Below are 57,671 nucleotides of genomic sequence, written 5' to 3' on the forward strand. Positions count from 1 at the left end.
TCGGCGATCCGGTCGAGACTCTCCTGCTCGGTGATCTGTTGCAGGTGGCTGCCGGGGTGGAAATTCAGGCGGTCGAGGCCCAGCAGTTCGCAGCGCTGCATCTCGTCGAGGAACGCTGCGCGCGATTTTTCGAGCGGCTCCTCTTCGGGATGTCCGAGGTTGATCAGGTACGAGTCGTGGGGCAGTATCTGCGCCGGGGTGTAGCCGTATTGTTCGCACGCCTTGCGGAAGGCGTCGATCTCACCCGCAGAAAGCGGCTTGGCAACCCATTGGCGCTGGTTCTTGGTAAACAGGGCGAAGCCCGTGGCTCCGATATTGTGTGCGTTGACGGGGGCGTTCTGTACGCCGCCCGATGCGCTTACATGTGCTCCGAAATATTTCATAGTTGGTCCTTTCCGTTTAACTTTCAGACAAAGTTAAAGATTTTGTAAATAAATTCATAAATTTGTAGATTGAAAATCAAATACAATCGCTTCGCTATGAAACATTTTTACCTGATTCTCGCGTTGGCGCCGATCCTGACGATGTCGGTCCCGGCTTCGGCGCAGATTTCCATCGACGAAGTCAACGCCGAACAGCAGAGCGTGACTTTCCGCGACCGGCTTAAATCCACCTCTGTCGATGCCGATTATTTCAGTCTGGCCCGCTACAAGGCCGAGCGTGCCGCGATCCGCAAGGAGCGCAACTACCTCGAATTCGGCGGCGGCCTGCAGGGATCGCTGACCTCGTACAACGACCCCTGGATTTCGGTCTCGGGCGGTGATAATTCCATCGCGCTGACGGCGACTTTCAGCCTGCGCCATATCTTCAAGAAAAACCTCTTCTCGATCGAAACCAAGTTCAATGCCAAGCTGGGCTACAACCGCATGAAGGTCGAGACGCAGCGTCTGGACCAGGACGGCAAGCCGATGGTCGACGAGAGCGGGAACAAGATCATGGACAGCGAAGGCGTGTGGTTCAAGAACCAAGACGAGCTTGTCATCTGGATCAACCCTGCCTTCGAAATGGCGAAGAACTGGTCTTACGGTTCGATCCTGCAATTCCGTAGCCAGTTTGTCAACGGTTACAAATCGCGCTCAGAACAGGAGAAGAAGCATCTCAAGAGTAAATTTATGACCCCGGGTTACCTCGATGTTTCGCTGGGTATCACCTATAAGAGTCCCCAAAAGAAATTCCCCATTACGGTCAACATGTCCCCGCTCGCCCTGAATGCCACCTTTGCCGAAAGCGACTGGATTCGTATGCGGCAGGTGGATGGTGACGGCAAGGAGATCAAGCCGGCCTATCCCTACGGTATCGAGGATCCCGACAAGACTTCGAAATACGAGGGTGGTTCGTCGATCGAAATCGGTTTCGACCGTACGTTCGGCAAAACGGGCTACCTGCGTTATCGTACGACGATTTTCTCCTTCTACGGCTGGATCACCGACATCGGCCAGAAGAACAAGATCGGCGATTACACCGAGTACCTGGAAGCGTACGACAAATGGGCGGCCGGCGACAAAAATATCAAGGACAAACCCCGTCTGCCGATCCATCCTACGGTGCGCTGGGAAAATATACTCGACATCAAGGCAACAAAATACCTCGCCACAACGTTAAATTTCCAGCTTTATTACAACCGGTCGCAGAATCCCGATGTGCAGGTCCGTACATTGTTGAGCGTGGGCCTGACGTACACTTTCAAAAACAAGCCGAAACCCTGATGACCTGATGTCGTTGCGGAATATTAAATACGGAACCGGCGTCCGGAATGCCATAATATGATGTATAAAAACTCGAAACATACCATCCTCTTCCCGCTGCTGCTGGCCGCGGGGGTGGTTCTGGGCCTGTTGCTGGGCCAGTATCTGGGCCGCAATACCACGACCTCGCAGCTCAAGGGCATGCTCAGCCGCATGGCGCTGCCCAACAACAAACTCTCCTATACGCTCTCGCTGATCGAGAACCAGTATGTCGATTCGGTGTCGATGGATTCGCTGGCCGAGCACGTCATCCCGATGCTGGTCAAGGAGCTCGATCCCCACTCGGTCTATATTCCCGTTTCGGAGATGCAGGCCCTGAACGAACCCCTCGAAGGGGAGTTCGACGGTATCGGTGTGGTCTTTAACATGGCTACCGACACGGTCATCGTGCTGAATGTCATTCCCCAGGGTCCGAGCGACAAGGCCGGGATCAAGGCCGGCGACCGGATCATCGAGATCGACGATTCGCTTGTCGCCGGACGCAAGATTCCCCAGTACAATGTCGTCAAGAAACTGCGCGGCCCGCGCGGTACGACGGTTCACCTGGGCCTCGAACGGCAGGGTATCTCCGACCTGGTCGAGGTCGATGTCGTGCGCGGCGTGATTCCGATCAAGAGTATCGAATCGGCTTTCCGCATCGCCGACGGCGTAGGGTACGTCAAGTTGGGGCAGTTTGCCCGCAGTACGTTCGACGAGCTCGACCGGGCTCTCGCCTCGCTGCGCGCCGAGGGTGTGACGAAGCTGATCTTCGACCTGAGGGGCAACTCGGGCGGCTTCCTCGACCAGGCGATCGCCGTGGCCAACGAGTTCCTGCACGAGGGCCAACTGATCGTCTATACCGAAGACCGTCACCACAAGCAGGTGCGCGAATACGCCGACGGCAAAGGCAAGGCGCAGGATATGGAGGTCGTGGTGCTGATCGACGAAGGAAGCGCCTCGTCGAGCGAAATTCTTGCCGGAGCGTTGCAGGATAACGACCGGGGTACGATTGTCGGACGCCGTTCGTTCGGCAAAGGCCTCGTGCAGCGCCAGATACCTTACAGCGACGGTTCGGCCCTGCGGCTGACGACGGCGCGTTACTATACCCCGACGGGCCGTTCGATCCAGAAACCCTACACGATCGGCGATGACGCCGACTACGAAGAGGACCTTTATAACCGCTATAAGAACAACGAGTTTTTCTCGGCCGACAGCATCCATTTTGCCGATTCGCTCAAACGGGTGACTCCGGGCGGAAAGGTCGTATACGGTGGTGGCGGTATCATGCCGGACGTATTCATCCCGGCCGACACGACCGACGTGACGAAGTATTTCGTCGAGGTGGCGGGCCGCAATATCCTTTACCGCTATACGATCGAGTATGCCGACCGTCACCGCGAGGCGCTCAACGCGGTGAAGACGATCGACGAGTTGCAGGCATTGCTCGACAGCGATAAAACCCTTGTGGAAGATTTCGTCCGCTATGCCGCCCGGAAGGGCGTTGCGCCGCGTCCGGCAGACATCGCCCGTTCCCGGAAACTGATCGAAGCCCAGCTTAGGGCCTATATAGGCCGCAATACGGCGCTGGAAGACAATGGTTTCTACGTAAATATCTTCCCGGTGGACAATGTCGTCATGCGCGCCATCGGGATCTTAAACGAACCGGATAGCAATGATTAAGAAACTGATCGGTATTATCGTGGCCGTGGCGGTAATCGCCATTATTGTCGTCGTGGTCCTCCGGCGCGACAATTTCCGGTCGATGGTCCTGCGCGGGGAACAGCCCGACGCTCCGGCGGCGGCTGTCGTCGCTGAGCCCGCGCTTCCGGCAGCGGTCGATTCGCTTGCCGTCGGAGTCCGGGATTCGATCTGAAAACCTTTTGCAGTCTGAAACAGCGGCCCCCGTGTGGGGCCGCTGTTTTGCGTGGTCTGGAAGGCTCAGTCCGTGAGGAAAGCCTCGTAGATTTCCGCTAACCGGCTGCGGAGGTATTTTACCGCATAATGTTTGCGCGACAGCAGGGTCGCCACCGGAATGCCCGTGTCTTCGGCGAGTTCCCGGAAGGTGAACCCTTCCATTTCAGTCAGGCAGAATACGTCGCGCTGGGCGGCGGGCAGTTCGCTCAGCGCCTTCTCGACCTCTTCCCAGACCAGTGCGCGGAGGTACTCCATTTCGGGCGAACTGCTGTCGTCGGCCAGCAGGGCCGTGATCTCGCTGACGAATCCGCTCTCGTCATCCGGGTCGCGGAGTTGGGGCATTCGTTCCTCGCGGCGTTTACGGCCGTGGTCGATGATGCGGTTGCGGGCCGTGCGGAAGAGCCATGCCGCGACCTGCCCGATGGGATTCACCGTGTCGGTCTGTACGAAGCGCATGAAAACCTCCTGCAGGATGTCTTCGCTTTCCGCTTCGGAGTCCACGCGCCGCGAAATAAAGGCCCGCAACTGCCGGCGGTAATTTTCGAATACCTCCGTGGGATTATTGTGCTGCGGCGTCATCTGCGGACTGTTCCCGTTCGCATAATTCCCGCATCCGGCGGCGGATGAACTCCCGCTTTTCGCTGTGCGACATGCCCCGCATCGCCTCGTGCAGGTGGCGGTGCTCCCGGCGCGACATGTGCGGACGGCCGAAACCTCCGCGGCCGAAGTGTCCGAAATGCCCGAAGAGCAGCCGCAGCAGTACCAGCAGGCCCAGCGATTGCCAGTAGTTGATGGCTTTCCAGCCCACGATCTCGGGAATCAGCGCATTCCACAGCCACATGGTCACGGCGACGCCCAGGGCGAGCAGGGCCACGCCTCCCAGGGCGTATCCTGCAATTTTCAGTTTTTCTTTCATCGTATTGTTCGGTTTAAGTAAAATCGCATTGTTCGGGCATCGCCGTTCGCACCGTCCGCATTCCGTGCAGCGCGAAGCGTCTGCGACGTTGACGAAGCGGCATGTGCCGTTGTCGACCAGCTTGAGGACCCCGCTGCCGCAGACTTCGGTGCAGTAACCGCATCCGGAGCAGTCGAAGGTGTAAAGTACGATCTTTCGTTTTTGTGCTGTCATTGCCGCTGCTTTCTACTTATGCAGACGATCCGGCGGCCCGGATATTTTAAATCTTCGGCTTTTTTCGTTCCGGGACCTCCCGGATATGAAAAACAGCAGCCCGACAGGGCTGCTGCATACCGTTTTCGGGGCTTTCGGGCCGCCTAGAAATACTTGATCTCCACGCCTTCGATAGCCGAGAGGATGTTGTTTGCGGCCGAGGAGGCGCCGATGCGGAACAGGTCCGGCGTGAGCCACTCCTTGCCGAGAATCTCCTCGACGATCGTGTAGTAGAGCGCGGCATCCTGGGCCGTACGGACGCCGCCTGCGGCCTTGAAACCGACCTTGCGGCCCGTTTTGGCGTAATAGTCCCGGATTGCCTGGCACATCACTACGGCGGCTTCGGGCGTTGCCGCCACGTCGATCTTGCCCGTCGAGGTCTTCACGAAATCGGCTCCTGCGAACATCGAAAGCAACGATGCCTTGCGGATCAGGTCGGGCGTTTTCAGCGCTCCCGACTCGATGATCACCTTCAGGACCACATCCTCGTCCATCTCCGTGCGGATTACCTCCACTTCGTTGGCGGCCTCGTCGTATTCGCCCGTGAGCATGCGGCCTACGTTGAGGACGATGTCCACTTCGTCGGCGCCGTTCTCCACGGCCATAGCCACTTCGAGGGCCTTCACTTCGAGGAAGGTCTGCGCCGCGGGGAATCCGCCGCCGACGCTCGTGATCTTCATCGGCGTGCCGTCCACAGCCAGCCCGACAGTCTCGACGAACGAAGGATAGATGCAGATCGAAGCCACATTGGGAATGTGGGGATATTTCTGGTAGAACTCCACGGTCTTGCGGGCGAACTCCGTGACGGAGGTCACCGAATCGTTGCACGACAGGGTCGTGATGTCGATGGCCGAATAGCAGAGTTTGTAAACTTCGGTGTTGTGGTTGCGGGCCTCGGCGACCTTGCGGATGCGGGCGACTTCTTCGTCGACTTGAGCTGCACTCCCGGCCGGGGCGTATTCTTTGAGATGGTTGGCGTATTCCATACGATCGTGTTTTTTACAAAATTAGAAAAATTATTCGATCCCGCATCGCTTCCGGATCAATTATTTTAACCGGTGTCCGCCGTGAACCGTTGTTGTCGGAACATACGCCGGAGCCGCTTTTTACAGTTACAACGTTCCCGCCCGCGCATTTGTTGCAGGGCACGCCGGATGAGATGCAAAAAAAGAGCCTGAACCGTAAACGGCCAGACTCTTTTTTATCGGGAGAAGCTGATTACTTCTTCAGTGCCTTCAGGTTGATGTCCTTAGCGGCCTTCTGAGCCAGCGCGGGGTTCTTCGAAACAGCGCTCTTCAACTGAGCCTCTGCAGCCTTCAGGTCGCCTTCCTTAGCGGCGATAACGGCACGCAGGTAGTCGGCGTCAGCCGAGTTGTCCTTGGCGATGGCCTTCTTGGCGCCGGCCAGGTCGTTCGACTGAACCAGGGCGATAGCCTCGTTGTAACCCTCGAGGTTCTTGGCAGCAGCCTTGTAATCGCCTTCGGCAGCAGCCATGGCAGCCTTGGCCTGAGCGTCGGCAGCGGCAGCGTACTTCTTGGCCTCGGCGGTGTTGCCGTTAGCCAGGTTGGCGAGCAGCAGGTTCTTGCTGAGCTCCTTCGACGAATCCAGCTTGGCAGCCTTCTCGAACGACTTCAGGGCAGCAGCCTTGTCGCCGGCCTGCGTCTGGGCAACGCCGAGGTTGTTCCATACACGGGCGTCGTTGAACTTCTTCGAAGCGGCGGTCAGGATAGCAACCTGCTCCTCAGCGCCGTTAGCCAGCTCCTGTGCGGCATAGAGATACTGCTCTACCGTCAGGTTGCCGCCGTTGCGGTAAGCGGCCATGATCTCAGCGTCGGTCAGACCCTGGAGGTCGGTGCTGTTGACGATCTGCGAGCGACGCAGTTCGGGAAGGATGTCCTTCTTCAGTTCGTTGAATACGCTCGACATGTTCTTGATCTCGGTCTCACGCTCTGCGGGCGAGTTGTAGAGGCTCAGCACCTGGAGAATGAGGTTCTTGTCTTTGATGTCCGACTTCTCGACCAGTTCCTTGAAACCGTCCCAGTCTTCGCCGTAAGCGGCAGCGTCGATATCCAGGCCTGCATCCTTGAGCAGTTTGGCAACGACTTTCTTACCCGATTCGCTACGCGACTTCGAGAGTTTGTCGTTGAACTTCACCGGACCGTCGGGCGAAGCGTAACCCTTCACGGCGATGTTCTGCGTAGCGCGGTCGTTCGTGAGGTTCTTGTCTACGTTCTCCTTGAATGCGCCGAGGTTGGCGTTCTTCTCGTTCTTCTTCGTCACAACCGACGAGTTGATGGCGTAGAGCAGGTCGGTCTTGTCGACTACCGTCGTCACCTTCTTGTAGTTGTTGGCCATCTGATCCATCAGGTCGCCGTACTTGAGGTCCTTCTGCAGGGTGTTCAGACCGTAAGCTACCGTCAGGCCGAATTCCTTGTTGATGGCAGCCTTGGCAGCGGCGTCGTTGCCGGCCAGCACGGCAGCCTGCTCCTTGGTGGGAATGGCTCCGGTGTTCAGGTTCACGAGCACGAACTCCTTGGCCTTGCCTTTCGGGCACTTGATCTCGGCGCGGAGCTGCAGGGCGCACTGGTCCATGCGGGGATCGTACGGGAACTCAACGTGCTGCGTAAAATTGCCGCCGTTGCTCATGTCTACGACTGCATAGTTCTCGTCCACCTTCGAACCCTGGTAATATTTGGTGGCGCCGGCTACTTCGCCGCCTTCGAATACGATGACGGGGGTAACTTTGATGATGGCCTTCTTGTTGAAATACTCCACGGGGAAGGTAACATTGATGTCGGCGGCAACGATGCCGTTGTTCAGCGTCAGAATTTCGGGGGTGACCGTCAGCTTGATGTCGTCCCGGTTCTTCGCCATCTTCTTGAAGCAGTTACAGCTCGAGAATGCCAGTGCGGCAGCCACGAGCACAACGCTCAATTTCATTAAGTTTTTCATAATAGGTAAAAGTTAATGTGTTTATTTTTAATTGTTTGCCTCTCGTTTTTCGTTCGTGCAGTCCTGCTTCCGGGGCTTGACGCCTCCATTCAGGACCTCCGAACAGCGCAAATATAGAAAACTCTTGCTAATTCTGCAATATCCCGGACGGAAAAAAGAACAGCTTTTCGTCCGAAATATCCACATTTACAGCCATTTTACTCTTCCTTGTGTTCAGGACGCTCCCGACGCTCGCCGCGCTCGCGGCGTTCGCCACGGTCTCCGCGCTCGGGACGCGGACGGCGTTCACGCTCCACATACCCTTCGGGTTTAGGCAGCAGCGCCTTGCGCGACAGCTTGAGTTTGTTGGTCTTGGGGTCTACGCCGATCAGCTTCACGTCAATCTCGTCACCCTCTTTCAGACCCGTCTCCTCCATGGTCTCGAAACGCTTGTAGTCGATCTCCGAGATGTGGAGCAGGGCGTCCTTGCCCGGCATGATCTCGACGAATGCGCCGAATGCGACGATCGAACGGACCTTGCCGTGGTAGGTCTCGCCTACTTCGGGAATGGCTACGATGGCCTTGATGCGGGCCAGCGCTCCGTCGAGAGCCTCCTTGTCGATGCCGAAGATATCTACGATACCCTTGTTGTCCACCTCCGTGATGGTGATGGTCGTGTTGGTGGTCTTCTGGATGTCCTGGATCACCTTTCCGCCCGGGCCGATAACCGGACCGATCATATCCTGCGGAATGACGATCTGTACGATGCGCGGTACGCAGGGCTTGTAGTCCTCGCGCGGCTCGGCGATGCACTCGGTGATCTTGCCGAGGATGTGCATGCGGCCTTTGCGGGCCTGCTCCAGTGCGGCGGCCAGCACCTCGTACGAGAGGCCGTCGACCTTGATATCCATCTGCGTGGCGGTGATACCGTCCTTGGTTCCCGTCACCTTGAAGTCCATGTCGCCCAGGTGATCCTCATCGCCCAGGATGTCCGACAGCACGGCCCATTTGCCGGTTTCGGAATCCGAGATCAGGCCCATGGCGATACCCGATACGGGCTTCTTGAGTTTCACGCCGGCGTCCATCAGTGCGAGGGTTCCGGCGCAAACCGTAGCCATCGACGACGAACCGTTCGATTCGAGGATGTCCGATACGACACGTACGGCGTAGGGGTTGTCCTCGCCCATCGGGATCATCGGTTTCAGGGCGCGCCATGCCAGGTGGCCGTGGCCGATCTCGCGGCGGCTCAGACCGCGGGCGGCCTTGGCTTCGCCCGTCGAGAAGGGCGGGAAGTTATAGTGGAGCACGAATTTCTCGGTTCCCTGTACGAGCACTTCGTCCTTGACCTTTTCGTCGAGTTTCGTGCCGAGCGTTACGGTCGTCAGCGACTGCGTTTCACCGCGGGTGAAGATCGCCGAGCCGTGGGCCGCGGGCAGGTAGCCCACCTCGCACCAGATCGGGCGGATTTCGTCGGTCTTGCGGCCGTCGAGACGCTGGCCCAGATCGAGGACCATGTTGCGCATGGCCTTCTTCTGTACGTCGTCGTGGAAGTATTTGTGGATCAGCGGAGCTTTCTCCACCAGTTCCTCTTCCGAGTAGCGGGCTGCGAACTCGGCTTCGAGGGCGTTGAACTTGTCTTCGCGCTCGTGCTTCATCGTGCCGCTCGTAGCGATGGCGTAAGCCTTGTCGTAGAGCTCCTTGATGATCGTCTGGCGCAGTTCTTCGTCGTTGACCTCGTGGCAGTAGGTGCGTTTTACGTCCTTGCCCAGTTCCTTCGAAAGTTCGATCTGTACGGCGCAGTGCTTCTTGATCTCCTCATGCGCGAATTTGATGGCGCCGAGCATCACCTCTTCCGAAACCTCCTTCATCTCGCCCTCGACCATCAGGATGTTGTCGATCGTACCGCCGACCATGATGTCCAGGTCGACGTTCGCCATATCCGAGTAGTTGGGGTTGATGACGTACTGCCCGTCGATGCGGGCTACGCGAACCTCCGAAATGGGGCCGCCGAACGGAATGTCCGATACGGCGAGTGCTGCCGAAGCGGCCAGGCCGGCCAGTGCGTCGGGCTGAATATCCTTGTCCGCCGAAATGAGGTTGACCGTTACGTAAACTTCGGCGTGGTAATCCGCGGGGAACAGCGGGCGGAGTGCGCGGTCGATCAGGCGGGCGACGAGCACCTCGCTGTCATTGGCCTTGCCTTCGCGTTTCATGAAACCTCCGGGGTAGCGGCCTACGGAGGCGTACTTCTCCTTGTATTCGACCTGGAGAGGCATAAAGTCGGTGTCGGGTTTTGCATCCTTTGCGGCCACGACGGTTCCGAGCAGCATCGTGTCGCCCATCTTGACGACGACCGAGCCGTCGGCCTGTTTGGCCAGTTTGCCCGTTTCGATCTCGATCTGGCGACCGTCGGCCAGCGTAATGATCTTGCGGACTGCGTTGTACAGCTTCTTTTCTTCCATAAAAAATTAAACCTATAGTGTTTTCAAATTGTTTCAGCAACGAAAATGAAGGCAACACCTCTCGGGCCTTGCCTTCATTTCTTCCTCGGGATTACTTACGGAGGTTGAGCGTCTTCACGATTGCGCGGTAGCGCTCGATGTCGATCTCCTTCAGGTACTCCAGCAACGCGCGGCGCTTGCCGACCAGGCGCAGCAGTGCGCGCTGGGTTCCGAAGTCGTGCTTGTTGCTTTTGAGGTGTTCCGTAAGGTGGCTGATACGGTAGGAAAACAACGCGATCTGACTTTCGGGCGAACCCGTGTCGGTGTTAGACTTGCCGTACTGGCCGAAAAGCTCCTGCTTTTTCTCAGCTGTTAAATAAGCCATTGTGTAAAATTTATTTACGTTCCACTCTACGACGCATCCCCCTTACCGTGGATAACGCCAGAGCGTTCGGCAAAGGTATGAAATAATTGAGAATTATACATTGAAAAATGAAAATTATTTACCTTTGGAGGCCGAAAAACGACAAGTTAACAGGGAAAATCGTATTTTTGCCGCTAAACAAGTGAAAATTATGGAGAAAACGGGTATGCGCTGGGCTTTTGCCGCGTTTGTCGCAGCGGTGCTGTGCGGCTGCGCGGGCCGGCCGGATTTCACCGTTGTCGACGGGGTGATGCTCGGCACGACGCTGCATGTGGTGGCCGATGTCAAGGGCGTCTCGTCGCAGGAGCTTTATGCGGCCGTCATGGAGCTGGACCGCGAGGCCAAGGCGTCGATGTCGATCTACGATCCGATGTCGCTGCTGAGCCGCCTGAACCGCAACGAAACCGACACCGTCGACCGGCATATCGCCTTTAACCTGCACCTGGCCGACAGCATCGGGGCCCTGAGCGACGGACGCTACGACGTGACCGTCAAACCGCTGGTCGAGGCGTGGGGCTTCGCCGGGAAGGAACGCACCGAGCATCCGAACATCGATTCGATCCTCGAGTTCGTGGGGCGTGAAAAAGTGCGCGTAGCGGGCGGACGGCTGGTCAAGGACGACCCGCGCGTGCAGCTCGATTTCAACTCCGTGGCCAAAGGTTATACGGTCGACCTGCTGGCGGCGCTGGTCGAAAAATACGGCGCCGAAAACTATATCGTCGATATCGGCGGCGAGGTCCGCTGCCGGGGCGTCAACCGTCAGGGGCAGGCGTGGCGCATCGGCGTCGAAACGCCCTTCGACGGCAATATGTCGAACGGCGAATACCTCCAGAAACGGATTCAGATGACCGGCGGAGGAATGGCCACCTCGGGTAACTATCGTCGTTTCTACCTCGACAAGGAGGGCAACAAGGTCGCTCATACCATCGACCCGCGTACGGGCCGCAGCGCCCTTTCGCGCCTGCTGTCGGTGACCGTCGTTGCCCCGACCTGCGCCGAGGCCGACGCCATGGGGACGATGTTCCTGGCGATGGGCGCCGACGATGCGCTGGCGGCTGTCGGCCGGATGCCGGGCGTGAAGGCTTACTTTATCCTGGCCGGGGCCGGGGAGGACGAATACGAAGAATATGTTTCGCCGGCGATGGAAGCGCTGGTTATGAAATAATGAGATCATGAAAACAGCGGTATTTCTCTACAATCCCGGGTCGGGCAAAGGAAAGATCGCCCGCAATGTCGGGTGCATCAGTACGATTTTCCAGGCTTACGGATACGAAATCACGCCGCAGCCGATCGATTTCACGGTCAATCCGTTCGACGGGAACGAGACGATCGGGCTGATGGTCGTCGCAGGCGGCGACGGCACGGTCAACTACGTGGTCAACGCCATGAAACGTAAGGGGCTGGACATTCCGCTCGGGGTGATTCCCGCCGGTACGGCCAACGATTTCGCCCGCGCGATCGGCATGTCGTGCGAACCGCTCGAAGCGGCGCGGCAGATCGCTTCGGGGGCCGTGGACCGGGTCGACGTAGGCCGGGTGAACGGGCTCTATTTCGTCAATATCTTTTCGTTCGGCATCTTCACCACCACGTCCCAGCATACGCCCGACAAACGCAAACACCGGATCGGTAAATTGGCCTATATCATCGAAGGAATCAAGGAGTTCCGTTCGATGCACGCCGTGCCGCTGGAGATTGTCGCCGACGGCGAACGGTTCGATCTGCGGTCGCTGATGGTGTTGATTTTCAACGGCGAGACCGCAGGCGGGTTCCACCTGGCGCGGCGTTCGTCGATACGCGACGGACTGTTCGACTGCCTGCTGTTGGAGAAGAAAAACTTCTTCCGCTCGACGCTGGCCATGTGCCGTTACCTGGCGGGCGGCAGTCCGAAAATCGTGCGCCACCTGCAGGTGCGGACGATCGACATCCGTTCGTCGGTCAACGAACCGACGGATGTCGACGGGCAGAAGGGCGCCGAATTCCCGTTGCATATCGAGTGTCTCGCCGGCGGCCTGCGCGTGATGTGCGCCCGGCAGCGGGAATAAGTTTTTTATCTCCCGCGCTTGCGATTTTAAGCGGTAATTGTTACTTTTGTCGGAAAAACTACGACGATATGGCGGATAACGGCAAAGCGACGCGTGGCGAAGGACGCGAAAGCCTGCGCAAAGTCTCCATCTCCCGCATCAAGAAGGAGATGAGCGATGTCTTTTACCTCTCGGACGATCTGGTCATCGCGGCGCTTTCGGCGCAGAACAACACTACGGCCGATTATCCGGCGACGATCGACGGCTTTTCGGCCATTGTCATGATGACGGGCGAGGCTACCGTGTCGATCGACATGGAGAATTACAACGTCAAACCCAACACCCTCGTCTTTTTCAATCCCGATTCGATCATCCGCACGGTGAAGTGTTCGTCCAACGCGGCGGCTTATTTCCTTGCCTTCTCCAAGTCGTTCGTCAATGAGATACAGATCGACCTTTCGACCTCGCTGCCGGTCTACATGCGCTTCGGCAAAGCCCCGGTGCTGGAGGTGACGCCGCAGGACGTGGACGAAATCCGGCAACTGTTCCAGTTGATCAAAACCATGCTGCGCAGCGACAAGGAGCGTTACCGCCACGAGATCATCCGCACGCTCTTTACGACGGCGTTCTACATCATCACCGAGATCAACCAGCGCGAGCAGCCCGGCGAAATGAAGCAGGGCCGCTGCGAGGTGCTTTTCGACGAGTTCATGTCGCTGCTGCAACAGTACAACAAAAAGGAACGCAACGTGAGCTTCTATGCCAAGCAGCTCAATATCACGCCCAAATATCTTTCGTCTGTCGTCAAGGAGGTGAGCGGCAAGACCGCTGCGCGGTGGATCGACGAATCGGTCATCCTCGAAGCCAAAGCCCTGCTGAAATATTCGGGCATGAGCATTCAGGAGATCGCCTACCACCTCAATTTTTCGACGCAGTCTTTCTTCGGTAAGTATTTCAAGCAGCACACCGGAACTTCACCCTCGCGTTACAAGCGCAAAGGCTGACGGCGATGAGACGGTTTTTGCCCCTCTGCTGCTGTCTCCTAGCGGCTATGCCCCTTTCGGCCCGTACGGGAGCGCTCGAACGCGACATCCGCGTTGTGGCCGACAGCGTCCGCGCGACGGTGGGCGTCGCCGTGGTGTTCGGCGACGGCGACACGCTCGTGGTGAACAATGCGCACCGTTATCCCACGATGAGCGTCTATAAATTCCACCAGGCGCTGGCCCTGCTCGACAGCCTCGACCGCGCCGGCCTTCCGTTGACGACGCGCATCCCGGTCCTGCGCTCCGACCTGCTTTCCGATACTTGGTCGCCGCTGCGTGATGCCCGCCCCGAAGGCGGTTATGAACTCACGGCGGCGGAACTGCTGGATTACAGCGTTGCACAGAGCGACAACAACGTCTGCGACCTGCTTTTCCGGTTCCTGGGCGGACCTAAGACCGTAAACCGCTACGTCGCCCGGCTGGGCGTCGGCCGTACGGCGATCGTTGCCGACGAGGAGACGATGCACCGCCGTCCGGACAACCAGTATCTCAACTGGACCACGCCGCTGGCCGCCGTGCGGCTGCTCGAGCGCTTCCGCCGCGGCGAACTGCTCTCCGCCGAATACGGGGACTTTCTGCTGGAGACGATGTTCGGCACGACGACCGGTCCCGATAAACTCCGGGGACTGCTGCCTGCGGATGTCGCCGTAGCTCATAAAACGGGCAGCGCTTTCCGCGATGCGCAGGGCGTGATGGTCGCCGACAACGATATCGGCATTGTCCGCCTGCCCGACGGGTGCAGCTATTCGATAGCGGTCTTCGTCATGGATTCCCGCGAGGACGACCGGACGAACGCCGCCGTCATCGCCCGCATCTCGCGGCTCGTCTACGACTACGCCGTCCGGCGATAACGAAAAGCCCCTCCGGAAGAGGGGCTTTTTCAGGCGGTTATTTCAACGCTTCGACCACTTTCGGGAGCATCTCCGGAATGGCGTGTTCCTCCTGCGCGGTGAAGAAGTTGCCGTCGGTTTCATAGGCGGCGTCCGTTGCGACGGGTCCCGTCACGGCGGCTTTGGCCAGCGGATGTACGGCGACCCGCCGCCCTGCGGCGACGCCCGCGAATCCGAACATCATTCCTGCGGCACAGTGGCCGATCATCAGCTTTCCCTTTTCGCCGAAGGTTTTCAGCACCTCCATCAGGTCCTTGTTCCAGGGTTCGCCGGCATGCTGTGCGAAGACCGGCACGGCGTCGCCGCAGGCAAATACGAGGGCGTCGTACTCGTCTTCATGGCCTTTGAGGTTGGCGATGACATCGTCGGCGGTCAGGCCGACGCCCGAATTGGTGCGGATTTCGCGGCTGTCGGCTACCGCGAAGAGGGTGTAGGGAATTTTGTTTTCGAAAAATGTTTCCAGATACTGGAACAGGCCCATCCCGTTCACGGGATTCACGGCCACGACGGCTGCTCGCTTTGCCATAGTCACAATTTTTTGAATGAAACGACAGTTATTTTAAGTAAGTTTATTACGTTTGTGAACAAATATACGATAAACCGCGCGCTAAAACAAGTACGCACGTAAAAATGAGTAGGTTACGAAAAAGTAACCGTTGTTGGAAATCAAAGGAATGGAAACGGAAAAAAGTTTGGAAAATTTTATACCTACGGGATGCTGTCCGGTTCGGGACATACTGAGCCGCCTGGGGGACAAGTGGTCGATGCTGGTATTGCTGACGCTCAATGCCAACGGGGTGATGCGTTTCAGCGAGATTCACCGCACGCTGGGCGACATTTCGCACCGGATGCTGACCGTCACGCTGCGGATGCTCGAAACCGACGGAGTGGTCAGCCGCGAGGTCTATGCCGAGGTTCCGCCGCGCGTGGAGTATAGGCTGACGGAGCGGGGCCGGAGCCTGCTGCCGCACATTTTCGGGTTGGTGGAGTGGGCCGAGACGAACAAGGAGGCGATTCTCAGCGGCCGGGCGAAAGGCTGAGCGCCATGCGCCGGGCGTCGGCGCCGTCGTGGTAATAATCGCGCAGCAGTTTCCCGGGCCGGAATCCGCTGCGGGTGTAGAGCCGTATGGCCGCGTCGTTGTCGGTGCGCACTTCGAGCGTCACTTCACGCAGCCCGAGCTGCCGGGCCAGCGCAACCGCCGCATCTATCAGTGCCTGCCCGGCTCCGCAGCCGCGGGCCGCAGGGTCTACCGCCACGGAGTAGATGCGCAGGTTGCCCGCCGTGCGCCGCGCCAACAGCGAAATGTAACCGACGACCGCGCTGTTGAGGCAGGCCACGTAATTCGCCCCCTGCGCCTGCGTGAGCAGGTAGTGCAGCTGCCGCCGCGAGAAGGCCTCCTCTGCGGGAAAGCAGCGCCGTTCGACGGCCTCCACGGCATCGAGGTCCCCGGCGGCCGCCGGGCGTATTTCGACTGCGGGCGTCATTGTGCGTGCAGGCGGTTGAGGCAGTGGATGAAGTGGTTGAGGATGCGGTAATAGAGCTCGTCGCCCAGTACGGCGTCCTCCACTTCGTGATCGATCGACGGATTGTCGTTGATCTCGATCACCACGGCCTTGCCGTTGATGAGTTTCAGGTCTACGCCGTAGAGTCCCTTGCCGATCAGCGCCGCGGCTTTGACGGCCGTGTCGAGCACCTTCTGCGGGGCTTTGTAGATGGGCACGGTCTCCCAGGCGCCGCACAGGTTGCGTCCCGTGTCGTCGTGGGCGTGGTTGTAAATCTGCCAGTGGCCTTTGGCCATGAAATACTTGCAGGCGAAGAGCGGCTCGCCGTCCAGGAGGCCGATCCGCCAGTCGAATTCCGTGGGAATGAACTCCTGGGCCAGCAGCACGGCCGAGTGGGCGAACATTTCGTCGAGCGCCGCGCGCAGTTCTCCGGCGTTCGAGACCTTGTGCATCCCTACCGAGAACGATCCGTCGGGAATCTTGAGGATAAAGGGCGAGCCGAGCTGTTCGCTGATCTCTTCGTAGGTGTATTCGTTGCTGCGGAACAGCAGTTGCGAGGCCGGGGCCGGGATGCGGGCCTTTTCGAAAAGCTCGCTCAGGTAGACCTTGTTCGTGCAGCGGATGATCGACTCGGGATCGTCGATCACGGCGATGTCGTTCATCGCGGCCCGCTGTGCGAGGCGGTAGGTGTAGTGGTTGAGCGACGTGGTGGTGCGGATGAACAGCGCGTCGAACTCCATCAGCCGCGTGGCTTCCTCTTCGGTGATCAGTTCGGCGTGGATGTTCATCTTCCGGGCCACTTCGAGGAACTTGTTGAGGGCGTCCTTGTCGCTGGGCGGGAATTTCTCGTCGGGATCGTAGAGGATGGCGAGGTTGTAACGTGCGGGCTTTGCCGAGCGTGGCGAACGCCACACCTTCTTGTTGAAGCAGTCGAGCGCATTTGCGAAGTCGTCCTGCTCGCTCTCCGAAAGCCGGTGCAGCGAAAGGGCCTGCACCGATTCGATCTGGTTGCGCGCATGGTTGTTCATCGTCACGCGCAGGATCGGGCAGGGATAGTGGTCGAAGATGAAGCGGGCGATCTTCTCCAGCCCCTTCTCGCGGCAGGTCCCGAAGTAGATGTTCAACTGCCAGATTTCGTCGGTGATGCGGTTGCGCTCGATCCATTGATGGCAGAGCTGCTGGAGGTTGCGGTTCATGCGTATTCCTGCGCCCGATTCGAGTTTGTTGAGGGTTTCGACCCCCGGCAGTACGCGGTGTCCGCGGGCCTGGGCCAGCAGCGAGCAATAGTAACCCTCGGAGTTGTAGCCGTATTCGTCGCTCAGGTTGATGACCAGTTTGGGAGTCCGCTCTCCGTAACGGTGTTCGAGGTAGTCGGTGGCGGTCATCAGCGAGTCGGTTTCGCAGTAGGGTTTCCAGTCGTTGAGGCTGTTCAGCAGGATGAAGACGCTATTCATGCATGTGTATTTTCAATGCGCCAAATGTAAGCAAATAAAACATACGCTGTACATCCTTTGCTCCGTTTTGCGAATAAAAAAAACGGGCTTCCGAAGAAACCCGTTTCAGATCGTTCCCAAGGCGCTCAGGCCCGCTTTTTAGCCGCCTTTTCCGCCACGGCCTTGTCCAGTTCGATGATGAAATCCGAAAGGACGTTCATGTAGTTGATGAAGGCGTCGTAAGCCGAGTCGTAGGGATTGAAATAGGAGTGTACGTCGCCGTCCGACAGCCACTTGGTAGCCATGTAGTAGAAATGGTCGGAGGTCTGCATGAAACTCCATACGTAGTCGAAATCGGGGTTTTTCAGCGCCGAGACCTTCTCTTTCTGGGCGTAGAGTTTCGAGAACGCCTCGTTCTGCAGTTCGTTGCCCAGCCATGCCGTCACGTCGCGCTCCTCGTCGGCCCACGACATCACGTGCGGGCAATGGAGCACGGCGACGGGTTGGTATTTCTTCGCGGCTTCGGTCACCGTGGCGAACTCCAGGCCGTTCTTCTTGGCGAGGATCGCTTTGGGCAGTGCGCGCATGAATTCGAAGATGCCCGTGTCGGCGGTCTGATGCTCGCCGAAGGTCTCGTAGTCCATAAACAGGTTGATGACTTCGCCCGGCGTCTCGTCCGAGGCGAGCCACTGCACGTATTTCTCCGCCGTCAGGGGCCATTCGTCCCAGTTCTTGTTGGAGAAGCGGAAGGCGATGTCGTCCGAGAGCTTGTAGTTGCGCAGCAGCAGGCGCAGTTTCTGGTCGATGGCGTTGGCATAGACGTAGTTGGGCGATTTCCAGCCCAGTACGTGCTTGGCGCCTTCGGCCAGCATCGTGCGGAAGCCCATGCCGGCCACCATCTCGCCGATCTCGTCCGAATAGATCAGCTCCGTGTTGCGGAATGCCGTGGGTTTCAGCCCGAATTCCTTTTTGATAAGGTTCGTGTGCAGCTTGACTTGCTCCGTAAAATCCTCCTTCGAAGCCAGCGAGGCCAGCGAATGGGAGTAGGTTTCGGCGAGGAACTCCACGCAACCCGTCGCAGCCAGTTCCTTGAACGAATCGAGGACCTCGGGGGCGAAGGCGCGGAACTGTTCGATGGCGATGCCCGTGATCGAGAACGAGCAGCGGAACTTGCCTTTGTTCTCCTTGATGAGTTTGAGCAGCAGGGCGTTCATCGGCAGGTAGCACTGGCGGGCGACCTTCTGCATGATCGAACGGTTCATGAGGTCATCCAGGTAGTTGTGGTCCTTGCCCATGTTGAAGAAGCGGTATTTCTTCAGACGCCAGGGCTGGTGCACCTGAAAATAAAGACAGACGGTTTTCATGCGGGTTGCTATTTTAATTGTTTTTTATTCTCTTCGATCACGGCTTCGTAAACCGATTTGATCTTCGCCGCGGCGTCGTTCCACTTGAGATTGGTCACCTCTTCGAGGCCTTTCGAGGCGAACATGTCCGACAGGGCCGGGTATTTGATCAGCCCGTAAATGGCGTCGGCCAGGGCGTCTACGTCCCAGTAGTCGACCTTCACGGCGTAATCCAGCACCTCGGCCACGCCGCTCTGCTTGGAGATGATCACCGGCACGTTCGAACGCATCGCTTCCAGCGGCGAGATGCCGAAGGGTTCCGAGACCGAGGGCATCACGTAGACATCCGACAGTTGGAACATCTTGTGTACGTCCTCGCCGCGGAGGAATCCCGTGAAGTGGAAACGGTCGGCGATGCCCAGCCTTGCCACGCGGCGGATGACGTGGTTCATCATATCGCCCGAACCGGCCATCACGAAGCGTACGTTGGGAACCCGCTTGAGGACCTTGGCGGCCGCTTCGACGAAGTAGTCGGGGCCTTTCTGGTAGGTGATACGGCCCAGGAACGTAACGATCTTGTCGTCGACGCCCCGCTCGGGCGTCTTGCCGCAGTTCTGGGCGAAACGCACGGCGTTGTGCACCGTGACGACCCGTTCGGCCGGAACGCCGTAGCGGTTGATGACGATATTGCGCGTGAGGTTCGAAACGGCGATCACGCGGTCGGCGGCGTGCATGCCGGCCCGCTCGATGGCGTAAACCTGCGAGTTGACGTTCTCGCCGCTGCGGTCGTATTCCGTGGCGTGCATGTGCACCACCAGCGGTTTCCCGGAAACGCGTTTTGCGGCGATCCCGGCATAATAAGTAAGCCAGTCGTGGGCATGGATCACGTCGAATTGTCCTTCGAGGTCCTTGGCTACCTGCGCGGCGACCACCGCATAACGGGCCACCTCCTCCATGAGGTTGGCGCCGTACTTGCCCGAGAAGGTGTAACGCTGTTTCCAGGCGTCGGTCGTCGACCAGGTTTTACGCCCCGATTTGACGTATTGCTCGTGGTAGGTTTCGTACTCCTCGGGAGAGATATAGGGGACCATGTTCGAGTCGATGTGGATGAAGGACATCTTTTCCAGAATATCGTCCGCGCCGCTGCCCGTCGAGCCGTACATGGCCTCCACCTCGCTGGCGTTCACTACGTGCGTGAAACGCTGGTCCTCGTCGCCGTACGCGTGCGGGACAATGAAGGTTACGTCGACACCGTTGCGCGCCAGTCCGCGGGTCATTCCGTAGCAGGCCGTTCCCAATCCGCCCGCAATGTGGGGCGGAAACTCCCATCCGAACATTAAAACTCTCATACCTTATCCTTTTTGTAAATTTATATTTTCGGCGGCCTTTGCGCTATCGGCGGTCGGGTGTCTGCGGCTTTGGGCCGTGCTTCCGACTCTGACTTCTCTCCGAATCCCCTCCCTGGAAAGGGATTCGCCATCCGGCACAATTCCTCTTCACATTGTGCGCCCGGGCTGTCGTTGTTATTTCTTCTTTTCTGTCCCTTTCTTCGCTGTCGTTTTCTTTACCGCCTTTTTTGTGGTTTTTTCTTCGCTCCGGGGCGTTTTCGCCGCTTTTGCGGCGGGTTCTTTCGCCCCTATCTTTATAGGAACGCTTTTTGGGGCCTTTGCAGTCTTCGGATGCGCTGTTTTCGAAAGTTTTTCCGACTTTTCGGTCTTCTCTTCCGGCTTGCGCGCCAGGATCATGCCGTGAATGTCCAGCAGGGCTGCAACGCTCCAGGCCTGTGAAATGGCTCCGCGCGGTGCGAACGGGGGATCGGCGTCGAAAAGTTCGCCGATCGAACCGATGCCGTAGGTCTGGATGTCCTCGTCGAATCCGGCCAGGGCTTCTTCAGCCTGCTGCAGGAACGCGTCGCCGTTGACATCGAAGCAGGCCCTGACGTAGAACGACAGCAGCCACGGCCATACCGAGCCGTTTTTGCCTGCGAAGTCGCGTTCGGCAGGCGTGCCCTCCTGCGAACCCTTGTAGAGCGGGTTGCGGGGCGAGAGCGTGCGCAGTCCTTTCGGTGTCAGGAGGTGCTGCCGCACCGTGCGGATCACCTCCAGTTGGATCTGTTCGTCGGGCATCTTGTAAGGCAGCGCGCAGGCGATGATCATGTTCGGGCGGATATCCGTCGATGCGCCGCCGCAGCCCACGTAGTCGGCCAGATAGCCTTCGGACAGGGGGAACAGCGCGTTGAACGACGCCGCGGTGCGCTCGGGAAGTTTTTCCCACGCCTTGACGAATTTTTTGTCGTCCGCCTCGCCGGCAAGCCGGAGTGTATAGCAGACGGCATTGTACCACAGGGCGTTGACCTCTACCTGGTAGCCGTTGCGCGGGGTGACGGACCGTCCGCCGACGACCGAGTTCATCCATGTGAGGGGAACTTCGTCTGATGCGGCCCATACGAGTCCGTTGTCGTTCAGTACGACGCGGCCCGCAATGCCCCGTTTATAGGCTTCGAGCACCTGCTTCATGGCCTCGCCGTAGTGTTTCCAGATTTTTTTCGCCCCGATGTGCGCTTCGAGCCGTTGGAGGGTCCAGAAAAACCATAAGGGAGCGTCTGCGGCTACTGCGGCCGACGTGTTCCCGGCGAACATGCCGTCCTGCATGTCGCGCACCATCGTGTCGAGCGCGTCGATGCAGTCCTCCTTGTGGTCCTGCTCCAGGGTGATTCCCGGCAGCGCCACAAAGGTCTGGCGGCCCGAAACCCCGTGCCACGGGTAGCCTGAGACCACTTCCGTGCGGTTGCCCGGACGGCGGATCAGGAACTGGCGCGCCGAGTGCTCGAGGCAACTGATGAAGTCGATCTTGTGCGTGCGGCGCGCGATGGAGCCTTTGAAAACCTCTTCGATGGTTTTCGTCGAACCCATTTCGTCGAGCGATGCCGAGAAGATGATGCTTTCGCCCTTCTTGAGTTCGGTTTCGAAGTATCCCGTGGTCATCAGGTCCTCGTAGCCGTCGTAGCCCCGGGCGATGTCCTGGAGGTATTCGAAATTGTAGTACCAGTCGGGGGCCGGCACGAACTCCGCACCGGGTTTGCTGGTCTGCATGTAGAGCCACGGGAACGACCTGTAGAGGCGGCACTTTACGCCGTTGACCGCCGGGTAGGAGTGCCCGTCGGCCTCCATGTTGGCGTGGGTCAGCGCATGTTTGTCGCGAAAAGCGAGGAAGGGGCGCAGGCGCAGGCGCGTTTCGGAATGCGCGTCGACGAGCGTATAGCGGATCATCAGTTGCGTGCGCTTGTGAATCCACAGCATCTCCTTCCGGAGGATCACGCCGCCCACACGGTAGGTGATCGTGGGGGTGGGCGTGTACTCGAAATCGGTGATATATTTGTGGCCGCGCGGCTCGTAGGTTCCCTGGAAACGGTGCAACGCCAGGTTGAATGTCTGGTCGTGCTGGATAATCGTTTCGTCGAGCGCCGACAGCAGGACATAAGTCCGGTCGCTGTCGTCGATCGGGGCCACCATCAGGCCGTGGTAACGGCGGGTGTTGCAGCAGACGATGGTCGTGCTCATGTAACCGCCGATACGGTCCGTTGCAAGCATTTCGCGCTGGAGCGAGTACTCCAGATTGCCCAATTCGCTTTTGTCGAAAGTAAGTGCTGACATATCGCTTTAAAATACAGTTCGTCCATTAAAGATATTAAAATTCCCGGACTGTTACAACTAATTATTGCCCGATAACCCGAAATTAATACCTTTTTAACCTTTTTTTATTAGGCCCACTTCACCAGCGCGAAATCCATGCGGTGGGGCAGGAGCGGGTTCGAGGGGTAGATACGCAGTGCCACGTCGAACATACCGGCCTCGTCGGGCATGTAGTTGAGCGTGTAGGTCACCTGGCTGCCGTCGACCTGCGTGCGCTCCAACTGGATCGTGCGGGTGACGTTGACCGACTCCCCGCCGACGATCTGGCGGGCGACGACCATCTCCACGCCGATGTCCTCGGGCCGGAGGTTGGCGATGTCGAGCGTCACGGCGAAGTGGTACGTTTCACCGACGCAGACGGCCTCCTTGTCGATTTTCACACGCTGCACGTCGACGATGCGCACCTGGTCCCAGGCGGCCGAAACCTTCCGTTTCCAGGCTGCGATCCCGCGCGCCGTACGGTAGGCGTCGGCGCACAATTCGCGTTTGCGAGCCGCGAGTTTGTCGTAGAAGCGTTCTTCGTAGTCGATCAGCATGCGGTTGGTCGTGAAGTTCGAGGCGATGTCCGCCACGCATTTCTTGACCGAAGACACCCATTCGTGGGGGATGTTGTCCGCATTGCGGGCATAGTATTTCGGGGCGATCTGCTCCTCGATGGTGTTGTAGATCATCTCGGCGTCGAGTTCGTCCTGGTAATGCTGGTCGGAGAAGGTGCGTTCCAGCGGAAGCATCCAGCCGGCGCCTTCCTTGTAGCCTTCGACCCACCAGCCGTCGAGTACCGAGAACTGCAATACGCCGTTCATCACGCACTTTTCGCCCGAGGTTCCCGAAGCTTCGAGGGGGCGTGTGGGCGTGTTCAGCCAAACGTCGACGCCCTGCACCATGCGGCGGGCGAGCTCCATGTCGTAGTTTTGCAGGAAGAGGATTTTACCCACGAACTGCGGCATGGCGGCCACTTCGACGATGCGCTTGATCAGGTCCTGTCCCGGCTTGTCGTTGGGGTGTGCCTTGCCGGCGAAAATGAACTGCACGGGGCGCTCCTTGTTGTTGACGATCGACGCCAGGCGGTCGAGGTTCGTGAAGAGCAGGTAGGCGCGCTTGTAGGTGGCGAAGCGGCGCGCGAAGCCGATGGTCAGCACGTCGGGCTTGAGGCCTTCGATGACCTGCAGCATCTGGCGCGGCGAGTCGAGGCGTACCTGTTTGGGGTCGCTGTAACGCCGGCGTATGTGCTTGATGAGTTTGTTTTTGAGCTTCATGCGCTCTTCCCACAGTTCCACGTCGGGAATGTTGTGCACCTTCTGCCAGGCGGGAATGTCGTAGACGTGGCCTTCGAATCCGTCGGCGAAATAGCGGGCGTAGAGGTGGCGCAGCGACGAGGCGATCCAGGTCGGGAAGTGCACGCCGTTGGTAACGTAGCCGATGTGCAGTTCGTTCTTGAAGTACCCCGGCCACATGTTGCCCAGGATCTCCTTCGAAACCTCGCCGTGGAGCCACGATACGCCGTTGACCTCCTGCGAGAGGTTGCAGGCCAGCACCGACATCGAGAATTTCTCGTTGGGGTCGTTGGGGTTGGTCTTGCCGAGGTTGATATACTGCTCCCAGGTGATGCCCAGCACGTCGGGATAGTGCGACATGTACTGGCGGATCATCGACTCGGGGAATGCGTCGTGGCCTGCGGGCACGGGAGTGTGCGTTGTAAAGAGCGACGAACTGCGTACCACCTCCAGCGCTTCGGAGAACGAGAGCTTGCGGTGGTTCACCAGGTCGCGGATGCGCTCGACGCCGATGAATGCGGCGTGGCCCTCGTTGCAGTGGAACACGTCGTGTTTGATGCCCAGTTTGCGCAGTGCGCGGATGCCGCCGATGCCCAGCAGGATCTCCTGCTTGAGGCGGTTTTCCCAGTCGCCTCCGTAGAGGTAGTGGGTGATTTGGCGGTCCTCCTCGAGGTTGTCCTCGATGTCGGCGTCGAGCAGGTAGAGGTCCGTGCGGCCTACCTGGCATTTCCAGACGTGCGCCGAGAGCGTACGGCCCGGGTAGGCGATGGTGATGGTCACCCAGTTGCCGGCTTCGTCGCGTACGGGCGAGATCGGCAGTTTATAGAAGTTCTGCGCTTCGTAGGTGGCCTCCTGCGCTCCCTGTGCCGAGAGCCGCTGGGTGAAATAGCCGTAGCGGTACAGAAGGCCCACGGCGGCCATCGGGACGTTCTTGTCCGAAGCCTCCTTCAGGTAGTCGCCGGCCAGGATGCCCAGGCCTCCCGAGTAGATTTTCAGCGACGAGTGCAGGCCGTACTCCATCGAGAAATACGAAATGGTCGTCGCCTTCGGGTCGGGCTTCTCGTTCATGTAGTCGCGGAACTGCGTGTGTACGGCGTCGAGCTGTGCAAGGAAATTCGTGTCCTTTTCGAGTTCTTTCATCCGCTCGACGCTCATGTTGTCGAGGAAGGCGATCGGATTGCGCCCCGATTCGGCCCACAGCACGGGATCGATCCCTTCGAACAGGTCGCGGGCGCCGGGATTCCAGCACCACCAGAGGTTGCGCGACAGCTCTTCGAGGGCATGCAGCCGCTTGGGCAGCGTCTTGTCCACCATCATGCGGCTCCAGTTGGGTTTCTCGACGAAAAGCTGCTGGCGCACGAAGTTGATCTGCTCGGTTTTGGCGCCGCCGTCGAGCACGGCGCGGTTGGTGCGGACGACCGAACTCTCGACCGCCTCGGAATAGGCTTGTTCGTAAGCGGCGAAAAGGTGCTCCCAGAGCGCCGTCAGCGAGATTTCATACGCCGAGGTGCACTGTTCGTTGACGTGCTTTTCGTCCAGCAGGCTGAAGCGCAGCAGCGCTTCGGCGATCTTCTCCTCGACCTCCTTGTCGTTGTAGTCGTCGCGGCGGATGACCTCCACGCCTGCATGTTCGCGCTGCTTGTCGACCCAGATGCCGAACCCGGCCAGCGTCGTGGTAACGGTCGGGATCGAGAACGCCACCGATTCCAGCGGGGTATACCCCCACGGTTCGTAATACGAAGGGAAAACCGTAATGTCCATGCCCACGAGCAGTTCGTAGTAATCCTTGTCGAAGATGCCGTCGGCCCGGTTGAGGTACGTGGGGACGAAGATCACCTTTACTTTCGATCCGGGGGCGGTGAGGTTGCTGTTCTTCAGCGCATTCACGATCGGGTCCCAGACCGGGTTTTCGAGGTAGTGGGTCGAATATTTGTACTGGTTTGCGTCGATGGGGTTCGAGGGGTCGGCCAGGTGCGCCTGCAGGTCGACGCGCGGGCCGCGGTTGCCTGCCGGTACGGTGATGTAGGCCAGCACCTCGCGGCGGAGTTTGTCCGAGGCGGCGAGTTTTTTCAGCGATTCGATGAAAACGTCGATGCCCTTGTTGCGGAACTCGTAGCGGCCGCTGGTCCCGACGATCAGCGGGTCGCCCGCGAATTTTTCGCCCAGGCAGGCTTCGGCCACCGTGATCATCGCTTTGCGGGCTTCGTCGCGCTTGGCGTAGTATTCGTCGCCGGTCCAGACGAAGTCGTTTTCGAATCCGTTGGGCGTCACGCCGTCCGGCTCGCGGCCCAGCAGGTATTTGCATTCGTTGGCCGTGATGTCGCTCACCGTCAGGAAGGCGTCGTGATACGTGGCGGCCATCTTCTCGATCGAGTGCTTGGCCGTGACGTTGAACTGGCGGGCCAGTTCGTCGGCGTTGAATTTCGTGAGGTCGTTATAGAGCGGCAGGCGGTTGCCGGCGATGCAGCGGCCTATGACCGTGGCGTGGGTGGTGAACACCGTGGCGATGTAGGGGGCGCGGTTGCGCAGGTAGAGTCCGCCGGCAGCAGTCATCCACTCGTGGAAATGCGCGGCGGCCTTCTCTGCCGGCGACCCGAAAGTCTCGACATAGGAGGCGATCACGACGCCTGCGGCCCAGCCGAAGAGCACCGGCTCGACGTAGTCCCACTGGCCCGAGATCGAGTCTACGTGGTACGATTCCCAGAGGTTTTTGAGTATTTCGTCCTTGCGGGGGATCAGCGACGAGAAGTCGACCAGCACCACCGTCGGCTCGCCCTTGATCTTCCAGTGGCCTACGCGCACGCGGATGCCTTCGTTGTAAAGGCTTTGGCGCCACGCCTTGAGCAGATTGGGGTCCTCTTCGAACTCCGGGTTGACGCCCTCGTGCGAGAGGTCGGGGCCCAGCAGTACGTAGCGGTCTGCGAATTTGCGGGTTACGGTTTGTGCTTTGGTCGAGATGACAGTGTGTATGCCGCCGACCTTGTTACATACTTCCCAACTTACCTCGAACAGCAGGTCAGGGGAGTGTTTGGCGTTGCTCATATACTTTTGCTAATTTATAATTTTCGTGACGAACAGAAACGGTTTTCGGCCACAAAGGTAACACTTATATTTATATTAACCAATCGGGTTTCAGTATTTATAAAAAAATTTAAGAATAACTTAACATTTCAGTTTCACTTGGTTGCGGGCTTTATTGCGTTTCGAAAAACGCTTCGATCACCGCATCGGAGACCAGCATCCGCTCCGGAGGAACGGCTATCCGTCCGTTGGCGGCGACAAGTGTGCCGGCTTCCAGCCACGGTTTCGCATCGCGCATCATTCGTGCCGCACGTTCCGCCCCGAACAGTTTTTCCGCCTCTCCGGGGTCGATGCCTTCCGCCGTGCGCAGCCGTGTCATCACATACTCGTTGAAACGGTCGCTGTCGGTGAGTATTTCCGCTTCGGCGGGGGCTCCGGCGATATATTCCGCCACCGATTCGGTGTTCCAGTGGCGTTCGCGGCCGTCGAACGAGTGGGCTGCCGGCCCGATGCCGAGGTACTTTAGGCCGTGCCAGTAGGCGGCGTTATGGCGGGCACGGAAGCCCGGGAGGGCGTAATTCGAAACCTCGTAGTGTTCGAATCCCGCCCCGGTCAGCGTTTCGTGCACGAAGGCGTATTCCGCTTCGCTGACTGCCTCGTCCACCGGGGCGAACTCTCCGCGGGCGGCCCGCCGTCCGAAAGCCGTACCGGGTTCGATGGTCAAATGGTATGCCGAAATATGCTGTACGCCCAGCCCGAGCGTCCGGTCGAGCGAGCGGCGCAGCGCGTCGCCTCCGAAACCCGGGACGCCGAAAATCAGGTCGACGGTGATATTTTCGAAACCTTCCCGCTGTGCATTGCGCACGGCCTCGACGGCCTGCGCTGCGGTGTGGCGGCGGTTCATCAGTTTCAGGCAGGCGTCGTCGAACGACTGGACGCCGATCGACAGGCGGTCGATGCCCGCCCGGCGCAGCGCCGCGAGGTAGGCGGGCGTAAGGTCGTCGGGGTTGGCTTCGAGCGTGGTCTCCTCCGCCGCGGAGCAATCGAACAGCATTGCCGCATGATCGAGCAGCCCCGCAATGGTTTCCGCCCGGCACAGCGAGGGCGTGCCGCCGCCGAAGTAGCGGGTGCGGACCGCCTCTCCGCCCGTGTATTCGCGCCGTGCATCCAGTTCGCGGTGCATGGCCTCCACGAGTTCGTCCATGCGGCGCAGGTCGACGCTCTTGTAGAAGTCGCAGTAGGCGCATACGCGCTTGCAGAAGGGTATGTGGAAATAAAGTCCGGCCATTGGTCTATTCGAGCCTTCGGGGGTCGGTTTTTTCTTCAAAGTCAGCAACGAGGGCTTTTATCTCTTTTATTGTTCTTCGTCCGTATCGGTTGAAGGTAAATATCCCTCCCGTGATGTTGTACCACGGATCATAAATCACTGTCCATCTGATTTCGTCGCTTTTCCACCTCAATATCAGCAAATCCTCGTCTAAGACAGGGATACCTTTCTGGTTTCTGGCCTGCAAATAGCGGTAATTATCGTATTCGATAAACCATTCCCGGCTGATCAGTAATTCCCGGATCTGATTTTTTAGCCCGTCGTGCTGTTTGGGAATGGGAATGCATTTTAATTTCAGCCTCTTGAGCCGAAACGAATAGATGATGAGGCCCGAATCGAACAGCAGAAGAGCGATCAGCCAATCCCAGTTCCATAATCCGGAAACAAAATCACGGACGGAATAGTATGAATAGCAGATTCCGAAGAGAAAGAACAGTATGGTGTCTCCATGATAATTTGTCCATTCGAATGAAAATGGTTTTAGAACGATTTTATCAGTTTGTACTTTTATCGAATACATTGTTTAAAAGGCCGCAAGACTTTTGACATATAGAGCTATGTTATCAAAGGTATGAAAAAAACGGAGAAGCCGGCACGCTTGCGGCCCGGATTTTTCGAAATTTGTGTCCGTAATGTCGGCTCGGTTCCCTTCGGTCACCAGATCGACCCGACGGCGAACACCTCCAGGCTGCAAACCTTGATCCGGTTGCCCCGGAAGCGGAATCCTCCGTTGTTGCCGGTTTGGGGCCGCCGCTCCATCGAATAGGAGTACAGCCCGCCGTCGATAAAGACCTCGGCCGAGGTGCGGTCGAGGTAAATATCGGCCGTCAGGCGCATGCTGGTCGGGTCCTGCGGGGAGTAGAAACGGCCGTTGAGCGTGTTGTGGTTCAGGTCGTAGGCGACGATGGGCTGGCCGTCGAGGCTGAGCCCGGCGTCCGTTGCATGGGATAATTTGATCGTCGTGCGAATCCGGAGCCGGTCGGCCTTTCCGAACTCCTCCAGCTTCCGGTTGGCTTCGTCCGGGGTCAGGCCGCGCCATTCGGCGAGCGGACGGAACAGCCGGTCGAGTTCGGCGATCGGAGTGCTCGCCAGGCGGACCCCGTCTTTGGTCGTGCGCAGCGTCAGCTCCGTCGGCAGCGTCATCATTCCGTTGAAGGGCATGCCCGGGTGTGAAATGCGGCCCCAGCCGATCTGGATGCGCCGTCCGTCCGCTGCCGGGATGTTGGTATAGGTCTGGGCTGCGTAGATGCTGCCCGTCGTGTAGCAGTATTTGCCGGATTCGGGCCGGAATACCCGGCCGTCGAACGAGCCGAGCATGTAGGTCCCCGAAGCGCCGTACATCACCCATTTCTTATTTTCCGGATTGCCGTCGACCGGAAGTTCGAACAGCTCGGGGCACTCCCAGAATCCGGTGACATGGCTTTCGTACGTCCACTTTTTCAGGTCGGCCGAGGTGTAGATCGAGTGTCCGTCGCGTTCGTTGAGCACCAGCACCCAATGTCCGGCCGGGGCGTACCAGAACACTTTGGGATCGCGCGTGTCCTTGCTGTTCCATTTGTCCCGGGAGTCGATCACCGGATTGCCGGCGTATTTGGTGAACGTGCGCCCGTCGTCGAGGCTGTAAGCGAGGCACTGCACCTGCCGCTCGGGGCCTGCCGCCGTGTAGATCGCGACCAGGGCGGGCTTGCCGTCCCGGTTGAATCCGGCGGTGTTGGCGTAGTCGATGACCGCCGACCCCGAATACATCGTTCCCAGGCTGTCGGGGCAGAGCGCGTCGGGCAGTTCTTTCCAATGTACGAGGTCTTCGCTGACGGCGTGTCCCCAGTGCATGTTCTGCCAATCGCGCTCGTAGGGGTTGTGCTGGTAGAACAGGTGATATTCGCCGTTGTGGAAGACCAGCCCGTTCGGGTCGTTGATCCAGCCCCGGCGGGTCGTAAAGTGGAACTGCGGGCGGTTCTTTTCGCGGTAGAGGCTGTCCTGGCCGGCGATCCGGTCCGACTGGTAGATTTTCGCAAGTCCCCGCGGGTCGCCCTCGTAAGCGATCCGCACGGTCTTCCCTTCGAAGGCCGACATGTCCCTGAATACCCAGTAGTCCGCCTCTTCCGGGGCCAGCCGGATCACGACCGAAAGGTCGGGCGCGCCTTCCGTTTCGAAGGTCATCCTGCTGCGCTCCTGCTGGTGCGAAACCGGGAAGTTCAGGTATTGTTTTGTGATCTTCAGCGAGATGTTCCCGCCTTGTGCGCCCGAAGCGCACAGGGGCAGCAGCGAGCAGAGCAGTAATGTCATTTTCGTTCGTGTTTTCATGGCGGGCCGGTAGTTTGTGGGGATTCGGGTTTTCGGTCGGGGGCTCTTTTCCGGGTGGCGCGGCTGCGTCTCCCGGGGCGGAAAACCCGCTTCTTCCAAAGATAATAAAAAATCGCCGGAAGAAAAACCGGACGCCCCGGAAGGCGTCGGAAAATTCCGGCAAAATCTTTGCCGTATGATCCTCGTTCCGGGTTGCGGACGGCTTTCGGGCGGCGTGGTACGAGGGTATAAATGAAGCGTATAGCCCCATCAAGAAAAATAATAAATTTTTTTTGTAATTTACGCTGTTAATTTTTTCACAATTCTGAAAGTTTTTCTACCTTTGTGCCGTTGAGGTCCGGACTTGCGGTCCGAAACATTCGATTGAAAAGAGGAGTTTTAACAAATAAATTACAATTATGGACAAAATGGATTTGAAAAAGTACGGGATCACGGGCGTTACCGAGATCGTGTACAATCCGTCGTACGACGAACTGTTCCGTGAGGAGACGAAGAAGGGCCTGCGCGGTTTTGAGAAGGGTCAGCTGACCGAGACCGGCGCCGTGAACGTGATGACCGGCGTTTACACCGGCCGTTCGCCCAAGGACAAATTCTTCGTAATGGACGAGACTACCAAGGATACGATCTGGTGGACTTCCGACGAGTATAAGAACGATAACAAGCCCGTTACGAAGAAGGCTTGGAAAGAGCTGAAGAAGATCGCTGTCGAGGAGCTTTCCGGCAAGCGTCTGTTCGTTGTCGACACCTTCTGCGGCGCCAACGAGAACTCGCGCCTGAAGATCCGCTTCATCATGGAGGTTGCCTGGCAGGCTCACTTCGTGAAGAACATGTTCATCCGTCCGACCGACGCTGAACTGGAGACCTACGGCGAGCCCGATTTCGTGGTGCTCAACGCTTCGAAGGCCAAGGTGAAGAACTACAAGGAGCTGGGCCTGAACTCGGAGACGGCCGTTGTCTTCAACCTCACCGAGAAGATGCAGGTGATCATCAACACCTGGTACGGCGGCGAGATGAAGAAGGGTATGTTCTCCTACATGAACTACCTGCTTCCGCTGAAGGGCATGGCTTCGATGCACTGCTCGGCCAACACCAACGCCAAGGGCGAAACCGCTATCTTCTTCGGTCTGTCGGGAACCGGCAAGACCACGCTTTCGACCGACCCCAAGCGCGAGCTGATCGGCGACGACGAGCACGGCTGGGACGACGACGGCGTATTCAACTTCGAGGGCGGCTGCTACGCCAAGGTGATCAACCTCTCGAAGGAGAACGAGCCCGACATCTGGAACGCTATCCGCCGCAACGCGCTGCTGGAGAACGTAACGGTGGACAAGAAGGGCAAGATCGACTACGCCGACAAGTCGGTAACGGAGAACACCCGCGTATCGTNTTCGATGCACTGCTCGGCCAACACCAACGCCAAGGGCGAAACCGCTATCTTCTTCGGTCTGTCGGGAACCGGCAAGACCACGCTTTCGACCGACCCCAAGCGCGAGCTGATCGGCGACGACGAGCACGGCTGGGACGACGACGGCGTATTCAACTTCGAGGGCGGCTGCTACGCCAAGGTGATCAACCTCTCGAAGGAGAACGAGCCCGACATCTGGAACGCTATCCGCCGCAACGCGCTGCTGGAGAACGTAACGGTGGACAAGAAGGGCAAGATCGACTACGCCGACAAGTCGGTAACGGAGAACACCCGCGTATCGTACCCGATCTACCACATCGACAACATCGTGAAGCCCGTATCGAAGGCTCCGGCTGCCAAGAAGGTTATCTTCCTTTCGGCCGACGCATTCGGCGTGCTGCCCCCGGTTTCGATCCTGACCCCCGAGCAGACGAAGTACTACTTCCTCTCCGGCTTCACCGCCAAGCTCGCAGGTACGGAGCGCGGTATCACCGAGCCTACGCCGACCTTCTCGGCTTGCTTCGGCGCTGCCTTCCTGTCGCTGCACCCCACCAAGTACGGCGAGGAGCTCGTTAAGAAGATGAAGAAATCGAACGCTACGGCATACCTCGTGAACACGGGTTGGAACGGAACCGGCAAGCGTATCTCCATCAAGGACACGCGCGGCATCATCGACGCGATCCTCGACGGCTCGATCGACAAGGCTCCGACCAAGACCATGCCTATCTTCGATTTCAAGGTTCCGACCGCTCTGCCGGGCGTAGACCCCAAAATCCTCGATCCGCGCGACACCTACAAGAACGCCAAGGATTGGGAAGTCAAGGCTGAGGATCTGGCCAACCGCTTCGTGAAGAACTTCGTGAAGTTCACGGGCAACGAGGAAGGCAAGAAGCTCGTAGCTGCCGGCCCGAAGGTAAAGTAATTCCGAGCGGCGCAGGCCGCTGCAAATAGAAGAATCCCGGTTTTCGTATGGAGACCGGGATTTTTTTGCGAATATGGAGGCGGGTTGTGCGACTGTTCCGGTTGTATGGCTGTCCCGGTTGCGGGAATATGGGGGCGTTGCCGAAGTCGGTTCCCGGCCGGGAATGATCGCCGTCGCGGGGGATTATTTGCGGGGCTGGAAAATCCGGTAGCCGATCGAGATGCCTATTTTATTGGGATACCATTCCGACGAGCCGTTGAACGGATCGGGAAACTCCGGCTGCTCGGGCCGGTGGGGATACATGTCGGTCTCACCCTCGAAACTGTACCCGTTGTAGTGGCTGTCCATCCAGGCCCAGCCGAAATAGGCGTCGACGAGCCACCGCTCCCGGAAGCGGTATTCGTAGCCCACGCACAGGCCGAGCATCATGCCGTAACCCTTGCAGTAGCGGTTTTCGAACTGAAGCTTCCAGTCCTTGATAAAGGGTTTGGTCATGTCGAAAGCCATCATGCCGATATTGGCGCCCAGATACCACCCGTCGTTGTGCGCCTTGAAATAGCGGCGGTATTCGCCCATGAAGATGGCGAAGTTCATGTGTTTCCCGTTGATCGATTTCCAGGGCGAGATGACGATGTCGGTTTGCAGGGCGGATTTGGGGGTGATAGCGAATTCCACGGCGGGGTTTATCACCCCGAGCGCCGCATAAAGCGCGTTGAGTTTGACATACCCCTGCGGGAGGGCGTGCTGTGTGCCTAACAGCGTGAACAAGAGTGCGCAGGCCCCGAATCTGCAGAGTTTGTTTTTCATCATTCGTGAAATTCAGCCAGGAACAAAGGTATGAAAAATCCGGCCAATTATCTACATTGGCCGGATTTTCACTTCAGACTCGGACTTTGACGCCGAGACCTCCTTACATTGCTTCGAATCGGACCGTCATGGTTTTGAAGTCTGCCGTGATTCGGTAGTTCCCGTCTCCGAATCCCATCATCAGGGGATAAAACTGGTTGCTTCCCTGGACAAGCTCCCATCCTGTATACCCGTCGTCGAACGATCCTTTGGCGCCGTATTCCGTGAGCCACTCGGTGTTCGAGATGATGAATTTGAATCCGTTGCCTTTCGGATTTCCCTCCTGTGCCGTGCCGACCTTCACCGGGACGTTCTCTGCGGTGAAGACTCCCGGGGTGGTTTGGGTCATCGCTACGGCCTGGCCCAAATCCCAGCCGTGGGGCATAGCGTCTCCCAGGATGTAGAGCGCTGCCGGGTAATCCGGTCCCTGCTCCGGTTCGAAGCGTACTGTCATCGTCGTGAAATCGACTGTGATGTCGTATGCCCCGGAGGCGTGCCCCATCAGCAGGGGATAGAACTGGTTGCTGTTCTGTGCGAGTTCCCAGCCGCGGTATCCCTGTTGCCCGTCGTGGTCGTCGAAAGCCTCCTTGGCGCCGTATTCGGTGCTCCATTCGCTGTTCGAAATGCCGAATTTAAATCCGTTGCCCTTGTTGTCGTCCGGATTGGCCGTGCCGACATCGATGTTCACGCCCTTGGCCTGGAATACGCCGTTGCTTACTTTGGTCAGCGGAATGAAGCTGCCGAGGTTCCAGCCTGCCTCCGTGGCCGGACCGAAGAGGAACAGCGTTTCGGGATAGGAGGGCGCACCGCCGCCCGTAAGGGTGACTTTCAGGGTGTTGAGATCGACGCGCACGGTGTAGTAGCCTTCGCCGAGTCCCTGGTCGCCCGGAATGAAACGGATGTCACCGTCGCCCTCGCCCTTTTTCCGCAGGGTCCAGTAGTCGCCGGCCGCATCGTCGCGGATATACTCCGTCCAGTCGTAGAAGTCGAATTTGAAACTGCTCTCCGGTTTGAGGTAAATACGGGTGTTTTCATAAATATTTTCCCCGACAGGCAGCAAGGCGTTCGCCTCGACCATGTTCCAGCCGTTCTCCATGTTGTCGCCCAGGATGTAGAGGGCTGTTTCGGGGTCGAATTCCGTAACGTCGCCCGTCCGGGTCAGCGTGAGCATCATCGTATTCAGGTCGATATGCACGGTGTAAATGCCGCTTGTGTAGTCGTACTGCAGGGGATAGAATTGCGAATCCCCGTCGTTGGCGATGGCGAAGGTCTGGACCTGGCCGAATTCGCCGCCGATCTTCTGTCCGTAGAACGGATAGCTGCCGTTCTCTTCGACGTAGAATTTGAACCCTTTGTTGTCCGCGGGTTTGCCGAACTTCAGTACGACGTTCTCTGCCGTGTAGATGCCTTCTTCGCCCTGCGGCAGTTCGATCGCCTTGTCCCAGCCGTATTCGCAGGCGCCTCCCTTCATCCAGAGCGATGCGGGTTTGACCACCTCGGCGGCATAGGCCGTGGCGGCAAACGATACCTCTTCCGAAGTTTTATCCTCGATGAGGTAGTTCCCGGTGTGCGCATAAACGCAGGCCCGGAAAGCGAAGCGTTCGCCGCTTTTGCCGCCGAATGTGGATATGATGAGATCGTTGAGCTCCTTGTGCGTGAAAGATATTGCCAGGTCGGGCCCTTCCCATTCGCGTTTTATGCCTTTGAAAAGGTCTTCGCCCTCTATGTTCAGGTACAGGTCGTACATGACCGACGAACTGCGGGTCACGACCGAGGCGGCTGTCCACGAAAATTTCAGGGCCTCCTGGTCGGCTTTGTCGGTGTCGAGCGTTACATCCTCGTCCGAGACCGTGAGCACGGGGGCCGTCAGTTCGCTCCACTCCTTATCGGGGAAATCCGATGTGTTGTCGTCGCTGCACGAGGCAATGGGAAGTGCAAAAGCCAACGCGCCCGCGATGTATTTCCAAAGATGTTTCATACTGGTTGGTTTAGGTTCGTTAACAAATTTATTTTCGAACGTAAAAATAGAGGACAAAAACCGGATAACCATGGAAAGCGCCGCATGGTACAAGCATTTGATGAAAAAGTATCATTCGTGCGATTCGCTGTTCCGAAGGTCAGGGGGCGGTAATAGGGGGCTTTCGTCGATTTGCGGCTGTAATGCCGTTTGAAGGGGTGTTTCGGCGAGGATGGAAATACTTTTGTCGTGCTGCGCATGTCAAAATGGTATTATCCCATCCAATTATGATACTTTTCAATCCTTCTGCTGTATATCCGTTGCAGAACCCTTTCGAAACCTCTATTTTTACGCAGCATAAACGGGAAATGCCGCCTGTTTTATTGTGTGCTTCGGGATTTTCCATAAACCGGCTTATTACCTGTGAACCATGAAGAAAATAGTTGTAATCGCTTTATTTACATTGCTTGCGGGGGTTGCTGCCGCCCGCGAAAAGAGTTATACGGTCTCTTCTCCCGACGGGACGATCGGGATCACACTGTCGCTCGGGGAGCGCTTCGCTTATGAAGTCCATGTGGACGGCCGCCCGGTCGTGGCGCCTACGCCGATCGCGATGACGCTGGACGACGGGTCCGTATGGGGCGGCCCGGCGCAGCCTTCCCGGATTCGCAAAGGGACGGCCGATACCTCTTTCGCCACGCCTTTTTATATCAAGGGGCGGGTCGCGGATCGCTATAACTGGCTGCGGGCCGATTTCCGGCAGGGTTTTGCCCTCGAGTTCCGGGCCTATGACGACGGGGTCGCTTACCGTTTTGTCTCCACGACGGATAAACCGCTGGTCATCGCTTCCGAAGAGGCGGGCGCCCGTTTCCCGGGAGACTGGACGTGCTGGGTTCCCTATGTGCGGGATTGTGACGGAGCCGAGATCGTACCTTTCGGGAGCCAGTTCAAGACTTCGTTCGAGAACCTTTATACCGTAGCCCGGCTCTCGGAACTCGATCCTGCGCGGCTGGCTTTCCTGCCGCTGGTCGTGGCGGCCGATAATGGCGTGAAACTCTGCTTTACCGAGGCCGACCTGCAGGCCTATCCGGGCATGTATTTCAATTATCCGGGTCAGGGCGCTTCCTTGCGCGGTGTTTTCGCACCCTATCCGAAACGTACGCACGACGGCGGACACGACAATCTTCAGAACGTCGTGGACGAGTATGCCGATTTCATCGCCAAAGCCGCACCCCGGGCTTCGTTTCCTTGGCGGACGGTCCTTATTGCCCGTGAAGACCGGCAACTGCTCGACAACGACATGGTCATGCGCCTCGCCGAACCGTCGCGCCTGGAAGACGTGTCGTGGATACGGCCCGGACTGGCGGCTTGGGAGTGGTGGAACGACTGGGGCCTTTACGGCGTCGGTTTCGAGTCCGGGGTCAATACGCCGACCTATAAGCATTATATCGACTTCGCGGCCCGCAACGGGGTTGAATACCTGGTGATGGACGACGGTTGGTCGAAGGACAAGACCGACCTGATGTCGGGTGGCAGCGACCGCCTCGATCTGGAAGAGGTGCTGCGTTACGCGAAACAAAAAGGCGTCGGCATCATCCTCTGGGCGGGCTACCGCGCTTTCGACCGGGACATGGAGGCGGTTTGCCGCCACTACTCGGCCTTGGGTGTCAAAGGATTCAAAGTCGATTTCATGGACCGCGACGACCAACAGATCGCCGAGTTCCTCTACCGTGGAGCGGCAACCGCCGCCAAATACGGGCTGCTGCTCGATTACCACGGTATTTATAAGCCTGCCGGCCTGCAGCGAACCTATCCCAATGTCGTCAATTTCGAAGGCGTACACGGATTGGAGCAGATGAAATGGTCGGACGAGTCGGTCGACCAGGTGACCTACGATGTGACGATGCCGTTTATCCGAATGACGGCCGGTCCTGTGGACTATACCCAGGGAGCCATGCTCAATGCTGCGAAGGGCCATTTCTTTCCGCGCCGCAGTGAGCCGATGAGTCAGGGTACGCGCTGCCGCCAACTGGCCGAATACATCGTTTTCCATGCCCCGCTGTCGATGCTCTGCGACTCGCCTTCCAACTACGACCGGGAACCCGAATGCACCGCTTTCATCTGCGGTGTCCCCACGGTATGGGACCGTACCGTGGCGCTCGACGGGCGTCTGGGGGAATATGCGGCCGTCGCCCGCTGCAAGGGAGATGTCTGGTATGTCGGCGGCCTGACGGGACACGAAGGCCGCACGGTGACGGTCGATCTCGGATTTTTGGGTGAAGGAAATTTTACGGCCGAACTCTTTTGCGACGGCGTCAATGCTGCCAAATACGGCCATGATTACCAGCGAGTAATCCGTGCGCTGGGATCGGACCGTACGCTGGAAATAACGATGGCTCCCGCCGGCGGATTCGCCCTGCGGATCACGCGGGAGTAAAATAAATATTCTATTCTATCCGTTTTATGACAAATTTAGATTTCGAGAAGCGTATTTCACTTCTGCGTTCGGCTCATGAGGAGTTGATCGCCAGGAAGAACCCGGCCGCGGATTCCAACGGTGTATGGACCCGTTACACCTATCCGATCCTCACGGCCGCGCATACGCCGCTCTTCTGGCGCTACGACCTGGACCCCGCTGCTAACCCTTTTTTGCTCGAACGGTTCGGGATCAACGGAACGTTCAATGCCGGTGCTATCAAGTTTAACGGCAAATACGTGCTGGTAGTCCGGGTCGAAGGGAATGACCGCAAATCCTTTTTCGCCCTGGCCGAAAGCGATAACGGGATCGACGGATTCCGTTTCCGCGATCATCCGCTGACGATTCCACCGGCCGGCGAGAGTGAAACGAACCTCTACGACATGCGTCTTACGGCCCATGAGGACGGTTGGATTTACGGTATCTTCTGTGTCGAACGGCACGATCCGTCGGCAGCCCCGGGCGACCTGTCGTCGGCCGTCGCCACAGCTGGCGTAGCCCGGACGAAGGACCTCGTGCATTGGGAGCGTCTCCCCGACATCAAGTCGCCTACGCAGCAGCGTAATGTCGTACTTCACCCTGAGTTCGTCGGGGGAAAATACGCCCTTTATACCCGTCCGCAGGAGGGGTTCATCGCCGCCGGAGCACGCGGCAGCGGGATCGGTTGGGCGTTGGTCGACGATATGACCCGTGCGGAAATCCGCGATGAGAAGATCATCGACGTGCGGTTCTACCATACGATCAAGGAGGTAAAGAACGGCGAGGGCCCCCATCCGATCCGTACGCCCCGGGGCTGGCTGCATATGGCCCACGGCGTGCGCGCCTGCGCAGCAGGGCTCCGTTATGTGCTTTATATGTACATGACGGCCCTGGACGATCCTTCGCGGCTGATCGCCGTGCCGGCCGGATATACGCTGGCCCCGGAGGGCGAGGAGCGCATAGGCGACGTGTCGAACGTGCTTTTTTCGAACGGCTGGATCGCCGATGACGACGGCCGGGTACTCCTCTACTATGCGTCGAGCGATACCCGTATGCACGTGGCGACATCGACCGTCGAAAGACTCGTGGACTACTGCCTGCATACGCCGTCAGACGGCCTGACGACGGCAGCCTCCGTCGAACGGCTGAACGAACTGATCGACAGAAACCTGAATTATTACCGAAAAACAGACCGATGAAAGACAACGTCACATTCCGGGAAAAGATCGGATACGGCTTCGGGGACATGGCTTCGAGCATGTTCTGGAAGATATTCGGCATGTATCTGCTCTTTTTCTATACCAAGGTGTTCGGCATCACGCCGGCCGCTGCCGGGACCATGTTCCTGGTGACCCGCATTTGGGATTCGCTCAACGATCCCATCATGGGCCTGCTGGCGGACCGCACCCGCAGCCGTTGGGGACGTTACCGCCCTTATCTGCTGTGGGGAGCCGTGCCGTTCGCCGTGATCGGGGTGCTGACGTTCTGGACTCCCGATTTCGGGATGACGGGGAAACTGGTGTGGGCCTACGTCACCTATACGGCCATGATGATGGTCTATACGGTGGTCAATGTCCCTTATGCCTCGCTGCTCGGGGTGATGACGCCCGATACGAAGACGCGCAATACGTTCTCTTCCTACCGGATGTTCTTCGCCTATGTCGGCAGCCTGGTGACCTTCATGCTGTTGCAGCCGCTGGTGGATTTCTTTGCCGGGTGGCTCGGCGGCGGGGATGCGGACCTGCTGAACGAAAGCGTCGCCGGAAGCGACGTAGCTATATCGGGCATGCCCGAGGCGTGGACCTGCGCCGTGGCCGTTATCGGGGTACTCTGCGCCCTGCTTTTCTGGCTCTGCTTCCGCTGGACGCGCGAGCGGATCCGGGTCGACGATGCACAGCAGGCCAAAGGATCGGTCGGCCGCGACCTGAAAAGCCTGGCCCGCAACGCTCCGTGGTGGATACTCCTGGTGGCGGGAGTGGCGGTGCTGCTGTTCAATTCGATCCGCGACGGGGTAGCGATCTTCTATTTCACCGACTACGTCCGGAGCGCTTATAAACTGCCTCATCTGGGCTGGACGCTCGGAACGCTTTACCTGCTGCTGGGGCAGTTGGGAAATATGGCCGGCGTCGCCCTGGCCGTGCCGCTGGCGGCGCGTATCGGCAAGAAAGGCGCTTTTGCCGCGGCGATGGGTGCGGCAGGCGTGTTGAGCCTGTTTTTCTTCCGGCTGGAACCTTCCGAACTGGGCTGGTTGTTCACCCTGCAGGCCCTTGTCAGTGTCGCGGCGGGCGTTGTGCTGCCCTTGTTGTGGAGCATGTATGCCGATATCGTCGATTACGAGGAGTATCGCAGCGGCCGGCGGCCTACGGGGCTGATCCTCTCTTCCTCGTCGATGTCCCAGAAACTCGGCTGGGCGCTGGGCGGGGCTGTGACGGGCTGGCTGCTTGCGGCGTTCGGTTACGATCAGTCGGCTGCGGTGCAGAGCGGCGAGGCGATAGCGGGCGTGCGGCTGATGATGAGCTGGCTTCCCGCTGCCGGATGCCTGCTGGCCGCCGTGGCGGTCCTTTTCTACCCGCTCGGCGAGAAACGGATGAATCGAATCACGGCGGAACTCGGCCTGCGCCGGAAAACGAACGAATGAGAACGATGGAAAAGATGCTTGTACAATGGCGGAACGAGTTGTCGGAGGAGCTGACCTGCGACATCCTGCCCTTCTGGATGGCATTCCTGGGTGACGGAGAGCATTTCGCGGGGCGTATCGACGGTTGCGGAAACGTACATCCCGAAGCCGGAAAGGGCGCTGTCCTGATCGCGCGGATGCTGTGGACCTTTTCGGCGGCTTACGGGGCGACCCGGCGTCCCGAGTACCTGGATGTGGCCGGTAAGGTCCGGAACCTGCTTGTTGCCCGGCTGATCGACCCGCTCTACGGCGGGGTCTATTGGGAGATCGCACCCGACGGCCGGCCGGTTTGCTGCAAAAAACAGAGTTATGCGATCGGATTCGCAGTTTACGGCCTGAGCGAATATGCGCGGGTAACGGGTGACCCGGCGGCGCTGGACGAAGCCGCCGCATTGTTCGCTTCGCTCGAAGAGCACGTCTGGGATGCTGCACGGGACGGATATGCCGAGGCCCTGGCGCGGGATTGGCGGCCGCTGGAAGATATGCGCCTGAGCGAGAAGGATGCCAATACCTATTTTAGCATGAATACGCACCTGCACCTGCTCGAACCCTGTGCCAACCTGTTGCGGGTCTGGCCCGGGGAACGGGTTGCGGAAGCGGTCCGGCGGTTGCTTCGCATCCATACCGGCCGCATCTTCGATCCGCAGACGGGACACCTGAACCTCTTTTTCGACGCGGAGTGGCGGCCTCAGGGGCGGACCGTCTCTTTCGGGCACGATGTCGAGGCGTCGTGGCTTATCGACGAAGCCGCCGCCGTGCTCGGCGATCCGCAGGTCTCGGCCGGTGTCGGCCCCGTTGTCGAAGCATTGGCGAAGGCCGCCGGCGAAGGCGTGCAGTCCGACGGTAGCCTGATTTACGAATACGATCTGCTGACGGGACGCGCCGATGCCGACCGCCATTGGTGGGTGCAGGCCGAGGCCGTCGTCGGATTTTTCAACATGTACGAGCGGACCGGGGACGAAGCGTTCCTGCGGCGCAGCCGCGATGCCTGGCAGTATATCCGGACGCACCTGCTCGATACCGAAAACGGCGAATGGTTCTGGAGTGTTCGCGCCGACGGTTCCGCCAACCGCGACGACGACAAGGCCGGATTCTGGAAATGCCCTTACCACAACGGCCGGATGTGCCTGGAACTGATGCGGCGCATCGGACGGCTGCTTGCAAAAAACTGAAACCGAAAAACTGACGGCTATGGCAAATTACAATATCCTTACGGAGGTCCCTCCCATTTCGAAACAGGACAGTTTCGTCGTGTTCGAGCGGCGGAAGAGCAATTTCAATTTCCCGATACATATCCATAGCGAATACGAGCTCAACTATATCATCGGGGCGCGCGGTGCGCGGCGTATCGTCGGCGACCATGTGGCCGATATCGGAGACCGGGAGATGGTGCTTATCACAGGCAGCAATCTGGAACATGCGTGGATGGACGGCAATCTGGCGCCCGGAGCCGAGATTTACGAGGTGACGATCCAGTTTTCGCCCGAGTTGTTCCAGGGCGGCGGACTGATCGACCGGAAACAGTTCGTGCCGATCAAGAAAATGCTGCAGGATGCCCAGCACGGGATCGCATTTTCCGAAAAAACGATCCTGCAGAGCGAGTCGGGAATCCACCAACTGATCAACAGTACGGACAATTTCAACTCGATCCTGATCTTCCTTTCACTGCTTAACCTGCTGGCCCACGACCAGGCTTACACTGTGTTGTCGCATTCGCATTTCAGCAAGCTGGAGGATACCTACGACAGCCGCCGTGTACGGACCATCATGGATTTTCTCAACAACAACTACCACCGTCCCGTGCGGCTCTCGGAAATGGCGGCGTTGGTAAATATGAGCGAACCTTCGTTCAGCCGGTTCATCAAGCGGCGTACGGGATACAATTTCGTCGACTGCCTGAACAATATCCGCATCAGTGCGGCGTCCCGGCGGCTGATCGACGAACCGGCCAATACGATCGCCGAGATCGCCTACAAGTGCGGGTTCAACAATCTCTCGAATTTCAACCGGATTTTCAAAAAGTACAAGGGGTATACGCCCCACGATTTCCGGGAATACTACGACAAAAAGAAAATCATAATCTGACAAACCGCTCTAACCTGCTTTAAACGATGAATAAACTGCTTTGTATCGTGTGTTCGGCCGTGCTTTCGGCCTCCTGCTCGGGGCCTTCGCCCGTCCCGGCGGATTCGCAGGCCACGCCTGAAACACGGGCCCTTTACCGCAATCTGTTCAAAGTTGCGGACGAAGGGGTGATGTTCGGACACCAGGACGACGCCCTGTATGGCCACGACTGGAAGTACGAGGAGGGCCGCTCCGATGTCAGGGAGTGCTGCGGCGATTACCCGGCTGTTTTCGGCTGGGAACTCGGAGGGCTCGAAACCGGAGCCGACCGGAGCATCGACGATGTCCCTTTCGCCGGGATCGCACGTCTGCTGTGTGCCGCCTATGAGCGCGGAGCCGTGAATACGGTCAGTTGGCATCCGCAGAATCCGGAGTCTGGAGCCAGTGCCTGGGACTGCAAGACCACCACGGCCGTGAAGTCGATTCTCCCGGGCGGCGCCAACCATGCCCGATACCGGTTGTGGCTCGACCGTGTGGCCGGGTTCTTCTCGGGGCTGAAGGCCGCCGACGGGACGCCCGTGCCGGTGCTGTTCCGTCCGTTTCACGAACATACCGGCTCCGGATTCTGGTGGGGCGAAGCGCAGTGCACTCCCGACGAGTTCCGGGCCTTGTGGCGGTTTACCGTGGGATACCTGCGCGACGTGAAGGGCGTGCACAGCATTCTTTACGTCTACTCTCCCGATCTTTACCGCGATGCGGAGCACTATATGGAACGCTATCCGGGCGACGAGTGGGTCGATGTGCTCGGCCTGGACGCCTATCACCGCCAGCAGGACTGGGATTTTCTGTCGGGCGGCGAGCGGATGCTTTCGACCCTGCGGCAGTTGGGCCGCGAGCACGGTAAACCGACGGCTTTCACCGAAACCGGACTCGAGGGCATTCCCGATGCCGAATGGTGGACCCGATGGCTGCTGCCGGTCATTCGCGGCAAAGGACTGAGTTATGTGTTGGTGTGGCGTAATGCCCACGACCGTCCGACGCACTTTTTCGGCCCCTGGCACGGCCATGCTTCGGAGCCCGACTTTAAGAAATTCGCCGGCAACCGGGAACAGCCCGTCCTGTTCGAAAGCCGCCTGCCCGACATGTATCATTGACAATTAACCTAAAATAGCTGATAATTATGTGGAAACAAATTTTTTATCTATCGTGTCTGGTCGTGGCCGGGTGCAGTGATATTGCCGACCGCGAATATCCGGAGCCTCAGCCGGCCCCCGCTGCGACGACCGACGGACAGGCTACGGCGCAGACCCGCAACCTGCTTGGCAACCTGCGCAGCATTGCCGAGAACGGCGGTACGCTTTTCGGCCACCAGTGTTCGTCGCTCTACGGCATCGGCTGGTCGGGCGACGCCGACCGTTCCGACGTGAAGAGCATTTGCGGCGACTATCCCGCAATAATGGGCTGGGACCTGGCCCAGATCGAACTCGGGCAGGATGCCAATATCGACGGCGACAAGTTCGACGACATCCGCAGTCGTATTCTCGAGGCTTATGCCCGCGGCGGTGTGACCACCATCGGCTGGCATACGACCAACCCGGTGACGGGCGGCACGGCCTGGGACGCGACTTCGGCCGTAGGGCGGATCATTCCGGGCGGCGACCTTCACGAAAAATACTGCGGCTGGCTGGACAAGGTCGCCGATTTCATGCTTTCGCTCCGAACCGAAGCCGGGGAGTACGTCCCGGTGTTGTTCCGCCCGTTCCACGAGCATACCGGCAACGGTTTCTGGTGGGGCAAGGGCAACTGCACCGCTGAAGAGTATGTCGCCCTGTGGCGTTTTACGCTCGAATACCTGCGCGATACGAAAGGCGTGCACAACCTGTTGTATGTCTACTCGCCCGATATCGTCAGTTCGCAGGACAACTACCTCGAGTTCTGGCCGGGCGATGCCTATGTCGACGTGCTCGGCCTGGACGCCTACGACCGCAGCTCCTGGGCCATCGAGACCAACGGTCTCAGGCTGATGCGCCTGCTCAAGCATATCGCCTACCTGAAGAATAAGCCGTTCGCTTTCACGGAGACCGGGCTCGAGAACAATACTTCCCAGCCCAAATGGTGGACCGAAAAACTCTCGAAAGCCATTGACGGTGTCCCCGTGGCCTATGTGCTGGTCTGGCGGAACAAGGACACCAACCACTTCTTCGGGCCTTATCCGGGTTGTGTTTCGGAGGCGGATTTCAAAACCTTCGCCGCCGGGAAGCAGATACTCCTGGAGGGGGATATAGCCGGTATTTACGAATAATCCCCGCCTGAGATGAACAAGATCAGAACTTTTTTAGGGTGTATCGCCGCATCGGCCGCCGTTTCCTGCGGAGGGAATCAGCCGGTTTCACACGGGGAGGTCGCCCGGGTGCGCGATTTTATCCGCACGTCGTGGGATGCGTCGGTGCAGTATAATCCGGTCGATTCGCAGACGCTGATCGGGCTGCCCCGTCCTTACACGGTTCCCAGTGTCAGCCAGACCTTTCAGGAGCTCTATTATTGGGATACCTATTTCACCAACGAAGGACTCGTGCGTGACGGACGCCTCGACCTGGCGAAAAACAATACCGAGGACATGCTTTATCTGGTGGACCGTTTCGGCTACATGCCCAACGGCAGCCGGACATGGTATCTCAACCGTTCGCAACCCCCTTTCCTGTGCATGATGGTTGACCGGGTCTTCGAACAGACCGGGGACAAGGAGTGGCTGGCCGGGGCTTTTGCTACCTTGCAGAAAGAGTATGATTTCTGGATGACCCGGCGCATTACGCCCGTCGGGCTCAACCGCTACTCCTCGTCTGCGGGCGACCAGCTCAAGCAGGAGTTCGTTACTACCGGGGGCCAGCGGCTCAATACCGACTTCCGCAGCCGGGGGCTTTCCGAAGCGGAGATCCTGCGACTGGGGGCGCATTTTGCCGCCGAGGCCGAGTCGGGCTGGGATTTCAATCCCCGTTTCGACCGCCGCTGCGAGGATTTCTGTCCGGTGGACCTCAATGCCAACCTCTATTTCTACGAGACGCTCTTTGCGCGTTACGCCCTCCTGCTGGGCGATCCTGCGGCTGCGGAGGCGTGGAAAACGCGGGCTGAAAAGCGCCGTGAACTGATAAACCGCTACTGCCTTGGGGAGGACGGAGTCTATTACGACTATGATTTTGTCAACGGCCGCCGTTCGACAGTGGTTTCGGGCGCGGTGTTCAGCCTGCTCTATGCCGGTGTCCCGGATGCCGGGCAGGCCCGGACTCTCGTGGAAAAGGCGCTCGAACGGTTGGAGTTCGAATACGGAATCGCCGTTTGCGAGGACAAACCCTACGACTACGATTACCAGTGGTCCTATCCCAACACCTGGCCTCCGGTCGTCTACCTGGCCATCCGGGGGCTCGACGCCTATGGTTACAAACAGGATGCGCGGCGCATTGCGGGGAAATATGCCGCGATGGTCGTGAAGACTTTCGGCCAGACCCGTAACCTGTGGGAAAAGTACAATGTCCGGGAGGGCAATATCAACGTCAGCAACGAATACGACATGCCCACGATGCTGGGATGGAGCGCCGGGACGTTCATCTACGCCAGCGACTATCTCGACGGTAAAATTGACAATCAAGCGAAACACTAAAACTCAGACACCATGAATACAATAAATCGATGCCGGCGGGGCAGGTGGCTCCTGGCGCTTTTTGCCACCCTGTTCCTTGCAGTCGGCGCATCTGCCCAGAATGAGGTCCGGGGCCGGGTGACGGCCGACGGACAACCGCTCGTCGGAGCCAGCGTCATCGTCAAGGGAACGACGACCGGAACCAGTACCGATACCTCGGGTAATTTCACGCTTCGCGCCAGGAACGGCGCCGTGCTTTCCGTGGGATTCGTCGGTTACAAGACCCGCGAGGTCGCCGTTACGGCCGGGGCGACTTTCCTCGACATCGCGCTCGAGGCCGAAGAAGCCCTGATCGACGACGTGGTCGTTATCGGCTACGGCAGCATGAAGAAGAGCGACCTGACCGGATCGGTCGTTTCCGTGAAGATGGACGCCATCAAGGATATTTCGGCTCCGTCGGTGGAGGGATTGCTGCAGGGCCGCGCTGCGGGACTGCAGATCATGAACACGTCGCAGGACCCCGGTGCGGGAGCCGTCGTGCGCATCCGCGGTAACAGCTCGCTCAACGGTTCGAACACTCCGCTGATCGTGGTCGACGGATTCCCCATCGGCGATGCCGGCAACCTGTCGCAGATCAACCCGTCGGACATCGAGTCGATCGAGGTGCTGAAAGACGCCTCCTCTTCGGCCATCTACGGTTCCCGCGGCGCCAACGGCGTGATCCTGATCCAGACCCGCACCGCCAAGGGCGGGCAGACCCATGTCTCGGTGAATCACCGGACCACGATCGGGCAGTTCACCGACAAACTCAACGTCTGGCGCAATCCGTTGCAGATGGCGCAGATCGCCAACGAGGAGCTGACCAACGCCGGACTGCCGGCCCTCTATACGGGCCAGTACAACAATGGAACCTACTATCCGTCGCTCATCGAAATCCAGCAGGGCAAATGGTCGAATACCGATTGGGCCGACCTCTGCATGCGCACGGCCGTGGTCAACAACACGACGGCCACGCTGTCGCATTCCACCGACAAGGCGGCGATCAACCTGAGCCTGAATTATTACGATGACGAAGGCGTCTACAAAAAGGACAACTTCCGCAAAGGCAACGTCACGCTCAACGGTTCGTACAAACTGGCCAAAAACTTTACGCTCCAGACTTCGAACATCTTTTCGATCCACAAGCGGCACGTGAACAACACGCTCGAATACGGCCGTAATCCGCTGTGGCCCGTCTACGACGAGGAAGGCAATTACTTCGTCGCTTCGGAGACCGACTTCGGCCATCCGCTCATCATCTCCGACAACGTCAAGAACGAGACGCAGGGCCGCGACCTCATTTCGTCGCTGGCCGCCGAGTGGGAGATCGTCGAAGGGCTGAAAATCCGTACGCAGCTCAATTACAGCTATTCGACCACCGTGCAGGATGTTTACAACGCTTCGAACACCTCGCAGGAGGCGCATGACATGAACGGTATCGCGCAGATGAACAACTCCCTGTCGCAGGATGTGCTGAGCGAGACCTACATCACTTTCCAGCGGGCCTTCGCCGACCGGCACAACCTGTCGGTCATGGCGGGCCATTCGTACGACTACAACATGGGGCGCACGCTCAGTACCACGGCCTACGATTTTGTGAACGACGCCCTCGGCAACGAGAATATGGGTGCGGGCAATCCCCAGAAGAACGTGATCAACAACACCTATCAAAACAGCAAGCTGCTCTCGTTCTACGGCCGTCTGAACTACGTGCTCGACGACAAGTACCTCTTTACGTTCACCATGCGCGCCGACGGATCGTCGAAATTCGGCAAGAACAGCAAGTGGGGTTATTTCCCTTCGGGCGCCGTGAGCTGGAAACTCCACAACGAGTCGTGGATGCAGAAACTCAATGCTTTCGACGAGTTCAAGATCCGTGCGAGCTGGGGCCTCTCGGGCAACCAGGGCATTTCGCCTTACCAGACGCTCAACCGTTACGGGACCGAGAAATACTGGTTCGCGGACAAGTGGCAGACGGCTATCGGTCCGGGTTATGAGGCCGGCCGCGAAGGAGCCAACGACCGCTATATCCTCTGGGGAGGTATCTCCAATCCCGATCTGAGGTGGGAATCGACCCGTCAGTGGAACCTTGGCGTCGACCTGGCCTTCTTCAAGCGCCGCCTGCGCCTGACGATGGATTACTACGACAAGTACACCACCGACCTGTTGCGTGAAAAGTACCTGCCGCTGTCGAGCGGTTATGACAAGATGTGGGTCAACGACGGCAATATCCGCAACCGCGGATTCGAGCTCACGCTCGACGGCGACATCGTCAGCCGGAAGAACACCTCTTTCTCCGCGACGTTCATCTTCTCGCGCAACCGCAACAAGGTGACCGACCTGGGCAATGCCGTTTCGAGCGGCCTGAGCACCGATTACCTCACGGGTATGCAGTACGAGGTCTGCGGCCAGTCGCTGTCGATGTTCAACGGCAATCCGAGCGTCTACGCCATCGGCTATCCGATGTATGTCTTCTACGGCTACCGGGTCGACGGCATCATCCAGCAGGGCGAGGACCCCGGTTTTATGAGTTCCGACGGCAAGGACCTGCCCGGTGAACTCAAATACGTGGACCTGAACGGCGATTACGCCATCGACGACCGGGACCGCTGCATCATCGGCGACCCGAACCCCGATTTTACGGCCAGTCTCAACCTGGCGTTCCGCTACAAGAATCTCGATGTGTCGGTATTCTTCAACGGCGTCTTCGGCAACGATGTCATCTATAACGGCTATACCTACGATCCGCGCGTGAAGATCAAGCGCTGGACGCCCGACAACCCGACGAATAAATACCCGCGTCTGAATTCGACGCGAAGCTACCTGTTCTCGGACTACTTCGTCCACGACGGTTCGTTCGTCCGCCTGCAAAATATCAACATCGGCTATACGATCCCCGTGCGCAAGGCCTTTATCCGCAGCGTGCGCGTGTTCGCCAACATCGACAATGCCTACACTTTCACCAAGTTCGACGGTTACGATCCCGAGGTGGGTGTCGACGGCATCTACTGGGGCGGTTATCCCCGTCTGCGGAAATATACTATCGGTCTGGACCTGAAATTCTAAGCTGACGACTATGAAAAACTTGCTTTATATCATTTCGCTCTGCGGGCTGCTCTCGGCGTGCGACCTGCAGGAGGAACCGTACGGATTCTATTCCGACGACAACTTTTACAAGACCGAGACGGATGCCGAATCGGGTCTGCTCTATGCCTACAACGCCCTGACGTTCCTCGAATATTCGCGCGGCATCTTCTACATCGGGGACATCCCGACCGAAACCATGTCGCCCAAGAGCGACGAAGCCGGCGATGTCTACCAACTCGAGAACTGGATCGCAGGCCGGGAGACCGAGCAGTTGAAATACTATTTCAAATACTGCTACATCGCTATCAACCGTGCCAATACGGTGATCGACCATATCTACAACAGTTCGGCGCTGAGCGAAACGGCGCGCCGCCGCATCCTCGGCGAAGCTTACTTCCTGCGTGCATGGAACTATTTCAACCTGGTGCGTACGTTCGGCATCGTTCCCGTGCAGACGAAGATGGTGGCGGAACTGTCGCAGACGACGCCTCCGATGGCAACGGGCCTCGACCAGCTTTACGACCTGATCTTCGGCGACCTGGCCCGGGCGGACGAACTGCTCGAGGTTAACAAGGTCTTCGGACGGGCGGACAAGGTAGCTGCGCAGGCGCTGATGGCCAAGGCCTACCTGACCGTTGCCTCTTCGAAGGAACATAACGTCTACCGCTATACGGAGATGCGCCGCGAGCCGCAGATCATGTACGACAGTGCCGCCTATTGGGCCGGGAAGGTCGTTCGTGATTATAAAAATTCCTATGATTTCGACGATAACCTGCGCGACATCTACGACGTGAACAAACCTACGGGCCCCGAACATATCTTCATCATGCCGATCGACCGCAGCGGTACGCAGGAGGGCAACTACTCCAAACTGCCCCTGCTTTTCCTGCCGTCGAACAACTCCGTGCCTTTCTACATCCGTTACGGCAACGGGGACCTGCAGCGGGCCAACGGCAACGGCTGGGGCGTTTTCCTCTGTAACGACGAGTTCGTCGAGACGCAGTTCAGCACTACGGACAAGCGCCGTACGGAGTTGATCCACCGCGACATTTACGACGTTTCGGGCAACCCGATCGTGCCCAACCAGGTCAAGGGCTACTTTTCGAGCAAGTACGTCGATCCCGATTTTATCGGCGAACGTACCAGCGCCCGTCCTTACCTGATCCGTTTCTCGGACATTGCGCTGGTGTATGCCGAGGCCGCGGGACCCGAAGCGGGATTGGCGTATGTGAACCGCATTCGCGAAAGGGCCGGCGTGACGCCGCTTCCGTCCGGAATGGCTCCGGACAAGTTCCGCGAAGCCGTGATCAAAGAGCGTGCGCTCGAACTGGCCTTCGAGGGCAACCGGCTCTATGACCTGCGCCGTACGGCCTCGGTTACGACCACCGACATCAAGGCTGCCGGACTGAGCGAGGCCGAAGCCGCCTATTATCCGATTCCGCAGCGTGAAATAGATCTGAATCCCAATTTGTAGCGTTATGAAAAATCTGAAATATATCGTATTGTTGCTTTCGTGCCTGGCCGTGGTTTCCTGCACGAAGGATATCGACGAGAAGGAGCCGAGCAACGAGTGTTCGATCCTCGACATCAAACTGGCGGGACAACTGGGCAAGGCCGCCATCGAACGGGTGGACGACAATCAGGGAACCGTGACCCTCTATATCTTCGAGCAGGCCGATTATCCGTGGGAGGCGGTCGAGGTCGAGGCGCTGGCCCTTTCGGCTTATGCTACGGCGGACGTTTCCGACGGCGGGACGCTCGATTTCCGGAATCCCGACCGCAAAGCGCGTATCATCGTGCGTTCCCAGACCGGGAAACAGGTGCTGTGGACGGTTTGTCTCAAACCTTACGATCCGTTCTATGTCGGCACGTGGGCCGTCAGCGATATCAAGATCTACGTGGATCAGAATATCAGCGGCAATGGCACGGGGAAGTGGGATACTTCGATGGGCGGTTCCGAGTTCGGGACCTTTGCTTCGCCGGAGCTGGACAACGTCATCACCATCACGATGAACGAGGAGATGGTCGACGGAAAGTTCACGGGCAAGATCGTCAATTCCGCCGGTCCCGACGGGCAGTACGGGTCATTCAAGGGTGTCTACCCGGGCGAATACACCGAGGACGCACCGTTGGATATGGACCCGCGCCTGCGTCATCTGATCCCCGCCGGAGAGTCCGACTGGGTGCTCGATCTCTCGACCAATCAGATGAAGATTTCGAAGAACAACATCACTTCGACGATGACCTTCGACCGGGATACTTCGGGCAATCTGTTCTTCGATTTTGCTTTGCCCGATGCGTCGGGCGATACGCCGGGCAGTAATTTCTACAACAACTTCTGGCGCAGTTCGTACAAGTTCTCGTACATCGTACGGGCTGCCGAATAAGAAACAGGGCTGCCTTCCGGAAAGGCAGCCCTGTCTTTTTGGGGACATTTGAAAAAATCCGGACTTGCCGTCGGCAGGTCCGGATTTTTGATCGTCGGGGGCGAACGGTCAGACCGTCATGATCTCCTTCTCTTTCTTGGCGAGGGCTTCGTCCAGCAACTTGGCGAACTTCTCGACCAGTTTCTGCGACTGTGCTTCGCCGTCCTTTGACTCGTCTTCGGGCATGCCCTCCTTCTGGGCCTTCTTGAAGGCGTCCACGGCGTCGCGGCGGGCGTTGCGCAGGCTGATGCGGGCGGTTTCCGCCTCGTTGCGCACCTGCTTCACCAGTTCCTTGCGGCGCTCCTCGGTGAGGGGCGGAATCGTCAGGCGGATCTGTTCGCCGTTGTTCGACGGCGTCAGGCCGATGTTCGAGTCGATGATCGCCTTCTCGATCGGGCGCAGCATGTTCTTGTCCCACGGCTGGATCAGGATGGTCCTGGCGTCGGGTACGGTAACGCTGGCTGCACCCGAAACGGGAACCTGCGAACCGAAATAGTCGATCATTACGCCGTTCAGGGCGTTGGGCGACGCTTTGCCGGCGCGAACGTTCAAAAGTTCCTCTTCGAGGTGGTCGATGGCCTTCTGCATGCGGCCCGTAGCTTCGTTGAGAATCGTCTTGGTATCCATAAGTGTTGGGGTTTAATTTCCGAGTGTTTGTTCGATGGTCTGGATCAGTTGTTCGAATTCCTGATCGTCGTAACCTACCGTGGACAGCACGACTTTGCCCTTTTGGTCGATTACGAAGTTTCGCGGAATGTAACTCGAAGCGTAGCGGTCGTAGATGGTGTGCGACGGGTCGAGGCCCATCGGAAAGGCATAGCCTGTCTTTTTGCGGAATGCCTCCACGGCTTCGCGTTCCTCGCCGCGCGATATGGGCAGGAAGACGAACTCCTTGCCGGCGAAGCGGTCGATGATGTCGGTCTGTACATGGGTCAGTTCCTCCCGGCAGGGCGGACACCACGTTGCCCAGAAGTTGAGCAGTACGACTTTGCCCTTCAGGCTGCCGAGCGTCACGGAACTGCCGTCGATCATTTCGACCGTGAAATCGGGAGCCGTGTCGCCGGCTTTCACGAGCGTCGTCGCTTCGGTTTGCGTTTCGGCCTCGTTCGAGGTTTCTCCGGTGGGGAGCAGCAGGATGACGGCGACGATCGCGACGATCAGCGCCAGCATCAGCCACAGCGATTTATTACTTTTTTTTGTTGCCATAATTTTACAGTTTTACCAACGTTCCGATCTTCTCCCCGGCAAGGACCTTGCCGAGGTTGCCCTCGGTGTCCATGTCGAAGACGATGATTTGCAGACCGTTCTCGCGGCAGAGCGTGAAAGCCGTAAGGTCCATGACCTTCAGACGGCGGTCGAGCACCTCCTCGAACGAGATTTCGTCGAACTTCACGGCTGCGGGGTCCTTCTCCGGATCGGCCGTGTAGACGCCGTCCACGCGGGTTCCCTTGAGCATCACGTCGGCCTCGATTTCGATGCCGCGCAGCGCCGAGGCCGAGTCGGTCGTGAAGTAGGGATTCGACGTGCCGCCTCCGACAATCACCACATAACCCGCTTCGAGGTATTCGATGGCACGGGCCTTGGAGTAGTATTCGCCGATGGGTTCCATGCGGATCGAGGTGAGCACCTTGCACTTGACGCCGTTGTCTTCGAGTGCCGATTGAAGTGCCAGCGAATTGATGATCGTGGCGAGCATTCCCATCTGGTCGCCCTTCACGCGGTCGAATCCCTTTTTGGCGCCCGTGAGGCCGCGGAAGATGTTTCCGCCGCCGATGACGATGCCGATCTGGACACCCGTTGCCGCGGCAGCCTTGATCTGTTCGGCGTAGGATTGCAGCATCCGGGGCGAGAGTCCGTATTTCTGTTCGCCCTGCAGCGATTCGCCGCTCAGTTTCAGGAGTATTCGCTTGTATTTCATCGTTCGTAGCTTTTTATCGTAATGCGAAGATAGGTATTTTTTCGAAAAAATTCACATATATTCCTTATCTTTGTGCGCCATGGCATCGGAAGAATATAAACTGCTCGATACGATTTCATCACCCCGGGAGCTGAAAAAACTCTCGGAGGAGGAGTTGTCTGCCTACTGTGACGAACTGAGGCGTTATATCATCGACGAGTGTTCGGTCAATCCGGGCCACCTGGCTTCGAGTCTCGGGGCCGTGGAACTGGCCGCCGCCCTGCACTACGTCTTCGAAACCCCCGACGACAGGATCGTCTGGGATGTCGGCCACCAGACCTACGCCCATAAGATCATCACGGGCCGCCGCGAGGCATTCAGGACCAAGCGCCGTCTCAACGGCATCAGCGGTTTTCCGCGCATGTCGGAGAGCGAGTACGACTCGTTCGGGGGCGGTCACGCTTCGGTGTCGATTTCGGCGGCGTTCGGCATGGCCAAGGCCGCCGAACTGCGGGGCGAAAAACGGCAGGTCGTGGCTGTGATCGGCGACGGTTCGATGACCGGAGGCCTCGCGTTCGAGGGGCTGAACAACGCCGGGGCCTCGAAGCGCACCAACCTGCTGGTGATCCTCAATGACAACAACATGGCCATCGACCAGGCTACGGGGGCGCTGAAAAACTACCTGCTGAAGATTTCGACCTCGGTGCATTACAACCGCTTCAAACAGCGGTTGTGGGGCCTGATGTCGCGTACGCCGCGGCTGCTGAGGCTCTGCCAGAAGGCGGGCAACGCCGTGAAGCAGGGACTGCTGAACAAGAGCAACCTGTTCGAAAGCCTTAATTTCCGGTACTTCGGGCCGGTGGACGGCCACAATATCAAGGAGTTGGTGCGGACACTTCGTGCGCTGCGCGATATCGAAGGGCCTAAGTTGCTGCACGTGATGACCGTGAAGGGCAAAGGTTACCTGCCGGCTGAGCACGACCAGCCCGCCTGGCATGCTCCGGGGCGTTTCAACCCCGATACGGGGGAGCGGATTTCGGCTCCGGGCGGTGCGGCGCGTTACCAGGATGTTTTCGGCGAGACTTTGCTGGAACTGGCCCGCCGCGACCCGCGTGTGGTAGGCGTCACGCCCGCCATGCCGTCGGGCTGTTCGATGAATATCCTGATGCGCGAGATGCCCGGCCGCTGTTTCGACGTGGGCATCGCCGAAGGGCATGCCGTGACCTTCTCGGCCGGACTGGCCGCAGCGGGCATGGTTCCGTTCTGCAATATCTATTCGACTTTCATGCAGCGGGCCTACGATAATGTGATTCACGATGTTGCGATCCAGGATCTTCCGGTGGTGATGTGTCTCGACCGGGGCGGACTGGTGGGCGAGGACGGCGTGACCCATCACGGGGTTTTCGACATGGCCGCTTTCGGCGCCGTGCCGGGGCTGACGATCGCTGCGCCGATGAACGAACCCGAACTGCGCAATATGATGTATACGGCCCTCGAATCGGGCCATCCTTTCCTGATACGTTATCCGCGGGGGCACGGCGAGGGCCTGCCCTGGCGCGGCGAGCCGTTCGAGGCGCTGCCCGTCGGACGGGGCCGCCGCCTGCGCGAGGGCGAAGACGTGGCGCTGGTGACTGTCGGGACCGTCGGCAACGCCGCTGCCCGGGCGGCCGAACGCGCTGCGGCCGGGGGTGTAAGCGTTGCGCATTACGACCTGCGTTTCGCCAAACCGCTCGACGAGGCGCTGCTCGACGAGGTGGGACGCAGGTTCCGCCGTGTCGTCACCGTCGAGGACGGTTCGCTGCGCGGAGGCGTGGGCGAAGCGGTGGCGGCGTTCTTCAACGACCGCGGTTACGACGCGAAGGTGCAGCGGCTCGGCATCGGCGACGAGTGGGTCGAGCACGGCACGCCCGAACAGCTCTACGCCCTCTGCGGTTACGACGAGGAGGGTATCCTGCATGCGTTGCTGAATTCCGGGGAGTAAACTTTCCGCAATCGGTTTTTCCGGCACAAATTCTGTGAGAAAACCATAAAAGACCGGAAAATGAAAATCGTCATTTTATTGCTTGTCGCCGTCCTGCTGATCCTGGCAGTGGCGGTCGTGTCGGCTTCGGACCGTATCGACCGGAAGCCTGTCGGCCTGTTCGACCTGCAACGCTACCTGGGGACGTGGTATGAGATCGCCCGCTACGACCATTCGTTCGAACGGGGATTGGCGGGAGTGCAGGCGCACTACGAATTGCGGCCCGACGGTCGGATCGGGGTTGTGAACAGCGGCGTCGATTACCGCTCGGACCGGCGTAAAGAGGCGCGTGGCAGGGCGTATGCCACGGCGGTTCCGGGCCGCCTGAGGGTCTCTTTCTTCTGGATTTTCTATTCGGACTACAACGTGCTCGAACTTGGGCCCGATTACGATTGGGCGCTGGTGGGCAGCCGTTCCTCGAAATACCTTTGGATTCTTTCACGCACGCCTGTGCTGCCGAGCCCCACGCTCAACCACATCCTGCGGCTGGCCGAGGCCCGGGGCTACGACACCCGAAAGTTGCTGTTCGTCGATCAGGGGTAGGGGCTTATGCGCTTTTGGTGTCGGTTGACACCAAAAAAAACTTTTGCGCGCCTTCGCCGCGGGGATAGCTACCTTTTGATGGTAAAAGGTAGTACCAAAACCATCCGCATGTTGTTCTCCGCGGGATCGTCTTCCGGCCCGTGCTGAGCGGGCGCAGTAAGATCAAGCCTTTACAGCCTCCCGCCCCGGGCGCACGGGCCGTCAGCCGCTCTTTTCCCGCTCCGAACGATAATGCGGACCATTCACGCCGCCAACGGCGGCGAATAATCCCTGCTTGGCAAAAAAGGCGTCAGGAAAGATGCGGAATAAAAGCGCGAGCGAAGGCGCGGAAAAGGCCTCCCGAAAAAATACAAAGAATCCCGCAGTTGCAAACCGCGAGAATTTCTATGTTACATCGTAAACACCCAGTCGTCGCCTTTGGAGAGGGCCGCGTCGAAACGGAATCCCTCCCATTCGAAAGCTTTGAGCATTTCGGGGTCGGCGATGCGGTTTTTCAGGATATACCGCGTCATTTCGCCGCGGCACATTTTCGTGTAGACCACGATGGTTTTGAGCCGGTCGCCTTCGCGGACGCGGAATTCGGGCGTGATGACGCGCGCTTCGCGGCAGATGCGCCGCCAGTCGAACAACCGTTTCATTTCGCTGCTGGCGAGGTTCAGCAGGATGCCGTCGTCGGAGCCGGTCCGGCCGAGCAGGTCGCCGGTCAGCCGCCCCGGCCAATAGGCGAACATCGTTTCATCGCCGTGGCCGGGCAGTACGGCGTCGCCTTCGAGCCGGTAGGTGCGGATGGCGTCCAGCGGACGGAGCAGCCCGTAGAGAAACGAAGTGATGTTCAGGTGCTGCTGGGCGTATTCGAAATCGGCGTCGGTGAAACTTGCCGGGGCGATTCGTTTGAAAACGATCCCCGTGTAGGCCAGCAGAGCCGGGAGGGCCGCCCCGTCGTCGCCGTGGAAACGGCCGTAGCGCTGGCGGTTTTCGGCTGCGATGCGGCGGTTCACGTGCAGGAGCCGTGCCAGGTCGTCGGTGGGGAGCGTCGCCAGTTCGGCGGCCAACTGCGCGGCCTGGTCGCGGTAGGCGGGCCGGGTCGTGCGGGGCGTCGGGACGGAGGTGTGTTCCGCCATTGTTTTGGCACAGGAGAGGAGTAGCTGCATGGCGCCAGGTTTCAGGCTACGGAGCAAGGGATGCCGAGCGCTTCGACGCGCGCGGCGATCCGCTGCAACTCCTCTTTGGAGACTTTTTCGAGCGT

The 57,671-nt window shown here is 58.7% G+C and carries 45 protein-coding genes and 2 pseudogenes (2 of these 47 cut by a window edge); 23 read left to right on the forward strand and 24 right to left on the reverse strand.

Annotated features, from left to right (window positions below):
• Window positions 1-383 carry the beginning of a deoxyribonuclease IV gene (nfo, locus tag KG007_RS05925; RefSeq protein WP_195458833.1) on the reverse strand. The gene continues 466 nt to the left of window position 1, outside the view, so the window shows 383 of its 849 coding nt (coding positions 1-383); it begins with the start codon at window positions 381-383; its stop codon lies off the left edge, out of view.
• Window positions 384-479: 96 nt separating this feature from the next.
• Here nfo and KG007_RS05930 point away from each other — a divergent pair, with 96 nt between their 5' ends.
• Genes KG007_RS05930 through KG007_RS05940 form a run of 3 tightly spaced genes read left to right on the forward strand, consistent with a single transcriptional unit; the run spans window position 480 to window position 3,597 of the window.
• The gene (locus KG007_RS05930; RefSeq protein WP_213347686.1) at window positions 480-1,706 is read left to right on the forward strand and encodes a DUF3078 domain-containing protein; all 1,227 of its coding nucleotides are present in this window, start codon (window positions 480-482) and stop codon (window positions 1,704-1,706) included.
• Window positions 1,707-1,766: 60 nt separating this feature from the next.
• Window positions 1,767-3,404: a S41 family peptidase gene (locus KG007_RS05935; protein WP_195460046.1), complete on the forward strand. Its 1,638-nt coding sequence runs from the start codon at window positions 1,767-1,769 to the stop codon at window positions 3,402-3,404.
• A complete protein-coding gene (locus tag KG007_RS05940; protein WP_195458831.1) occupies window positions 3,397-3,597 on the forward strand; it encodes a hypothetical protein in 201 nt (66 codons plus the stop codon). The genes KG007_RS05935 and KG007_RS05940 overlap by 8 nt, the downstream gene beginning before the upstream one ends.
• Window positions 3,598-3,662: 65 nt before the next feature.
• On the opposite strand, the gene KG007_RS05945 is transcribed toward KG007_RS05940, so the two are convergent.
• From KG007_RS05945 to rpsO, 6 genes are all read right to left on the reverse strand, one after another.
• Window positions 3,663-4,217, reverse strand: a complete 555-nt coding sequence (locus KG007_RS05945) for an RNA polymerase sigma factor (RefSeq protein WP_213347687.1) — start codon at window positions 4,215-4,217, stop codon at window positions 3,663-3,665.
• A complete protein-coding gene (locus tag KG007_RS05950) occupies window positions 4,198-4,767 on the reverse strand; it encodes a 4Fe-4S dicluster domain-containing protein (RefSeq protein ID WP_213347688.1) in 570 nt (189 codons plus the stop codon). The genes KG007_RS05945 and KG007_RS05950 overlap by 20 nt, the downstream gene beginning before the upstream one ends.
• Window positions 4,768-4,910: 143 nt before the next feature.
• The gene (deoC, locus tag KG007_RS05955) at window positions 4,911-5,792 is read right to left on the reverse strand and encodes a deoxyribose-phosphate aldolase (RefSeq protein WP_195458828.1); all 882 of its coding nucleotides are present in this window, start codon (window positions 5,790-5,792) and stop codon (window positions 4,911-4,913) included.
• Window positions 5,793-6,024: 232 nt separating this feature from the next.
• Window positions 6,025-7,746: a hypothetical protein gene (locus KG007_RS05960; RefSeq protein WP_195458826.1), complete on the reverse strand. Its 1,722-nt coding sequence runs from the start codon at window positions 7,744-7,746 to the stop codon at window positions 6,025-6,027.
• A 209-nt stretch (window positions 7,747-7,955) separates the two neighbouring features.
• Window positions 7,956-10,199 (reverse strand): polyribonucleotide nucleotidyltransferase, encoded by a 2,244-nt coding sequence (pnp, locus tag KG007_RS05965; protein WP_213347689.1) that lies wholly within the window; start codon window positions 10,197-10,199, stop codon window positions 7,956-7,958.
• 91 nt (window positions 10,200-10,290) lie between these two features.
• On the reverse strand, window positions 10,291-10,563 hold the full coding sequence (gene rpsO / locus KG007_RS05970) for a 30S ribosomal protein S15 (RefSeq protein WP_195458822.1): 273 nt from the start codon (window positions 10,561-10,563) through the stop codon (window positions 10,291-10,293).
• A 190-nt stretch (window positions 10,564-10,753) separates the two neighbouring features.
• On the opposite strand from rpsO, the gene KG007_RS05975 reads away from it, so the two are divergent.
• The 4 genes from KG007_RS05975 to bla all read left to right on the forward strand — a co-directional run bounded on the left by KG007_RS05975 (window position 10,754) and on the right by bla (window position 14,517).
• Window positions 10,754-11,767, forward strand: coding sequence for an FAD:protein FMN transferase (locus KG007_RS05975; protein WP_213347690.1), 1,014 nt, complete (start codon window positions 10,754-10,756; stop codon window positions 11,765-11,767).
• 7 nt (window positions 11,768-11,774) lie between these two features.
• Window positions 11,775-12,644: a diacylglycerol/lipid kinase family protein gene (locus tag KG007_RS05980; RefSeq protein ID WP_213347691.1), complete on the forward strand. Its 870-nt coding sequence runs from the start codon at window positions 11,775-11,777 to the stop codon at window positions 12,642-12,644.
• Between the two features lie 68 nt (window positions 12,645-12,712).
• Window positions 12,713-13,627 (forward strand): AraC family transcriptional regulator, encoded by a 915-nt coding sequence (locus tag KG007_RS05985; protein WP_195458818.1) that lies wholly within the window; start codon window positions 12,713-12,715, stop codon window positions 13,625-13,627.
• A 5-nt stretch (window positions 13,628-13,632) separates the two neighbouring features.
• Entirely contained in the window at window positions 13,633-14,517 is an 885-nt protein-coding gene (gene bla / locus KG007_RS05990) for a class A beta-lactamase, subclass A2 (protein WP_213347692.1), read from the forward strand.
• Between the two features lie 37 nt (window positions 14,518-14,554).
• Here bla and KG007_RS05995 read toward each other — a convergent pair whose 3' ends face one another.
• A complete protein-coding gene (locus tag KG007_RS05995; protein WP_195458816.1) occupies window positions 14,555-15,082 on the reverse strand; it encodes a DJ-1/PfpI family protein in 528 nt (175 codons plus the stop codon).
• Between the two features lie 166 nt (window positions 15,083-15,248).
• Between KG007_RS05995 and KG007_RS06000 the strand changes: the two genes are divergently transcribed.
• Window positions 15,249-15,596 carry a winged helix-turn-helix transcriptional regulator gene (locus KG007_RS06000; RefSeq protein WP_213347693.1) on the forward strand — a complete coding sequence of 116 codons (348 nt, stop codon included), beginning with the start codon at window positions 15,249-15,251 and terminating at the stop codon, window positions 15,594-15,596.
• Here KG007_RS06000 and rimI read toward each other — a convergent pair.
• From rimI to KG007_RS06045, 9 genes are all read right to left on the reverse strand, one after another.
• Entirely contained in the window at window positions 15,574-16,041 is a 468-nt protein-coding gene (rimI, locus tag KG007_RS06005) for a ribosomal protein S18-alanine N-acetyltransferase (protein WP_213347694.1), read from the reverse strand. The two genes, KG007_RS06000 and rimI, sit on opposite strands and share 23 nt — an antisense overlap.
• Window positions 16,038-17,513: a RimK family protein gene (locus KG007_RS06010; RefSeq protein ID WP_213347695.1), complete on the reverse strand. Its 1,476-nt coding sequence runs from the start codon at window positions 17,511-17,513 to the stop codon at window positions 16,038-16,040. The genes rimI and KG007_RS06010 overlap by 4 nt, the downstream gene beginning before the upstream one ends.
• Before the next feature lie 125 nt (window positions 17,514-17,638).
• Window positions 17,639-18,856, reverse strand: coding sequence for a glycoside hydrolase family 57 protein (locus tag KG007_RS06015; RefSeq protein WP_195458812.1), 1,218 nt, complete (start codon window positions 18,854-18,856; stop codon window positions 17,639-17,641).
• Between the two features lie 8 nt (window positions 18,857-18,864).
• Window positions 18,865-20,184, reverse strand: coding sequence for a glycosyltransferase family 4 protein (locus KG007_RS06020; protein ID WP_317191084.1), 1,320 nt, complete (start codon window positions 20,182-20,184; stop codon window positions 18,865-18,867).
• A gap of 174 nt (window positions 20,185-20,358) precedes the next feature.
• A complete protein-coding gene (locus KG007_RS06025; RefSeq protein ID WP_213347696.1) occupies window positions 20,359-22,488 on the reverse strand; it encodes a glycogen debranching enzyme N-terminal domain-containing protein in 2,130 nt (709 codons plus the stop codon).
• Window positions 22,489-22,595: 107 nt separating this feature from the next.
• Entirely contained in the window at window positions 22,596-26,843 is a 4,248-nt protein-coding gene (gene glgP, locus KG007_RS06030; protein ID WP_213347697.1) for an alpha-glucan family phosphorylase, read from the reverse strand.
• Window positions 26,844-26,994: 151 nt separating this feature from the next.
• Window positions 26,995-28,110 (reverse strand): radical SAM family heme chaperone HemW, encoded by a 1,116-nt coding sequence (gene hemW / locus KG007_RS06035; RefSeq protein WP_213347733.1) that lies wholly within the window; start codon window positions 28,108-28,110, stop codon window positions 26,995-26,997.
• Window positions 28,111-28,114: 4 nt separating this feature from the next.
• The gene (locus KG007_RS06040) at window positions 28,115-28,669 is read right to left on the reverse strand and encodes a hypothetical protein (RefSeq protein ID WP_213347698.1); all 555 of its coding nucleotides are present in this window, start codon (window positions 28,667-28,669) and stop codon (window positions 28,115-28,117) included.
• A gap of 134 nt (window positions 28,670-28,803) precedes the next feature.
• On the reverse strand, window positions 28,804-30,435 hold the full coding sequence (locus tag KG007_RS06045; RefSeq protein ID WP_249413252.1) for a 2,6-beta-D-fructofuranosidase: 1,632 nt from the start codon (window positions 30,433-30,435) through the stop codon (window positions 28,804-28,806).
• Window positions 30,436-30,851: 416 nt separating this feature from the next.
• Here KG007_RS06045 and KG007_RS14130 point away from each other — a divergent pair.
• Window positions 30,852-31,559, forward strand: a pseudogene (locus KG007_RS14130) (phosphoenolpyruvate carboxykinase (ATP)); the annotation flags it as partial.
• Between the two features lie 279 nt (window positions 31,560-31,838).
• Window positions 31,839-32,780, forward strand: a pseudogene (locus KG007_RS14135) (phosphoenolpyruvate carboxykinase (ATP)); the annotation flags it as partial.
• A gap of 183 nt (window positions 32,781-32,963) precedes the next feature.
• Here KG007_RS14135 and KG007_RS06060 read toward each other — a convergent pair.
• Together KG007_RS06060 and KG007_RS06065 are read right to left on the reverse strand one after the other, a co-directional pair.
• Window positions 32,964-33,587 carry a DUF3575 domain-containing protein gene (locus KG007_RS06060; protein WP_213347700.1) on the reverse strand — a complete coding sequence of 208 codons (624 nt, stop codon included), beginning with the start codon at window positions 33,585-33,587 and terminating at the stop codon, window positions 32,964-32,966.
• Between the two features lie 103 nt (window positions 33,588-33,690).
• Complete coding sequence (locus KG007_RS06065) at window positions 33,691-35,604, reverse strand: SusE domain-containing protein (RefSeq protein ID WP_213347701.1); 1,914 nt, start codon at window positions 35,602-35,604, stop codon at window positions 33,691-33,693.
• Window positions 35,605-36,013: 409 nt separating this feature from the next.
• On the opposite strand from KG007_RS06065, the gene KG007_RS06070 reads away from it, so the two are divergent.
• From KG007_RS06070 to KG007_RS06120, 11 genes are read left to right on the forward strand one after another with little or no spacing between them, the layout of a single operon-like run.
• Window positions 36,014-38,020: a glycoside hydrolase family 97 protein gene (locus tag KG007_RS06070; RefSeq protein ID WP_213347702.1), complete on the forward strand. Its 2,007-nt coding sequence runs from the start codon at window positions 36,014-36,016 to the stop codon at window positions 38,018-38,020.
• Window positions 38,021-38,046: 26 nt separating this feature from the next.
• A complete protein-coding gene (locus KG007_RS06075) occupies window positions 38,047-39,237 on the forward strand; it encodes a glycoside hydrolase family 130 protein (protein WP_213347703.1) in 1,191 nt (396 codons plus the stop codon).
• Entirely contained in the window at window positions 39,234-40,676 is a 1,443-nt protein-coding gene (locus tag KG007_RS06080) for an MFS transporter (protein WP_213347704.1), read from the forward strand. The genes KG007_RS06075 and KG007_RS06080 overlap by 4 nt, the downstream gene beginning before the upstream one ends.
• 5 nt (window positions 40,677-40,681) lie before the next feature.
• Window positions 40,682-41,887 (forward strand): AGE family epimerase/isomerase, encoded by a 1,206-nt coding sequence (locus KG007_RS06085; RefSeq protein ID WP_213347734.1) that lies wholly within the window; start codon window positions 40,682-40,684, stop codon window positions 41,885-41,887.
• Window positions 41,888-41,906: 19 nt separating this feature from the next.
• Complete coding sequence (locus KG007_RS06090; protein ID WP_195458799.1) at window positions 41,907-42,800, forward strand: AraC family transcriptional regulator; 894 nt, start codon at window positions 41,907-41,909, stop codon at window positions 42,798-42,800.
• A gap of 26 nt (window positions 42,801-42,826) precedes the next feature.
• Window positions 42,827-43,933, forward strand: coding sequence for a glycoside hydrolase family 26 protein (locus KG007_RS06095; protein WP_229095372.1), 1,107 nt, complete (start codon window positions 42,827-42,829; stop codon window positions 43,931-43,933).
• Between the two features lie 26 nt (window positions 43,934-43,959).
• Entirely contained in the window at window positions 43,960-45,081 is a 1,122-nt protein-coding gene (locus KG007_RS06100) for a glycoside hydrolase family 26 protein (protein WP_213347705.1), read from the forward strand.
• A 12-nt stretch (window positions 45,082-45,093) separates the two neighbouring features.
• Window positions 45,094-46,434: an alpha,alpha-trehalase gene (locus tag KG007_RS06105; protein ID WP_249413254.1), complete on the forward strand. Its 1,341-nt coding sequence runs from the start codon at window positions 45,094-45,096 to the stop codon at window positions 46,432-46,434.
• Between the two features lie 12 nt (window positions 46,435-46,446).
• Window positions 46,447-49,518 (forward strand): SusC/RagA family TonB-linked outer membrane protein, encoded by a 3,072-nt coding sequence (locus tag KG007_RS06110; protein ID WP_213347706.1) that lies wholly within the window; start codon window positions 46,447-46,449, stop codon window positions 49,516-49,518.
• Window positions 49,519-49,528: 10 nt separating this feature from the next.
• Complete coding sequence (locus KG007_RS06115; protein WP_195458795.1) at window positions 49,529-51,013, forward strand: RagB/SusD family nutrient uptake outer membrane protein; 1,485 nt, start codon at window positions 49,529-49,531, stop codon at window positions 51,011-51,013.
• 4 nt (window positions 51,014-51,017) lie between these two features.
• Window positions 51,018-51,926: a hypothetical protein gene (locus KG007_RS06120; protein ID WP_213347707.1), complete on the forward strand. Its 909-nt coding sequence runs from the start codon at window positions 51,018-51,020 to the stop codon at window positions 51,924-51,926.
• Between the two features lie 108 nt (window positions 51,927-52,034).
• Here KG007_RS06120 and frr read toward each other — a convergent pair whose 3' ends face one another.
• From frr to pyrH, 3 genes are read right to left on the reverse strand one after another with little or no spacing between them, the layout of a single operon-like run.
• Entirely contained in the window at window positions 52,035-52,592 is a 558-nt protein-coding gene (gene frr, locus KG007_RS06125) for a ribosome recycling factor (protein ID WP_195458791.1), read from the reverse strand.
• Between the two features lie 12 nt (window positions 52,593-52,604).
• Window positions 52,605-53,171 carry a TlpA family protein disulfide reductase gene (locus tag KG007_RS06130; RefSeq protein WP_213347708.1) on the reverse strand — a complete coding sequence of 189 codons (567 nt, stop codon included), beginning with the start codon at window positions 53,169-53,171 and terminating at the stop codon, window positions 52,605-52,607.
• A 4-nt stretch (window positions 53,172-53,175) separates the two neighbouring features.
• Complete coding sequence (gene pyrH / locus KG007_RS06135; RefSeq protein WP_213347709.1) at window positions 53,176-53,883, reverse strand: UMP kinase; 708 nt, start codon at window positions 53,881-53,883, stop codon at window positions 53,176-53,178.
• Window positions 53,884-53,962: 79 nt separating this feature from the next.
• On the opposite strand from pyrH, the gene dxs reads away from it, so the two are divergent.
• Both dxs and KG007_RS06145 read left to right on the forward strand, forming a co-directional pair.
• Window positions 53,963-55,843, forward strand: a complete 1,881-nt coding sequence (gene dxs, locus KG007_RS06140) for a 1-deoxy-D-xylulose-5-phosphate synthase (protein WP_213347710.1) — start codon at window positions 53,963-53,965, stop codon at window positions 55,841-55,843.
• A 60-nt stretch (window positions 55,844-55,903) separates the two neighbouring features.
• Window positions 55,904-56,425: a lipocalin family protein gene (locus KG007_RS06145; protein WP_213347711.1), complete on the forward strand. Its 522-nt coding sequence runs from the start codon at window positions 55,904-55,906 to the stop codon at window positions 56,423-56,425.
• A gap of 389 nt (window positions 56,426-56,814) precedes the next feature.
• Here KG007_RS06145 and KG007_RS06150 read toward each other — a convergent pair whose 3' ends face one another.
• Window positions 56,815-57,576 (reverse strand): YaaA family protein, encoded by a 762-nt coding sequence (locus KG007_RS06150; protein ID WP_213347712.1) that lies wholly within the window; start codon window positions 57,574-57,576, stop codon window positions 56,815-56,817.
• A gap of 11 nt (window positions 57,577-57,587) precedes the next feature.
• A protein-coding gene (locus KG007_RS06155) for a radical SAM protein (RefSeq protein ID WP_213347713.1) crosses the window boundary here: on the reverse strand, window positions 57,588-57,671 show its 3' end. It continues 690 nt past the right edge of the window; only the last 84 of its 774 coding nucleotides appear in the window; the start codon falls outside the window, past its right edge — the gene reads right to left on this strand; it ends in the stop codon at window positions 57,588-57,590.

The organism is Alistipes montrealensis, from assembly GCF_018362775.1.
GTDB lineage: Bacteria > Bacteroidota > Bacteroidia > Bacteroidales > Rikenellaceae > Alistipes > Alistipes montrealensis.

Excerpts from the sequence above, each read along its gene's own strand:
- KG007_RS06100 (WP_213347705.1), top strand. The coding sequence starts at position 43,960 with ATGTGGAAACAAATTTTTTATCTATCGTGTCTGGTCGTGGCCGGGTGC.
- KG007_RS05940 (WP_195458831.1), top strand. The coding sequence starts at position 3,397 with ATGATTAAGAAACTGATCGGTATTATCGTGGCCGTGGCGGTAATCGCC.
- KG007_RS06015 (WP_195458812.1), bottom strand. The coding sequence starts at position 18,856 with ATGAAAACCGTCTGTCTTTATTTTCAGGTGCACCAGCCCTGGCGTCTG.
- KG007_RS05975 (WP_213347690.1), top strand. The coding sequence starts at position 10,754 with ATGGAGAAAACGGGTATGCGCTGGGCTTTTGCCGCGTTTGTCGCAGCG.
- deoC (WP_195458828.1), bottom strand. The coding sequence starts at position 5,792 with ATGGAATACGCCAACCATCTCAAAGAATACGCCCCGGCCGGGAGTGCA.
- KG007_RS05985 (WP_195458818.1), top strand. The coding sequence starts at position 12,713 with ATGGCGGATAACGGCAAAGCGACGCGTGGCGAAGGACGCGAAAGCCTG.
- KG007_RS06025 (WP_213347696.1), bottom strand. The coding sequence starts at position 22,488 with ATGTCAGCACTTACTTTCGACAAAAGCGAATTGGGCAATCTGGAGTAC.
- KG007_RS05945 (WP_213347687.1), bottom strand. The coding sequence starts at position 4,217 with ATGACGCCGCAGCACAATAATCCCACGGAGGTATTCGAAAATTACCGC.
- KG007_RS06060 (WP_213347700.1), bottom strand. The coding sequence starts at position 33,587 with ATGAAAAACAAACTCTGCAGATTCGGGGCCTGCGCACTCTTGTTCACG.
- KG007_RS05930 (WP_213347686.1), top strand. The coding sequence starts at position 480 with ATGAAACATTTTTACCTGATTCTCGCGTTGGCGCCGATCCTGACGATG.
- KG007_RS06120 (WP_213347707.1), top strand. The coding sequence starts at position 51,018 with ATGAAAAATCTGAAATATATCGTATTGTTGCTTTCGTGCCTGGCCGTG.
- KG007_RS06065 (WP_213347701.1), bottom strand. The coding sequence starts at position 35,604 with ATGAAACATCTTTGGAAATACATCGCGGGCGCGTTGGCTTTTGCACTT.
- KG007_RS06045 (WP_249413252.1), bottom strand. The coding sequence starts at position 30,435 with ATGACATTACTGCTCTGCTCGCTGCTGCCCCTGTGCGCTTCGGGCGCA.
- KG007_RS06010 (WP_213347695.1), bottom strand. The coding sequence starts at position 17,513 with ATGAATAGCGTCTTCATCCTGCTGAACAGCCTCAACGACTGGAAACCC.
- KG007_RS06020 (WP_317191084.1), bottom strand. The coding sequence starts at position 20,184 with ATGAGAGTTTTAATGTTCGGATGGGAGTTTCCGCCCCACATTGCGGGC.
- hemW (WP_213347733.1), bottom strand. The coding sequence starts at position 28,110 with ATGGCCGGACTTTATTTCCACATACCCTTCTGCAAGCGCGTATGCGCC.
- KG007_RS06090 (WP_195458799.1), top strand. The coding sequence starts at position 41,907 with ATGGCAAATTACAATATCCTTACGGAGGTCCCTCCCATTTCGAAACAG.
- KG007_RS06040 (WP_213347698.1), bottom strand. The coding sequence starts at position 28,669 with ATGTATTCGATAAAAGTACAAACTGATAAAATCGTTCTAAAACCATTT.
- glgP (WP_213347697.1), bottom strand. The coding sequence starts at position 26,843 with ATGAGCAACGCCAAACACTCCCCTGACCTGCTGTTCGAGGTAAGTTGG.
- dxs (WP_213347710.1), top strand. The coding sequence starts at position 53,963 with ATGGCATCGGAAGAATATAAACTGCTCGATACGATTTCATCACCCCGG.
- rpsO (WP_195458822.1), bottom strand. The coding sequence starts at position 10,563 with ATGGCTTATTTAACAGCTGAGAAAAAGCAGGAGCTTTTCGGCCAGTAC.
- KG007_RS05960 (WP_195458826.1), bottom strand. The coding sequence starts at position 7,746 with ATGAAATTGAGCGTTGTGCTCGTGGCTGCCGCACTGGCATTCTCGAGC.
- KG007_RS06130 (WP_213347708.1), bottom strand. The coding sequence starts at position 53,171 with ATGGCAACAAAAAAAAGTAATAAATCGCTGTGGCTGATGCTGGCGCTG.
- KG007_RS05950 (WP_213347688.1), bottom strand. The coding sequence starts at position 4,767 with ATGACAGCACAAAAACGAAAGATCGTACTTTACACCTTCGACTGCTCC.
- KG007_RS05980 (WP_213347691.1), top strand. The coding sequence starts at position 11,775 with ATGAAAACAGCGGTATTTCTCTACAATCCCGGGTCGGGCAAAGGAAAG.
- KG007_RS06150 (WP_213347712.1), bottom strand. The coding sequence starts at position 57,576 with ATGCAGCTACTCCTCTCCTGTGCCAAAACAATGGCGGAACACACCTCC.
- pyrH (WP_213347709.1), bottom strand. The coding sequence starts at position 53,883 with ATGAAATACAAGCGAATACTCCTGAAACTGAGCGGCGAATCGCTGCAG.
- pnp (WP_213347689.1), bottom strand. The coding sequence starts at position 10,199 with ATGGAAGAAAAGAAGCTGTACAACGCAGTCCGCAAGATCATTACGCTG.
- KG007_RS06080 (WP_213347704.1), top strand. The coding sequence starts at position 39,234 with ATGAAAGACAACGTCACATTCCGGGAAAAGATCGGATACGGCTTCGGG.
- KG007_RS06105 (WP_249413254.1), top strand. The coding sequence starts at position 45,094 with ATGAACAAGATCAGAACTTTTTTAGGGTGTATCGCCGCATCGGCCGCC.
- KG007_RS06085 (WP_213347734.1), top strand. The coding sequence starts at position 40,682 with ATGGAAAAGATGCTTGTACAATGGCGGAACGAGTTGTCGGAGGAGCTG.
- KG007_RS06070 (WP_213347702.1), top strand. The coding sequence starts at position 36,014 with ATGAAGAAAATAGTTGTAATCGCTTTATTTACATTGCTTGCGGGGGTT.
- KG007_RS06115 (WP_195458795.1), top strand. The coding sequence starts at position 49,529 with ATGAAAAACTTGCTTTATATCATTTCGCTCTGCGGGCTGCTCTCGGCG.
- KG007_RS06095 (WP_229095372.1), top strand. The coding sequence starts at position 42,827 with ATGAATAAACTGCTTTGTATCGTGTGTTCGGCCGTGCTTTCGGCCTCC.
- KG007_RS05935 (WP_195460046.1), top strand. The coding sequence starts at position 1,767 with ATGTATAAAAACTCGAAACATACCATCCTCTTCCCGCTGCTGCTGGCC.
- KG007_RS06075 (WP_213347703.1), top strand. The coding sequence starts at position 38,047 with ATGACAAATTTAGATTTCGAGAAGCGTATTTCACTTCTGCGTTCGGCT.
- bla (WP_213347692.1), top strand. The coding sequence starts at position 13,633 with ATGAGACGGTTTTTGCCCCTCTGCTGCTGTCTCCTAGCGGCTATGCCC.
- KG007_RS06110 (WP_213347706.1), top strand. The coding sequence starts at position 46,447 with ATGAATACAATAAATCGATGCCGGCGGGGCAGGTGGCTCCTGGCGCTT.
- KG007_RS06145 (WP_213347711.1), top strand. The coding sequence starts at position 55,904 with ATGAAAATCGTCATTTTATTGCTTGTCGCCGTCCTGCTGATCCTGGCA.
- frr (WP_195458791.1), bottom strand. The coding sequence starts at position 52,592 with ATGGATACCAAGACGATTCTCAACGAAGCTACGGGCCGCATGCAGAAG.
- rimI (WP_213347694.1), bottom strand. The coding sequence starts at position 16,041 with ATGACGCCCGCAGTCGAAATACGCCCGGCGGCCGCCGGGGACCTCGAT.
- KG007_RS05995 (WP_195458816.1), bottom strand. The coding sequence starts at position 15,082 with ATGGCAAAGCGAGCAGCCGTCGTGGCCGTGAATCCCGTGAACGGGATG.